The 57,671-nt window shown below is 46.0% G+C and carries 44 protein-coding genes, 1 pseudogene and 1 other annotated feature (1 of these 46 running past the window's edge); of the genes and pseudogenes, 27 read left to right on the top strand and 18 right to left on the bottom strand.

What is annotated here, in order from left to right; translation table 11 throughout:
* The first annotated feature begins 82 nt into the window (after positions 1 to 82).
* From rpsP to H9J30_RS01890, 10 genes are all read left to right on the top strand, one after another.
* Positions 83 to 331 (top strand): 30S ribosomal protein S16, encoded by a 249-nt coding sequence (gene rpsP / locus H9J30_RS01935; protein WP_240129448.1) that lies wholly within the window; start codon positions 83 to 85, stop codon positions 329 to 331.
* 20 nt (positions 332 to 351) lie between these two features.
* Entirely contained in the window at positions 352 to 882 is a 531-nt protein-coding gene (gene rimM / locus H9J30_RS01930) for a ribosome maturation factor RimM (protein WP_240129447.1), read from the top strand.
* A 15-nt stretch (positions 883 to 897) separates the two neighbouring features.
* Positions 898 to 1,644, top strand: a complete 747-nt coding sequence (trmD, locus tag H9J30_RS01925; protein ID WP_240129446.1) for a tRNA (guanosine(37)-N1)-methyltransferase TrmD — start codon at positions 898 to 900, stop codon at positions 1,642 to 1,644.
* Positions 1,645 to 1,678: 34 nt separating this feature from the next.
* The gene (gene rplS, locus H9J30_RS01920; protein ID WP_006080791.1) at positions 1,679 to 2,032 is read left to right on the top strand and encodes a 50S ribosomal protein L19; all 354 of its coding nucleotides are present in this window, start codon (positions 1,679 to 1,681) and stop codon (positions 2,030 to 2,032) included.
* Positions 2,033 to 2,329: 297 nt separating this feature from the next.
* Positions 2,330 to 3,421: a 3-deoxy-7-phosphoheptulonate synthase gene (locus H9J30_RS01915; protein ID WP_240129445.1), complete on the top strand. Its 1,092-nt coding sequence runs from the start codon at positions 2,330 to 2,332 to the stop codon at positions 3,419 to 3,421.
* Positions 3,422 to 3,481: 60 nt separating this feature from the next.
* A complete protein-coding gene (gene tyrA, locus H9J30_RS01910) occupies positions 3,482 to 4,621 on the top strand; it encodes a bifunctional chorismate mutase/prephenate dehydrogenase (protein WP_037431256.1) in 1,140 nt (379 codons plus the stop codon).
* A 216-nt stretch (positions 4,622 to 4,837) separates the two neighbouring features.
* A complete protein-coding gene (hcp, locus tag H9J30_RS01905) occupies positions 4,838 to 6,502 on the top strand; it encodes a hydroxylamine reductase (RefSeq protein WP_240129444.1) in 1,665 nt (554 codons plus the stop codon).
* Between the two features lie 66 nt (positions 6,503 to 6,568).
* Positions 6,569 to 7,684: an FAD-binding oxidoreductase gene (locus H9J30_RS01900; RefSeq protein ID WP_427915896.1), complete on the top strand. Its 1,116-nt coding sequence runs from the start codon at positions 6,569 to 6,571 to the stop codon at positions 7,682 to 7,684.
* Positions 7,685 to 7,806: 122 nt separating this feature from the next.
* Positions 7,807 to 8,142: a hypothetical protein gene (locus H9J30_RS01895; RefSeq protein ID WP_240129442.1), complete on the top strand. Its 336-nt coding sequence runs from the start codon at positions 7,807 to 7,809 to the stop codon at positions 8,140 to 8,142.
* Positions 8,143 to 8,187: 45 nt separating this feature from the next.
* On the top strand, positions 8,188 to 9,492 hold the full coding sequence (locus H9J30_RS01890; protein WP_240129441.1) for a cation:proton antiporter: 1,305 nt from the start codon (positions 8,188 to 8,190) through the stop codon (positions 9,490 to 9,492).
* A gap of 94 nt (positions 9,493 to 9,586) precedes the next feature.
* Here H9J30_RS01890 and H9J30_RS01885 read toward each other — a convergent pair whose 3' ends face one another.
* Positions 9,587 to 11,578 (bottom strand): chorismate mutase, encoded by a 1,992-nt coding sequence (locus H9J30_RS01885; protein ID WP_240129440.1) that lies wholly within the window; start codon positions 11,576 to 11,578, stop codon positions 9,587 to 9,589.
* 37 nt (positions 11,579 to 11,615) lie between these two features.
* Positions 11,616 to 11,734 (bottom strand) — a sequence feature (Phe leader region).
* A 176-nt stretch (positions 11,735 to 11,910) separates the two neighbouring features.
* Positions 11,911 to 13,419, bottom strand: coding sequence for a leucyl aminopeptidase (gene pepA, locus H9J30_RS01880; RefSeq protein WP_240129439.1), 1,509 nt, complete (start codon positions 13,417 to 13,419; stop codon positions 11,911 to 11,913).
* A gap of 255 nt (positions 13,420 to 13,674) precedes the next feature.
* Between pepA and lptF the strand changes: the two genes are divergently transcribed.
* The 3 genes and pseudogenes from lptF to H9J30_RS01865 all read left to right on the top strand — a co-directional run bounded on the left by lptF (position 13,675) and on the right by H9J30_RS01865 (position 17,281).
* Complete coding sequence (lptF, locus tag H9J30_RS01875; protein WP_240129438.1) at positions 13,675 to 14,787, top strand: LPS export ABC transporter permease LptF; 1,113 nt, start codon at positions 13,675 to 13,677, stop codon at positions 14,785 to 14,787.
* Positions 14,784 to 15,842: an LPS export ABC transporter permease LptG gene (gene lptG / locus H9J30_RS01870; protein ID WP_240129437.1), complete on the top strand. Its 1,059-nt coding sequence runs from the start codon at positions 14,784 to 14,786 to the stop codon at positions 15,840 to 15,842. Before lptF ends, lptG begins: the two co-directional genes overlap by 4 nt.
* A gap of 118 nt (positions 15,843 to 15,960) precedes the next feature.
* Positions 15,961 to 17,281, top strand: a pseudogene (locus H9J30_RS01865) (IS4 family transposase).
* Positions 17,282 to 17,347: 66 nt separating this feature from the next.
* Here H9J30_RS01865 and H9J30_RS01860 read toward each other — a convergent pair.
* The 5 genes from H9J30_RS01860 to H9J30_RS01840 all read right to left on the bottom strand — a co-directional run bounded on the left by H9J30_RS01860 (position 17,348) and on the right by H9J30_RS01840 (position 20,651).
* Entirely contained in the window at positions 17,348 to 17,857 is a 510-nt protein-coding gene (locus H9J30_RS01860; protein ID WP_240129436.1) for an RDD family protein, read from the bottom strand.
* A 39-nt stretch (positions 17,858 to 17,896) separates the two neighbouring features.
* Positions 17,897 to 18,154 carry a DUF2960 domain-containing protein gene (locus tag H9J30_RS01855; protein ID WP_240129435.1) on the bottom strand — a complete coding sequence of 86 codons (258 nt, stop codon included), beginning with the start codon at positions 18,152 to 18,154 and terminating at the stop codon, positions 17,897 to 17,899.
* A 37-nt stretch (positions 18,155 to 18,191) separates the two neighbouring features.
* On the bottom strand, positions 18,192 to 18,542 hold the full coding sequence (locus H9J30_RS01850) for a DMT family protein (protein WP_037415674.1): 351 nt from the start codon (positions 18,540 to 18,542) through the stop codon (positions 18,192 to 18,194).
* Positions 18,542 to 19,036 carry a GNAT family N-acetyltransferase gene (locus H9J30_RS01845; protein ID WP_240129434.1) on the bottom strand — a complete coding sequence of 165 codons (495 nt, stop codon included), beginning with the start codon at positions 19,034 to 19,036 and terminating at the stop codon, positions 18,542 to 18,544. Before H9J30_RS01845 ends, H9J30_RS01850 begins: the two co-directional genes overlap by 1 nt.
* A 109-nt stretch (positions 19,037 to 19,145) precedes the next feature.
* Positions 19,146 to 20,651, bottom strand: a complete 1,506-nt coding sequence (locus H9J30_RS01840) for a carboxypeptidase M32 (protein ID WP_240129433.1) — start codon at positions 20,649 to 20,651, stop codon at positions 19,146 to 19,148.
* A 554-nt stretch (positions 20,652 to 21,205) separates the two neighbouring features.
* Between H9J30_RS01840 and H9J30_RS01835 the strand changes: the two genes are divergently transcribed.
* Complete coding sequence (locus tag H9J30_RS01835) at positions 21,206 to 21,841, top strand: YqiJ family protein (protein WP_240129432.1); 636 nt, start codon at positions 21,206 to 21,208, stop codon at positions 21,839 to 21,841.
* A 33-nt stretch (positions 21,842 to 21,874) separates the two neighbouring features.
* Positions 21,875 to 23,653 (top strand): flotillin family protein, encoded by a 1,779-nt coding sequence (locus H9J30_RS01830; RefSeq protein WP_240129431.1) that lies wholly within the window; start codon positions 21,875 to 21,877, stop codon positions 23,651 to 23,653.
* 161 nt (positions 23,654 to 23,814) lie between these two features.
* Here the strand turns inward: H9J30_RS01830 and xseA are convergent, their stop codons facing one another.
* Positions 23,815 to 25,161, bottom strand: coding sequence for an exodeoxyribonuclease VII large subunit (gene xseA / locus H9J30_RS01825; protein ID WP_240129430.1), 1,347 nt, complete (start codon positions 25,159 to 25,161; stop codon positions 23,815 to 23,817).
* A gap of 122 nt (positions 25,162 to 25,283) precedes the next feature.
* On the opposite strand from xseA, the gene guaB reads away from it, so the two are divergent.
* Together guaB and guaA are read left to right on the top strand one after the other, a co-directional pair.
* Positions 25,284 to 26,750 (top strand): IMP dehydrogenase, encoded by a 1,467-nt coding sequence (gene guaB, locus H9J30_RS01820; RefSeq protein WP_240129429.1) that lies wholly within the window; start codon positions 25,284 to 25,286, stop codon positions 26,748 to 26,750.
* A gap of 116 nt (positions 26,751 to 26,866) precedes the next feature.
* Positions 26,867 to 28,444: a glutamine-hydrolyzing GMP synthase gene (guaA, locus tag H9J30_RS01815; protein WP_037420668.1), complete on the top strand. Its 1,578-nt coding sequence runs from the start codon at positions 26,867 to 26,869 to the stop codon at positions 28,442 to 28,444.
* 53 nt (positions 28,445 to 28,497) lie between these two features.
* On the opposite strand, the gene H9J30_RS01810 is transcribed toward guaA, so the two are convergent.
* Complete coding sequence (locus H9J30_RS01810) at positions 28,498 to 29,139, bottom strand: GGDEF domain-containing protein (RefSeq protein ID WP_240129428.1); 642 nt, start codon at positions 29,137 to 29,139, stop codon at positions 28,498 to 28,500.
* Positions 29,140 to 29,515: 376 nt separating this feature from the next.
* Between H9J30_RS01810 and tadA the strand changes: the two genes are divergently transcribed.
* Positions 29,516 to 30,028 carry a tRNA adenosine(34) deaminase TadA gene (tadA, locus tag H9J30_RS01805; protein ID WP_345795675.1) on the top strand — a complete coding sequence of 171 codons (513 nt, stop codon included), beginning with the start codon at positions 29,516 to 29,518 and terminating at the stop codon, positions 30,026 to 30,028.
* 452 nt (positions 30,029 to 30,480) lie between these two features.
* On the opposite strand, the gene mltF is transcribed toward tadA, so the two are convergent.
* Complete coding sequence (mltF, locus tag H9J30_RS01800; RefSeq protein WP_240129427.1) at positions 30,481 to 31,917, bottom strand: membrane-bound lytic murein transglycosylase MltF; 1,437 nt, start codon at positions 31,915 to 31,917, stop codon at positions 30,481 to 30,483.
* A 279-nt stretch (positions 31,918 to 32,196) separates the two neighbouring features.
* Here mltF and purL point away from each other — a divergent pair, with 279 nt between their 5' ends.
* The 4 genes from purL (at position 32,197) to cydX (ending at position 40,164) form a co-directional block, all read left to right on the top strand.
* Positions 32,197 to 36,078 carry a phosphoribosylformylglycinamidine synthase gene (gene purL / locus H9J30_RS01795; protein WP_240130045.1) on the top strand — a complete coding sequence of 1,294 codons (3,882 nt, stop codon included), beginning with the start codon at positions 32,197 to 32,199 and terminating at the stop codon, positions 36,076 to 36,078.
* Positions 36,079 to 37,317: 1,239 nt separating this feature from the next.
* Positions 37,318 to 38,874, top strand: coding sequence for a cytochrome ubiquinol oxidase subunit I (locus H9J30_RS01790; RefSeq protein WP_240129426.1), 1,557 nt, complete (start codon positions 37,318 to 37,320; stop codon positions 38,872 to 38,874).
* 15 nt (positions 38,875 to 38,889) lie between these two features.
* Positions 38,890 to 40,029 carry a cytochrome d ubiquinol oxidase subunit II gene (gene cydB, locus H9J30_RS01785; protein ID WP_240129425.1) on the top strand — a complete coding sequence of 380 codons (1,140 nt, stop codon included), beginning with the start codon at positions 38,890 to 38,892 and terminating at the stop codon, positions 40,027 to 40,029.
* Between the two features lie 18 nt (positions 40,030 to 40,047).
* On the top strand, positions 40,048 to 40,164 hold the full coding sequence (cydX, locus tag H9J30_RS01780; protein WP_240129424.1) for a cytochrome bd-I oxidase subunit CydX: 117 nt from the start codon (positions 40,048 to 40,050) through the stop codon (positions 40,162 to 40,164).
* 680 nt (positions 40,165 to 40,844) lie between these two features.
* Here cydX and H9J30_RS01775 read toward each other — a convergent pair.
* Positions 40,845 to 42,848 (bottom strand): methyl-accepting chemotaxis protein, encoded by a 2,004-nt coding sequence (locus tag H9J30_RS01775; RefSeq protein ID WP_240129423.1) that lies wholly within the window; start codon positions 42,846 to 42,848, stop codon positions 40,845 to 40,847.
* Between the two features lie 273 nt (positions 42,849 to 43,121).
* On the opposite strand from H9J30_RS01775, the gene H9J30_RS01770 reads away from it, so the two are divergent.
* The gene (locus H9J30_RS01770; protein WP_240129422.1) at positions 43,122 to 43,367 is read left to right on the top strand and encodes an HP1242/YdcH family protein; all 246 of its coding nucleotides are present in this window, start codon (positions 43,122 to 43,124) and stop codon (positions 43,365 to 43,367) included.
* Here H9J30_RS01770 and H9J30_RS01765 read toward each other — a convergent pair.
* Together H9J30_RS01765 and H9J30_RS01760 are read right to left on the bottom strand one after the other, a co-directional pair.
* Positions 43,352 to 46,432, bottom strand: coding sequence for an efflux RND transporter permease subunit (locus tag H9J30_RS01765; RefSeq protein WP_240129421.1), 3,081 nt, complete (start codon positions 46,430 to 46,432; stop codon positions 43,352 to 43,354). The two genes, H9J30_RS01770 and H9J30_RS01765, sit on opposite strands and share 16 nt — an antisense overlap.
* A gap of 2 nt (positions 46,433 to 46,434) precedes the next feature.
* On the bottom strand, positions 46,435 to 47,559 hold the full coding sequence (locus H9J30_RS01760; protein WP_240129420.1) for an efflux RND transporter periplasmic adaptor subunit: 1,125 nt from the start codon (positions 47,557 to 47,559) through the stop codon (positions 46,435 to 46,437).
* A 136-nt stretch (positions 47,560 to 47,695) separates the two neighbouring features.
* Between H9J30_RS01760 and H9J30_RS01755 the strand changes: the two genes are divergently transcribed.
* Entirely contained in the window at positions 47,696 to 48,316 is a 621-nt protein-coding gene (locus H9J30_RS01755) for a TetR/AcrR family transcriptional regulator (RefSeq protein ID WP_240129419.1), read from the top strand.
* A 178-nt stretch (positions 48,317 to 48,494) separates the two neighbouring features.
* Positions 48,495 to 49,373 (top strand): DUF6268 family outer membrane beta-barrel protein, encoded by an 879-nt coding sequence (locus tag H9J30_RS01750; RefSeq protein ID WP_240130044.1) that lies wholly within the window; start codon positions 48,495 to 48,497, stop codon positions 49,371 to 49,373.
* Here H9J30_RS01750 and H9J30_RS01745 read toward each other — a convergent pair whose 3' ends face one another.
* The 3 genes from H9J30_RS01745 to H9J30_RS01735 form a co-directional block, all read right to left on the bottom strand.
* Complete coding sequence (locus tag H9J30_RS01745; RefSeq protein ID WP_240130043.1) at positions 49,374 to 49,934, bottom strand: chalcone isomerase family protein; 561 nt, start codon at positions 49,932 to 49,934, stop codon at positions 49,374 to 49,376.
* Between the two features lie 244 nt (positions 49,935 to 50,178).
* Positions 50,179 to 50,658 (bottom strand): DUF2947 domain-containing protein, encoded by a 480-nt coding sequence (locus H9J30_RS01740; protein WP_240129418.1) that lies wholly within the window; start codon positions 50,656 to 50,658, stop codon positions 50,179 to 50,181.
* Between the two features lie 105 nt (positions 50,659 to 50,763).
* Entirely contained in the window at positions 50,764 to 53,232 is a 2,469-nt protein-coding gene (locus H9J30_RS01735) for a motility associated factor glycosyltransferase family protein (RefSeq protein WP_240129417.1), read from the bottom strand.
* Between the two features lie 378 nt (positions 53,233 to 53,610).
* Between H9J30_RS01735 and pseB the strand changes: the two genes are divergently transcribed.
* Positions 53,611 to 54,606: a UDP-N-acetylglucosamine 4,6-dehydratase (inverting) gene (gene pseB, locus H9J30_RS01730; protein WP_047534019.1), complete on the top strand. Its 996-nt coding sequence runs from the start codon at positions 53,611 to 53,613 to the stop codon at positions 54,604 to 54,606.
* Positions 54,603 to 55,748: a UDP-4-amino-4,6-dideoxy-N-acetyl-beta-L-altrosamine transaminase gene (pseC, locus tag H9J30_RS01725; protein WP_240129416.1), complete on the top strand. Its 1,146-nt coding sequence runs from the start codon at positions 54,603 to 54,605 to the stop codon at positions 55,746 to 55,748. The genes pseB and pseC overlap by 4 nt, the downstream gene beginning before the upstream one ends.
* A 15-nt stretch (positions 55,749 to 55,763) precedes the next feature.
* Here the strand turns inward: pseC and H9J30_RS01720 are convergent, their stop codons facing one another.
* Together H9J30_RS01720 and H9J30_RS01715 are read right to left on the bottom strand one after the other, a co-directional pair.
* Positions 55,764 to 57,488 carry a glycosyltransferase family protein gene (locus H9J30_RS01720; RefSeq protein WP_240129415.1) on the bottom strand — a complete coding sequence of 575 codons (1,725 nt, stop codon included), beginning with the start codon at positions 57,486 to 57,488 and terminating at the stop codon, positions 55,764 to 55,766.
* Positions 57,485 to 57,671, bottom strand: partial view of a glycoside hydrolase gene (locus H9J30_RS01715; protein ID WP_240129414.1) — the final stretch only. It continues 1,730 nt past the right edge of the window; only the last 187 of its 1,917 coding nucleotides appear in the window; its start codon lies beyond the right edge, outside the window — the gene reads right to left on this strand; it ends in the stop codon at positions 57,485 to 57,487. Before H9J30_RS01715 ends, H9J30_RS01720 begins: the two co-directional genes overlap by 4 nt.

Raw genomic sequence — 57,671 nt, 5'->3', positions numbered from 1 at the left:
CTTTCTATCTGGGACTCTTCGCGAACACGGGGTTCCAGTTTTTATTTTTGCTTCAAGCAAATCATTAGAGGATTGAAAACGCATGGTTACCATTCGTTTAGCTCGTGGTGGCGCTAAAAAGCGTCCATTTTACAACATCGTTGTTTCTGACAGCCGTAACGCTCGTGACGGTCGTTTCATTGAGCGTGTTGGTTTCTTCAACCCATTGGCCCGTGGCCAAGAAGAAACTTTACGTTTAGACCTAGCTCGCGTTGAGCACTGGGTTGCAAACGGCGCTGCGACAACTGATCGCGTAGCAAAATTGATCAAAGACGCTAAAGCAGCTGCTTAATAGCGTTAAGGTATAGATTGATGAGCAGTAACCAACAGCCAGTCGTACTGGGGAAATTAGGCTCCTGTCATGGCATTAAAGGTTGGCTGAAAATCACCGCCTATACCGATTCTGTTGAAGGTATCTTTGACTATTCGCCTTGGCTTATTAAAGAAAATGGCGAATGGCGTGAAGTAAAAGTCACTCAGTGGCGTTACCAAGGCAAGGCAGTTGTTGCTGAGCTTGAAGGTGTCACCACGCGGGAGAGAGCGCAAATGCTCACCAATTGCGAAATTGGTATCCTGCCACAGCAGATGAATGCATTGCCAGAAGACGAGTTCTATTGGCGTGATCTTATCGGTTGTGAGGTGATTAATACTACTGGCTATAACATGGGGATTGTCGATCAAATCGTGGAAACCGGTTCGAACGATGTACTGCTTGTTAAAGCCAACGCTAAAGATAGTTTCGGCAAAGTGGAACGTATGGTTCCCTTTGTCCCAGGGCAGTTCATCTTAAAGGTGGATGTCCAAGGTAAACAGATTTTAGTGGATTGGGATCCTGACTTTTAAGTCGAGGTACAACATATGTGGTTAGGGGTTATTACCCTGTTCCCAGAAATGTTTCGTGCCGTAACAGACTTTGGGGTTACGGGTCGTGCCGTGAAAAACGGCCTGCTTGAGTTGCACACGTGGAATCCTCGCGATTTCACCCATGATAGACACAGTACGGTGGATGACAGGCCTTACGGCGGTGGTCCCGGTATGTTGATGATGGTGCAGCCCTTACGCGATGCCATTCATGCTGCGAAAGCAGCAGCAGGCGAAGAGGTAAAGGTGATTTACTTGTCACCTCAAGGACGCAAGCTGGATCAGCAAGGCGTTACTGAGTTGGCTAAATCATCCCGGTTGATTTTGGTGTGTGGTCGGTACGAAGGTATTGATGAGCGCATCATTCAAACGGAAGTGGATGAAGAATGGTCGGTTGGAGATTACGTGCTTTCGGGCGGCGAATTACCTGCGATGACCATGATTGATGCAGTATCGAGATTGGTTCCTGGCGTGCTAGGAAAACAAGCTTCGGCGGAGCAAGATTCTTTCTCCGACGGTTTACTGGATTGTCCTCATTACACGCGCCCTGAAAGCCTAGATGGACTCGATGTACCTGCAGTGCTGTTAAGTGGTAACCACGAACAAATTAGACTCTGGCGTTTGCAGCAAAGCCTTGGTAGGACTTTACTGAGACGACCAGAATTATTGCAAAATCTAGCTCTGACTGACGAACAATCGACTCTTTTAGCGCAGTTCGTTGAAGCAATGGACAAGAATGCTTAGTCGTAGCTCAGTTAATTCTAGAACGGAGTAAGTTATGAACAACATCATTAAAATGCTCAACGATGAGCAAATGAAACAAGACGTACCTGCGTTTGGTGCTGGTGATACAGTAGTCGTTCAGGTTCGTGTTAAAGAAGGTGATAAAGAGCGTTTACAGGCTTTTGAAGGCGTTGTAATTGCTAAACGTAACCGTGGCCTGCACTCTGCATTCACTGTACGTAAAATCTCTAATGGCGAAGGTGTTGAGCGTGCATTCCAAACGCACAGCCCTCTGATCGCTAGCATTGAAGTTAAGCGTCGTGGCCGCGTTCGTCGCGCCAAACTGTACTACTTACGTGATCGTTCAGGTAAATCTGCACGTATCCGTGAAAAGCTGGCTACTAAGTAATAGTACCCGCTACAGAAAACAAGACGTAGTGTTCGCACAGAAAACCGCCCTCGTGGCGGTTTTTTGTTGCCTAAAGTTTATCTTTTGAGTCATTTAGCTCTTGTCTCACGCTAGTTGCCGATTTTGTTAAATTCCTCCTTGATCTTCTGGCTATTAATAGGCATATTAGTCGCTCACTGTAATGGTGTATCGTTACGGTGTTACATGGTGGCCTCGGCTATTTAATTCTTCCCCGCAGCACTTTGAGTTTCTGACTCCTGATATGTGGGGATATGACTTCAGTTTTAGGTGGTAAGCATGCAGCAGGATACAATCAATAACGTCCATATCAGTTCAGAGAATGTTCTTATTACCCCGCAGGAGCTCAAAGCTGCACTGCCACTCTCTGAGCATGCATATCGTTATATCCTCAATGCACGCAAAACTGTGGCGGATATCGTCCATAAGCGTGATAACCGCGTGCTCATCATTACTGGACCTTGTTCGATTCACGATATTGATGCCGCTAAAGAATACGCTTTAAAACTCAAAAAATTACACGATGAACTTAGTGATGAGTTTTACATCCTGATGCGGGTGTACTTTGAGAAGCCACGTACCACAGTGGGTTGGAAGGGGATGATTAACGACCCTGATATGGATGGCTCTTTTGATGTGGAAAAGGGCTTAAAGCTGGCCCGTGAGTTGATGATTTGGCTGGCCGAACTTGAGCTGCCTGTCGCAACCGAAGCACTCGACCCTATCAGCCCTCAGTATATTTCGGAGCTAGTGACTTGGTCGGCCATAGGTGCTCGCACCACAGAATCGCAAACCCATCGGGAAATGGCATCAGGCTTATCTATGCCCGTTGGCTTTAAAAATGGTACAGATGGTAAGCTTGATGTGGCCATTAATGCCCTCAAATCGGCAGCCAGTAGCCACAGATTTATGGGGATCAACCAACAGGGGCAAGTGGCGCTGTTGCAAACCGCTGGCAACCCTGATGGACATGTGATTTTACGTGGTGGCGTAACACCAAACTACGATGCGGCCAGTGTGGCCGAATGTGAGGCGCAGCTTCATAAGGCCAAGCTCAATGCCCGTCTTATTATCGATTGTAGCCATGGTAACTCCTCTAAGGACTACACCAGGCAAGTCCCTGTGTGTGAAGATGTATTTGCGCAGATCTACAACGGTAATAAGTCCATTATTGGCGTGATGTTAGAGAGCCATTTAAACGAAGGTAATCAAAGTTGTGATAAACCATTAAGCGAACTGGCCTACGGGGTTTCTGTGACAGACTCCTGTATTAATTGGGAAAAAACCGAAAGCGTTTTACGTGCAGGCGCATCGAAATTATCTTCAGTGTTACCGACTCGTTTCGATTTGCGTAAAGTGGCCAATGCTTAAGAGTTAATCTTAAGTGCCAACGTTTAAACACCTTCCCTTAGGTGAGTAGTGGACCGAAAAATGAATGAAAAAACCACAACTGAATTAGAACACCTTCGCGGCCTTATCGACGGCGTCGACCAGCAATTGCTGCATTTACTGCGTAAACGGCTAGATTTAGTCGCGCAGGTGGGCACAGTTAAGCATGCCGCAGGCCTGCCGATTTATGCGCCGCAACGTGAAGCTGCAATGCTGGCAAAACGCCGCGAAGAAGCCAAAACCATGGGTATTGCGCCGCAACTGATTGAAGATATTTTGCGCCGCTTGATGCGTGAGTCCTATCTCAATGAGAAGGATGTTGGCTTTAAGCAAGTGAAAAATGACCTAGGTTCAGTTGTGATTGTGGGCGGGAAAGGCCAGCTTGGTGGACTGTTTCAACAGATGCTGTCGCTCTCGGGTTACCAGGTCAAAGTGCTTGATAAAGACGACTGGCAGCAAGCGGAAACCTTATTTGCTGATGCCGGATTGGTACTGGTAACTGTACCTATCGCCATCACCTGCGACCTTATCCGTGCAAAACTAACCCAATTACCACAGGACTGTATTTTAGCCGACTTAACCTCTATCAAGACTGAACCGATGAATGCCATGTTAGCTGCCCACAAGGGACCCGTTGTTGGCTTTCATCCTATGTTTGGCCCAGATGTTGGCAGTTTAGCTAAGCAGGTTGTGGTGGTGTGTCATGGACGCGAAGCGGATAAATACCAATGGTTACTCGAGCAAATTACGATTTGGGGCGCACGAATTGTCGAAGCCGAGCCTGAACGCCACGATAATGCGATGCAGTTGGTACAGGCGATGCGCCACTTCTCAACCTTTGTGTATGGCTTAAACCTTTGCAAAGAAGAAGCAGATATCGAAACTCTGCTGCAATTTAGCTCGCCCATCTATCGCTTAGAGCTCGCCATGGTAGGGCGCTTGTTTGCCCAAAGCCCAGAGCTTTATGCCGATATTATTTTTGCCCAACAGGACAGCCAGCATGCGATTGGCGATTATTTGGATAACTATCGCGAGGCATTAGAGCTATTAAAGCGGGGCGATAGGGAAGCGTTTATCAACCAGTTCCAAACGGTTGCTAAGTGGTTTGGTGATTTTGCGCCGCAATTTCAGCGCGAAAGCCGCATGATGCTGCAATCGGTAAGTGATATGAAAACGAACTAATAATGAATGAGTTACCCATAAAAAATGCCCATCTTTGATGGGCATTTTTTATGGTTTTCGGGCAGGTTTGACAGTGTAGATTAGTGATTACTTAAAGTGATCTTTCTCTAAGATTTCGTATCCCATAATAGAAAAAACTGTCGCTTATTTTCGGTTTAGGTAGACTAATTTTAAACATGCATAAATAAAGCATGAATTTAAATTAGGAGTCTATCCATGTTCTGTATTCAGTGTGAGCAAACCATTCGTACACCCGCTGGCAATGGTTGTAGTTATTCCCAAGGTATGTGTGGCAAATTGGCCGCGACCTCCGATCTGCAAGACTTATTAATCTACATGCTGCAGGGTGTTTCAGTGTATGCGGTAAAAGCGCGCGAGTTGGACGTTGTGGATACGGAGGTGGATACCTTTGTTCCTAAAGCTTTTTTCTCGACCTTAACCAACGTTAACTTCGATGATGAACGCATTATCGCCTATGCTAAGCAGGCTGCTGAGTACCGTGAAAGTCTAAAAAATGCCTATGAAGCCGCCTGTGAAAAGATCGGTAAAACGCCTGAGCAAGTGCCGCCCGTCGCTCAGTTGGTGTTAGGTACCAGCAAGCTTGAAATGCTATCTCAAGCGCCTATCGCTTTGCTCAATAAAGATAAAAATAACATCCACGAAGATATTCTGGGGCTTCGCTTACTTTGTTTATACGGTCTGAAAGGTGCTGCTGCTTATATGGAGCACGCCCGCGTGTTAGGTAAAACCGATGAGGACATTGCTGCAGATTTCCATCAGATCATGGCGTTTCTTGGTGAGCCTAGTGTCGATGCGGATAAATTATTCTCTACTGCAATGGAGATTGGCCAATTAAACTATCGCATTATGGCCTTGCTCGATGCGGGCGAAACCGAAGCCTTTGGTCATCCAGAGCCTACGGTGGTTAATACTAAACCCGTTAAAGGCAAAGCCATTTTAGTTTCTGGTCACGATATGAAAGACTTAGAGCTTATCCTTGAGCAAACTGCGGGCAAAGGTATTAATGTTTATACCCATGGCGAAATGCTGCCTGCGCTGGCGTATCCTGCCTTTAAAAAATATGCCCATTTAGTGGGTAACTATGGTAGCGCTTGGCAGAACCAGCAAAAGGAATTCGCTAACTTCCCTGGCGCCGTGGTGATGACCTCAAATTGTATTATTGACCCGAATGTTGGCCAATATAGCGATCGTATCTTTACCCGCAGCATTGTAGGTTGGCCTGGTGTAGACCATCTGATTGGTGATGATTTCGCGGTGGTGATTGAAAAGGCGCTAGCGCTGGATGGATTTCAATATGATGAAATTCCACACAATATCACTATCGGTTTTGCCCGTAATGCCTTAATGGCAGCAGCGCCGACTGTAGTGGAAAACGTGAAAAACGGTTCTATCAAACATTTCTTCTTAGTCGGAGGTTGTGATGGTGATAAGTCGGAACGGAGTTATTTCACCGATTTAGCGAAATCGGCGCCAAAGGATTCCGTCATCCTGACCTTGGGTTGTGGTAAGTACAAATTCAACAAGCTGGAATTTGGCGACATCAACGGTATTCCGCGCTTACTCGACATTGGCCAATGTAACGATGCCTATTCGGCTATTCAGCTAGCTATCGCGCTATCACAAATCTTTGAATGCGATATCAATGAATTACCATTGAATCTTGTACTTTCATGGTTTGAGCAAAAAGCCATTGTCGTGCTGCTAACACTGTTATCACTTGGGGTGAAGAACATTCGTACAGGCCCAACACCACCGGCGTTTTTAACGGCTAACCTTGCCAAAATTTTGGAGGAAAAATTTGGCCTACGTAACACTACCACAGTTGAAGCCGATCTTAAGACCATGCTGAACGTGGCGTAGGTCGATTGCCAGCATAGAATCACTGCGGCTTGACGATAAGGTCGCAGTGTTATGGATACAAAAACTATGAATATCAATAATCTACCAGGTGTCACTTTATCCTCCACACCAGCGCGCCAAGAAAGCTTTAGCCAGTTAGAGTGTGTTGAACGTTGGAACGAAACCGCTGATGTGGTGAGTTTTCGCTTTCAAGCCGGTGAGCCGATGAAGTTTGATTATAAGCCGGGGCAATTTATGACCTTTGTGCTTGAGATCAACGGTGAACAGGCTTGCCGTAGTTATACCTTATCTTCCACACCGTCCCGACCTTACTCCTTAATGGTGACCATTAAGCGGGTTGAGGGAGGACTCGTATCGAATTATCTGATTGATCATTTACAGCCAGGGCAAACCGTTCGCGTTTTACCACCTACTGGCCAGTTTAATTTGTGTGATATTCCTGCCCAGAAATATCTCTTTTTGAGCGCGGGTTGCGGTATTACGCCCATGTATTCGATGTCGCGCTATTTAACCGATACCCAAATAAATGCTGATATTGCATTTGTGCACAGTGCTCGCACTGAGGCTGATATTATTTTTAAAAAAACTTTAGAAGTGATGGCGGCGCGCCATGCCAGTTTTAAGTTGCGTTATCTGGTGGAGGGCGTGACCACAGATACGGTTTGGCACACAGAGGAAGCATTACACGAAATTGGCCGTTTAAGTGCTCAACATTTGCGAAGTTTAGTGCCTGATTTTTCCGAGCGAACCGTATTTTTGTGCGGGCCCGAGCCTTATATGCAGGCGGTCAAAACGATTCTCGCTGAGCTGAACTTCGATATGACTCAGTTGTATCACGAGAGTTTTGCAACAGCGGTGAAAGAGGCGCAAAGTCGCGTTAAACAGGCCGAAATGCTGTCTGCAGAACAGGTTAATAGCAGCTTAAGCTTTATGCTATCCATTGGAGATAACAAGCGCGCCTTAACGGCAGAGCAAACGCTGCTTGATGGCATAGAGGCTGAAGGGCTACCCATTATTGCAGCCTGCCGCTCAGGCGTGTGTGGCGCGTGCAAATGTAAAGTCTTGCAAGGGGAAACTGAGTCAACGAGCAATATGACATTAACGCCAACGGATCTCGAAGCTGGGTATGTGTTAGCTTGCTCGACTAGGCTCAAGTCGGATGTGACGCTTTCGTTGACCTAATATTGCGTTATCTTGGGTGGAAATATTTTTGTAGCGTGGTTGCGATTATATCTCTGAGAACGTAAGGTTAAAGGCAAGGGCGGAGTTCGCGCCCAGTCCTATCGTCTGGCTGGAGTCTCTCAATGACAACGACAACTACTTATGCCGCAAAAATTGAAGATCGCAGTTTAGGCCATTTGCTTTACGCCTTAATGTCAGGTTTTCCGTTGTTACTGCTGCCAGTATTGTTGAGCCTATTTATCAACTTGTCTCAACGACATACGCAAGGCAATGCCTTGCTGGCATCACATCTGCGCTGGCAACGTCACTCCAATGTGATATTGCTCGGCCTGTTAGTTTTGGGTTATTGCTTACCCATTACTTGGCTGAGTCTTTCGATTTATCTCTTTGGTATTATTTGGTTTTGCCATCGGATAATCAAAGGTTGGTTAAGTCTGTTGGATGGTTTAGAAATCTAAAACTTGTGCTAGAGTCTCTTGATCTTAACGAGATATGAGGCTCTTATGACTAGTTATCAAATTCTGTGTATTCTCTGTGCGTTAGCCTTAGTCACATCCGTGGCATCTTCACGTTTACATAAACTCCAAGAAACCGTCGCTATCACCGCATTGGCGCTGGGTATCAGTCTATTGCTATTGCTGGGCGGGAAAGCACTTGGTGGTAATGTCTATGGTTATTTTGTGGCAGGACTAGAGAAGCTTGACTTTCAAGCCCTGCTGCTCAATGGCATGTTGGGTTTCCTGTTGTTTGCCGGAGCATTGCAGATCCGCTTAAAAATTCTGAGGCATCAAAAATGGGAAATCTTGATCCTCGCTTTTGTCGGTACTTTGTTATCGACCTTTATCGTCGGTGGTTTGCTGTACTACTTAGCCCCTATGTTGGGATTGCCCTTGGCCTTAAGTCATTGTTTGCTCTTTGGCGCCTTGATTTCACCCACTGACCCCATTGCTGTGTTAGCGATTCTTAAGAAGATGGGCGCGCCCGAAGATATTGCTATACAAGTCGAAGGGGAGTCGCTCTTTAACGATGGTATAGGATTGGTGATTTTTGTGGCCATTTCCCATCTGGCTTTTTCAACCGAGCCGCTGACCTTCTCGCAAATCTCGCTATTGTTTGTTCAAGAGGCGCTCGGGGGTGTCGTTTATGGCGCCGTACTGGGCGTGTTGTTGCATCACTTTTTTCGTTATTGTGAGGAAGAAACCCAATTAATGCTGGTGACCTTACTTATTCCTACAGCGGGTTATGTGATGGCAGCAGAACTTGGTGTGTCAGGCCCGCTTGCGATGGTGAGTGCGGGGATCATCATCGGCAACTATAGCGTGCCTAAGTATTTTGTGCGCCATGAGCGGGTAAAACTCTATACTTTTTGGTCGTTGATTGAATCCTTCTTCAATGCGCTGCTGTTCCTCCTGCTCGGATTATTACTCCTGCTCATCACCTTTAAGGCGCCATTATGGTGGTTTATGTTAGTGGCTATTCCTCTGGTTTTAACGGCGCGGGCGGTGAGTGTATTTTTGCCCTATATCGGGTTTAGGTTAGTTAAATCCTACAATCCCTATGCCGAGTCGATACTTATCTGGGGTGGACTCAGGGGCGGATTGGCCTTGGCCATGGCGATGAGCTTGCCAAAAGGGATTGTTATCGATGCACAACGCGGTGTTGAGGTGCACGAGCTGTTATTGGTAATGACCTATGCGGTAGTAGTGTTTTCAATCATAATTCAAGGCTCAAGCATGACGGGGCTTATCCGCCGTAGTAATGCGGTTGTTACTCGCCCAGACAGCCATATCACACCGGAGAGCCGTTAGCACCGAGCTTTGATTGGCACCACCTGATATCACAGAGCCACGTTTTTCGTGGCTCTGTGATTACTAAGGCTGTTGCATTATTGGCTTTACGGGGTTAGCGATACAGCTCCCTGACAACTTCGCCCATAAGCGCAATGGTGTCCTCCTCGAGGGCGTAATTAAGCACTATGCCATCAGCTTTTAACTGCTTAATACCTTGGGTTTGCAGCACCAATGCATCTTCGTTAATGGCGTAACAAGGATTAATCACAATCGGTAAATGGCTATTTGCCTTGATTAGAATAAGGCTTGCTAAATCCAAGGTGGGTAAGTTGGCATTGTTATAGGTACGAATGCCCGAGTCACATAGGATAAGCTGTTGGTTACCTTGGCTTAAAATGGTTTCCGTTGCTGCCATAAACTCCTCGTAACTGGCCATATCGTTACGTTCGAGGAATAGTGGGATTGGCAAGGTGCCTGCCTGAGCCAGTAAGGTCTGATTAAACATTTGCTTACCCGTTAAGAACAACATATCGGCATGCTCAGTTGCCAATGGCATATCCGTCGCCTGTTCGATGGCGATGACACAAAGCAAATCATACTGATGCAGGGTTTGGCGCAGCTTAGGGATGATTGCTTCGGCCGACGCGAGTTGCTGGCATCCGTCTAAAATCACCGCTTGGAAACCCGTTTCTTTTAACTGTTTCACTCTACGCTCAAAGGCGGATAAGGCGGCCTGTGACGACTCTTGCTGCAGCAGGCTTTTGCTCAGAGTGACCTTGGCAATAGCACCAATATGGCCTGCACCTATGGTAAAGGGGCCGCAGTGAATTTCACTCGCCTGCGCCTTGTACGCCTTACTGAAGCGATAGGGAGACGGGTCAGGATTCACCGCGCTGATCACCTCAGCTTTTGAGGTGTTGGGCTCGATAAGTAATTGGCTATTGCTAAGTTGTGTCGGTTTAACGGTTTCGCAGGGGTAACAACCTAACACTTTGATAAACCGCGTGATCCTTTCAAGCTGTTTTAGCCCTTGCTGCATCTCTTCGCTAGAGATATTGGCATCGATATCCAGATAAAACATTTCTTCCCACGGCGTGCCAGGGATTGGGCGGGATTCGAGTTTACTCATATTCAGCTGATGGGCTTTGAGTACCAGTAGGGCCTCAACTAACGCGCCAGCCTTTTGGCCAGTGGCCATAATCAGGGTGGTTTTGGCTGGTAGTTGTTCGGGTACGGCAACGGCTTTACGAGCCACAACAATAAAGCGGCTCTGGTTAATCTTTTGGTTGGCAAGACCTGACTCAATCGACTCGAGTTGATACAGCGCGCCACCCTCTGCGCTGCCAATCGCGGCGGCGCTATTATCGGGAGACTGGTTGACCTTTTCCATCGCTTCAGCACTACTTGAGCAATATTCTAGCCTTAAGGCTTTGTGTTGACTGAGATAGCGGCTGCACTGACTGATGGGCTGCGGATGGGCGTAGACGGTTTTAATCTCACTGAGTTTGCTGCCGGGTTTACCTAATAGACAATGACTGACTTCAATGGTGGTTTCGCCCACGATGGACAGGCTGGTATGTTGGAGTACGTCATACACTTCGTTGATTGAGCCGGATGAAGTGTTTTCAATCGGTAAAAAGCCATAGTCGGCATGACCTGATTCAACGGCTTGGACAATTTCATCGAAACTTTGGCAGCCTAAATCGAGCATCTCAACCTGCCGACGTTGACAGTAGCGAGATGCGGCAAGGTAGGAATACGAGCCTCGGGCACCGAGGTAGGCGATACAATACTGCTGTTTTTGCGTTTCAGGGTTAGCACGGCCGTGAAGATAAGCCTGCTGATTTAGCACTGAGTCTTCGATAATGCTTTGATACAGCGAGATAACATAATGGGCATCTAAACCTTTTTCTCGGCCAGCGGTGACTAATCTTGCTAGCAGTTCTTTTTCCCTTTGGGTGTCGCGAATGGGTCTAACATCAACCTCTTTACTGCGCGCCACTTCAAGGCTTAGGCGGCGACGTTCGGCGAGTAATGAGAGAAGATCATTGTCGAGCTGGGTAATTTGCTCTCGAGTGTGATTTAAAGGCTGTGGTTTTTGCATTCTGACCTCATTTGCCGCCGGATTTTCAAGCGTTTAAGACGAAAAAGCCTCCCAGTGGGAGGCTTTGGATTTTTACTTTCGTTTTTACACAGTAAATCCGCCTCCTAGAGTGGGGGTGTAAAAAAGAAAGTAAAAAACGCTAAGGTATTTGTTTTCATAGGGACTAAAACTAAAGGGCGAGGGCGTGGCTGTCAATCAAAAATTATTCAATCGCGATTTTCTTTGATCTTCGAGTTGTCATGTTGCAATTATTCCTGAGCCAATCGTCATTTACCCTTTGAACCAAATAAAAAAGGCGAAGAAATTCTTCGCCTTTTTTATCTTATTAGCGATTACTCGCCTAATTCGACGCCTGCTCGGTTGATCAGGAACTGAGTCAAAATTGGCACAGGGCGGCCGGTTGAGCCTTTATTCGCACCGCTATTCCACGCCGTACCTGCGACATCTAAGTGAGCCCAGTTGTACTTTTTCGCGAAACGCGACAGGAAGCAAGCTGCAGTAATTGCTCCCGCTGGACGACCACCTAAGTTGGTCATATCCGCAAATGGGCTATCGAGCATATCTTGGTACTCATCCCACAGTGGCATGCGCCATGCGCGGTCACCACTTTGTTCACCTGCATTGAGTAGCTCATGGGCAAGTGGATTGTGCGATGAGAACAAACCTGAAGCATGTTTTCCTAAGGCAATCACACATGCACCAGTGAGTGTTGCGGTGTCGATCACCAGTTCAGGATCGAAACGCTCAACATAGGTTAACACGTCACACAGTACCAAACGGCCTTCGGCGTCAGTATTGAGTACTTCAACGGTTTGCCCTGACATGGTGGTTAAAATATCACCTGGGCGGTAAGCGTTGCCCGATGGCATGTTTTCACAACCTGCGAGAATACCAACGACGTTGATAGGCAGCTTCATTTCACAAATGGCTTTCATGGTGCCGATCACGCCAGCTGCACCACCCATGTCGTATTTCATTTCGTCCATGGCTTCGCCCGGCTTTAACGAAATACCGCCAGAGTCGAAGGTTAAGCCTTTACCAATCAATACGATAGGTTTTTCAGTGCTGTCAACTGCACCCTTGTATTCCATTACTGTCATAATGGACTCATTGGCGCTGGCGCGTCCAACGGCAAGGTAGGAGTTCATGCCGAGTTTTGCCATTTGCTCTTCACCTACAGTTGATACATGCAGGTTTTCGTGAATTTCAGCTAATTGGCGAGCTTGTGAAGCTAAATAGGCCGGATTACAGATATTAGGCGGCATGTTAGCCACATCGCGACATAAATGCATACCGGAAGAAACGGCCATACCATGCTCAATCGCACGCTCACCTAAGGTCAGTTCACGGCGCGTTGGTACATTAAACACCAACTTACGTAGCGGACGACGGGTTTCACCTTTGCGGGTTTTGAGGGCGTCGAAGCAGTACAAACTGCTATTGGTGGTTTCAACTGCTTGGCGTACTTTCCAATAAGTATCGCGACCTTTAACGTGAAGTTCGGTTAAGAAGCACACGGCTTCCATTGAACCCGTTTCATTGAGGGTGTTGATAGTTTTAGTGATGATCTGCTTGTACTGGCGTTCGTCTAGTTCTCGTTCTTTACCGCAACCGACTAATAACACCCGCTCGCTCAATACGTTAGGAACATGGTGCAGTAATAACATCTGCCCAGGCTTTCCTTCTAAATCACCGCGGCGCAGTAGATTACTGATATAACCTTCGCTAATCTTGTCTAATTGCTCGGCGATGCCGGATAGACGGCGGGGTTCATAAACACCGACAACGATGCAGGCTGAGCGTTGTTTTTCGGGGCTACCGCTCTTTACGCTAAACTCCATGAGCACTCCTAGATTCTTAAAGACAAATTTTTATATTTATTGGATAATGTCTGCTTGTCCCGAAAAGGGCCTAAGTTATTACTCCAAAGGTGATTTATTCTCGGCACTTGAGTCACGTTTTTGTGAAAAAGCCGTGACATTTAATGTAAGCCAGGAACCCCTGAAGTTGGTCAGAAAACTACCAAAAGTAAACAGTTTACATGAAAGTTAGTCTGTTACCAGCAAAAAGATAAGTTTAGAGACCGGATCCTACCTGTGATTGTATTTAGATACCTTATTCGAGAAGTTTTAAAAGCGCAAATTGCAGTACTTTTTGTACTGTTAACTATTTTTATTAGCCAGCATTTCGTGCGTATATTAGCCGACGCTTCAGACGGTGAATTTCCCGCTTCTCTTATCGCCACTTTGATAGGTCTGAATTTACCCTATCTGGTTGTTCTGGTTTTACCTTTAAGCTTATTCCTTGGGATTTTGATGGCCCATGGTCGCATGTATGCCGAGAATGAAATGGTCATTCTGCACGGTGTTGGCGTGAGTGAATGGTATGTTACCCGAGTGACCTTAATTCTTGCTGTTGTTAACATGCTGTTTACTGGGTATTTATCCCTCTATGTAGCGCCTTGGGCGGAGGAACAGCAAAACCAAGTGCTAGAGAAAGCCCAATCTGAAGCTGGGCTTGCCGCACTTGTGCAAGGGCGTTTTCAGGCCAGCCCTAACGGCCGTGCGGTACTGTTTGTCGAGCGCATTGGCAAGGATAATGAGCTTGATAAAGTATTTGTGGCCCAGTTACCCGATCCAAACGACGAAATTGGCTTAACCAATGTAGTTGTGGCTAAGGGGGGGCGCGTGATTGAAGATCAAAATGGCTCACAGCAGTTACAGCTCAATGATGGGGTGCGCTACCAGGGCAGTCCACAACAAAAAGACTACCAAATGATTGAATTTGGTGGTTATAAGATGCAAATCAAAGAACAACAGGTTGATGAACGTCGTCGTAAACTCTCGGCTCTACCCTTAGCACAATTATTGGAAATTGAGGGGCCAGAGGCCGTGGCCGAATTCCATTGGCGTCTTGCTATTCCGTTGGCAATTCCCATTATGACCTTAATTGCTGTACCTTTGGCGCGAGTGAATGTGCGCCAAGGTAAATTTGCCAAAATGCTCCCCGCGGTGCTGTTATATCTTGGCTACTTTGGCCTGATGGTCGCGGGACGTAAAGCGCTGCAAGATGGTGTTATTCCTCTGTATTTAGGCATGTGGTGGATCCATTTGTCGGCATTGATTATGGGGATTTTACTGCTCGGTAAAGACAGGCCTTTATTTACCCGTTTATCGGCGGCAATGGCGCGTAAAAAGGTGGCTGCATGAAGATTTTAGACCTTTATATCGCCCGAGTTTTATTAAGCACTTCGGCATTGTGTTTACTGGTGCTGACAGGCTTGTCAGGCATTATTAAGTGGGTGGACCAGCTGCGCTTAGTGGGGCGCGGTACCTACACTATGATGGACGCGGGGATTTATGTGTTATTCCTCGTGCCCCGCGATATTGAAATGTTTTTCCCGATGGCGGTGCTGTTAGGTGCCTTGATCGGTATGGGAATGTTAGCCTCAAACTCTGAGTTGGTGGTGATGCAGGCATCGGGTATGTCGCGTCTGCAGATCACCCTATCAGCGATGAAAACAGCAGTACCGCTGATGTTGATGGTGATGGCATTGGGGGAGTGGGGCGCCCCAATTGCTGAGCAAAGGGCCAACGAGCTACAAGCCATTAAACTCTCCGGTGGCAGTTTGATTAAGTCCCACCGCGGTATTTGGGCAAAAGATGGCGATTTGTTCGTTAATATTGGTGAAGTTGCGGATATCGATAAGCTCAACAATATCACTTTATATAAGTTTAACAGTGAGTTAAAACTCACTAATGTGGTACATGCTAAGAGTGCATTATTTAGTAAAGACAGTTGGCTGTTAACGGACGTTAAGCGTACTGACTTAAGCTATGACGAAGTGAAACTTAAACATTTAGACGAAGATATATGGCGTTCAAGCCTGACGCCCGACAAACTCAGCGTGGTGTCGGTAAAACCAGAGGCTTTATCGATCCGCGGTTTGATGGGATATTTAGAGTATCTTAATAGCAATAGCCAAGACCCAAGCCGTTACGAATTAGCACTTTGGCGCAAGGTGATGCAGCCTGTTACCGTTGGGGTGATGATGCTGGTGGCTTTATCCTTTGTGTTTGGTCCGCTGCGGACTGTGACTATGGGCGCCCGTGTGTTACTCGGTGTGGTTGCTGGATTTAGCTTCTATATCAGTAATGAGATATTTGGCCCCATGAGTATTGTTTATGAGCTACCCGCTTATGTGGGGGCGATGGCGCCAAGTCTGCTATTTACTGGCATTGCTTTCTACTTTATCCGGCGATGATAACGCTTTAGTAATACAAAAACGACGCAATAGCGTAATGCCGATCAGTTAAGACAGATCGCTTGACGATCTCGCTGAAAAGATCAAAATCCGATGACATGAGGTCATCGGATTTTTTATGCAACTCTCAGAAGCACTCGCCCGCACTCATATTACCCGCCTAACCGAATTCACCTGCTTAGCGGATGTGTTAGAACCTGAGTTAATTCAATCTTGTTTAGACTCCCAGGGCGTTGCTACATTAAGACGGCGTAAATTGCCGATGGACGCGATGATTTGGGCCGTCATCGGAATGGCGTTGTTCCGAGGGGAGTCTGTTCGGTCACTCATCAACAAACTCGACATTGTTTTGCCGCAAGAGATTGATTATGTTGCACGCAGTGCCGTGACTTAGGCGCGTAAACGATTGGGCAGTGAGGTTATTCGAGAAGTGTTTAGTCGCAGCGCCAATACCAGGCACGCGAGAGCTGAACACCCTTATTGGTGCGGTCTTATTGTATGGTGTTGACGGTGTCGTGTGGCGGACACCCGACAGTGTCCAAAATCAAGCCGCCTTTGCGCGAACCGCAAACGCTTCAGGCGAAGCGGCTTATCCGCAAATTCGCATGGTTTGCTTGATGGAGTTAAGCAGCCATTTGTTGGTCAACAGCGCCTTTGATTCGGTTGCCGAAAATGAAATGAACTTAGCCTCTCAGCTCATTCCTAGCATTCCCAATCACAGCCTAACCCTATTTGACCGAGGATTTTACTCACTCGGCCTGCTGCACGCTTGGCAGCAAGCGCAACCTGATAGCCACTGGCTGTTGCCATTGAAGAAAGGCACTCAATATGAGGTAGTGCGAATGCTGGGGAAACATGACCAGTGGGTGAAACTCACCACCACGCCTCAAGGGAGAAAGAAATGGCCGCAGCTCCAAGATACCCTTGAAGCGCGTTTACTCACTAAGACAGTGAAAGGTAAGTCAGTCGCCATTTTGACCTCGTTGACAGACCCGATGCGTTACCCCTGCGAAGACATCGTCGACTTATATGCCCATCGATGGGAAATCGAACTGGGCTACAGGGAGATGAAACAACATCTGTTGGAGAGTCGTTTTACGCTCCGCAGTCAACTACCGGAGCTGGTGACTCAAGCGTTATGGGGCGTGCTACTGGCCTATAATCTGATTAGATATAAGATGTTGCTGATGGCTAAAAGCTTGCCATCGGTCCATCCCAATCAACTGAGTTTTCGGGATGCGGCGAGTTATATGATCTTCAAGTTGACACAACTGTCATCACAAACACCGGAGAATATCCCGAGAGAGGTATTGGATATAGAACGAAATGCACGGCAATTTAAGCTGGATGGTAAGCGGGAACGGGCATATCCAAGAGTCCTTAAAATGAGTAAAAACAAGTTCCCGGTTAGGCCAAAGAAAAATGCCGTTCATTCTTAAGTGAACGGCATTACGCAATAGCGTCGTTTTTTATTAGGCGATTAACTGTGAGATTTGACTGCTAATTTAAGCGCCATGCCAGTTACGCATTTGATTGGCTTCTTTTGATAGCACGACGACTTCTGAGCGAGTCATCATATCCTGTAGTGCGAGTTTATCGTCGTTGATAAGTACCCACAGGTTACCAATGCCAAGTAATGACCAAACAATGCGAGCGTAAGCGGTGATAAGGCTTAAGTTTTGGCCGTTTGGATGCTGGACTTTAAGGCGCCAGGCGCGCATTCCTAGAGTTTGGCCACCTTTACTCCAAAACAGCGCGTAGAAAGTCCCCACGCAGAGTGCTAACCAAAGTTGATAAATCCCATGGTAAATCGGCGTGCCATTGAGAGCGTCGGACACATGTTCAAAGCCATTCATGCTAACGAGGCCTGTCGTGGTGAGTCCAAAGAAAATACCAAAGCCAATGGCCCCCGCAAACATATACACAGCGACCGCGAGCAGTAGGTCATAGATTATTGCCCCTAGGCGGCGAAAGAATCCGGCGCGGGGAAAGTTGGCATGTTCAGCATTTAACATCGGCGATCCTAATTCTAAATGGATAAATGACGGTAAGGCTTAGGCCTTGGGTTCTTCATCACGTACAAAGTGGATATTGCTAAATCCAAAGCGGGCAAATTCAACTTTGCGATAGTCTTTTTCGGCTTTGGCGCCTTTGCGCGAGGTCATCGCAATTTGTTGTTCCATCGCCAAAAACTTGGTTAAGTCAATGCCTTCAGCTTCCGCTACGGCTTCGTATAAATCGTGGTGTTTAGCGTAACTAAAGGCGATGGTTTTCGTCTCACCTTTGAAGGTGTAAGTCACTTGACGCGCCATGGTTTTCTCCTGAAAAAGTCCTGAAATAATTCTGAAATTAATTAAATTCGCTTCTAAAAATAAAATACACCGCACCGAGGATGCACAGACCTGCCCAGAGATAATCGAGTTTGAGTGGTTCCTTCATGTAGAAGTAGGCGAAGGGCACAAACAAGCTTAAGGTAATGACTTCCTGTAGGATTTTTAATTGTCCGACATTCATCACTGTGTAGCCGATACGGTTAGCCGGCACTTGAAGTAGGTATTCAAACAGGGCGATGCCCCAACTGACCAAGGCAGCGATAATCCAAGGCTTTGAGCCTAAGGACTTTAAATGTCCGTACCAAGCAAAGGTCATAAAAATATTACTAAGACAGAGTAAACCTATCGTCGTTAGGGTGGGGTTCATTATTCATCTCGATGATTAAGTTTATAAATCATGTACATGGCATCGTCAGTGTAACTGCCAAGGCATTTCTCAATGGCTTTAGGTTTAAAGCCCATTTTACGCCAATAGCTATCGGCGCCTTGCACAGCAACCAAAGAAAGTGAGCTTAAGTTAAAGCGATCAGCGAGTTGTTTTAAGCGCATTAAGGCCTTGGTGCCTGCGCCTAAACCTTGGGCTTTTGCCGATATGGCAATATCGTGCAGATACAGCGTATCGGCCTTAGGTAAATGGGTGATGGGCTCATAAAGTGCGGGGGGCATATTGGTGGTCCACGGGTGGGCGAGGCAATAGCCCACTACCGCTTCATTCACCTCAAACACAAAACAGGATTGAGGTGAGACGTGCCACTTGCTTTGCAATACATGCAGGGGTTCAGGATCCAATTGGGAGTAACATTCTTCCTGGATCTGTAAAATAGCATCCCAATCCTGTGGGGTGATTGCACGCAATAACATGGTCGACCTTTTTCCGTCCAAAACAGTTTGAATAAATAAGTCCGGGATTATATACCGAAATCGCAGCAAAAGCTTTGAAACTCGGCAGTGCTGCTATCATCTCGTCTGTTTATCCCAAATAACGTTGCTTCAAGTGTTTGGCCAAATATTGGCCATTTAATGGTTCACCCGTGGCTTGAATGATGAGTTCATCCGTTGTCAGTAATGAGCCTTTAGACCAAATATGCTTGCCAAGCCAGTTGAAGACTTGGGATAACTGGCAATTATCGATGAGGTTTTCAATCGGGCCTAAGCTTCGCTCCATTGCAAAACGGCATTGGGCGGCATACATGGCGCCTAGGGTATAGCTGGGGAAATAGCCAAGCTCACCGACTGCCCAATGGATATCCTGCATACACCCATCGCGATAGTTACCCTCGGTATTGATCCCGAGCAGTTGTTGCATCTGGCTTGACCAAAAGTCGGGTAGGTCATCCACGCTCAAACTGCCGTCAATAAAGGCTTTTTCGGCCTCAAAGCGCAATAAAATATGGCAAGGATAAGTGACTTCATCGGCATCAACTCGGATAAGCCCTGGATTGACGCGGGTGTAGTGTCTTGCCAAGTCTTGGGCGCTGAACTCGCAACCTAAGTGTTGATTAATCAGTGGCTGCAATTGCCGTAAAAACGCGGGATTGGCACCGAGCTGCATTTCACAAAATAAGCTTTGGCTCTCATGGACGCCCATGGAACGAGCCAGTCCTGCGGGCTGACCGCGCCATTGTTTCGGTAAACCCTGTTCATAACGGGCGTGGCCAGTTTCATGCACTATGCCCATGATAGCACTACTAAAATCGGCTTGGTTATAACGCGTCGTGATGCGCACATCACTCGGTACACCGCCGCAGAATGGGTGGCTACTGATATCGAGCCTGCCATGGTTAAAATCAAATCCTAAATACGCCATCACATCGAGGCCAAGGGCTTGCTGCGCCTTGATATCGAAGGGGCCGTTAAGCTTAAGTGTTGGCTCACCGGCTTGTTTTTCGAGTACCTTTTGGATGAGCGTGGGGAGCCAAGTTTTTAAATTACCGAAGGTTTGCTCAAGCTTTGCGGTAGTCATGCCAGGCTCAAATTTATCGAGCAGGGCATCATAGGGGGAAACATTTTGCGCTTGTGCGCGGATTAAAGCTTCTTCCCTCGCAAGGGCGATTATCGCCTTAAGATTAGGTTTAAAGCCTTGCCAATCATTGTTTTTGCGTTGCTCGCGCCAAGCGTTTTCACACTGATAGGCCATCTTGGTTTTGGCTTGAACCAGCTCGCCGGGCACTAAGGTTGCCTGCCGATATTGATATTGCATTTCCCTTAGGTTGGCGTGTTGTTCTGAGGTAAGCACTTCTTGCGCGGCAAGGGCGAGATTGTCACCAAGGTGAGGGGCCGTTTTAAGGGTATGGATATGCAATGCCAGTTCGGCCATGGCATCACCACGCTCACTGCCGCCACCCAAGGGCATCATTGCAGCCTGATCCCAATCGCCTAATGCACTAAAATGCTCAAAATGTGAAATTTTTTGAAAATGAGCCGTGAGTTTATCGTAACTTGGTGTAGGTTGTTTGGTGTTCATCGCGGTATCCATAGACTCAATCTCAACGTGCAGTCGTTATACCAATCGTATTAAATATCTGTTCATTCAGCGGGAGTTAAACGGGCTTTAGACAAGGCGAAGGCTTGAAGGCATAGTGGCGCTCTGTCGAAAGCCTTAAACGCAGTATAAAGCCCGTTTAACCCCGCCCTTCGGGAGCCTCGCAGGCATCTCACTCCCGTGTTACATTGACTTAAAAGGGAATAACCATTTCTTCGTCAATGCGCCTTGGATTGAGATGCCTGTGAGGCTCTGAACTGATTAGATATTTAATGTGATTGGTATTATGTATTAGCACAAAAAATAACAATAACAGCATGATAATATCATGCAGCCAAAAGCACAGCACACTAAAACCCTTAAAGGGAGGACGTGTACGTCATTAGCCAGTAATGGCTCGCGCCATTATGGCGCAGCAAGGATTTTGTCAAAGTCCGTTTTAGGATAAATTTTTGTTTGGAAACTAGGCCCACCTTGCTATTCTGTCACCCGTAAGTTGATAATTACAGTGAAGTAAATGGAATGCTGTATCGTTAAAGGAGATGACTATGTGGGCGTTTTTAGTTGAACAGCCTAACCTACCTTACACTATTGCCTTTGCCTGCGTGCTTGTCCTTGGTGTCTTTGAAGCCTTAGCCCTCCTCATTGGCTTAAGCATGATGAGTGCCTTAGATCAGTGGGTGCCCGCTGATGTGGAGTACGATGCTGACATCGGTGGCTCTGGACTCACAGGTATTGCTGGCTGGCTTTGTCTCAATCGTTTGCCGCTACTTATCTGGTTTGTGCTTGCATTAACCAGTTTCGCTATTGTTGGCTATCTCGTTAATTACATTAGCTTAATGGTATCGGCTACCTTGCTGCCGCAACTATTTACCTTACCTATCGCCGTAGTAGGCAGTGCATTGTCTTGTCGCTATCTTGGCCGAGTTCTGGCCGATTTGCTCCCCAAAAATGAATCTACCGCCATCTCCCTTGATGACTTAAGCGGTTATGTCGGCACTATCACCTTAGGTTGTGCCATTAAAGGCATGCCATCGGAAGCCGTTGTTCGCGATAAACATCAACAAAAACATTATGTATTAGTCGAGCCTGAAACCTCAGGTATCGAGTTTGCCAGTGGTACTCAAGTGGTGCTGCTTAAAAGAGAGGGAAGAGTCTGGTCAGCGACTCGCTTTGATAATTAAATATCGAAAGCCATTAACGAAAAAGGAAAGCAAATGGAAGTGTTAAACGAAGTCTCCAGTTCAAGCTATTTTGTGTTGTTGATTGCTGGAATGGTGTTGATTGGCCTGATAGTGATCGGCCTGATTTTTGCCAAATTATATAAACGTGCGACGAAGGAAATGGCTTTTGTGCGTACTGGTTTTGGCGGCGAAAAAATTATTAAAGACGGCGGCGCGATCGTCCTGCCTGTGCTGCATGAAACCATCGCAGTGAACATGAATACCCTGCGAATTGAGGTGGAGAAAACCCAAAAAGATGCGCTGATCACCAAAGATAGAATGCGTGTCGATGTTAAAGCTGACTTCTATCTGCGTGTCGCACCCAATGCCGATGGTATCTCAATGGCGGCACAAACCTTAGGTACCCGTACCACACGAGTCGAAGAGCTGAAAAAGCTGATGGAGTCTAAGTTTGTCGACGTATTGCGTGCGGTTGCGGCTGAAATGACCATGACAGAGATGCATGAGCAGCGCGCTGATTTTGTGCAGCGGGTACAGAATAACGTCGCCAACGATTTAGAGAAAAACGGGCTCGAACTTGAATCAGTTTCCTTGACGGGGTTTGATCAAACTGATCTGCAGTTTTTTAATGAAAACAACGCATTCGACGCCGAAGGTCGCGCGCGTCTAGCTAAAATTATTGAAGAAAAGCGTAAAGAAACGAACGATATTCAGCAGGAAAACCGCATTAAGATTGAGCAGCGCAACTTAGAGGCTGAAAAAGAATCGCTGGAGATTGAAAAGGCAGAGGAAGAAGCACGTCTTATCCAGCAGCAATCACTTGAATTTAAACGCGCCGATCAAAAAGCGGAAATCATTAAGCAGAAAGAAAACAAGGCCCGTGAAGAGCGCGAAGCTGAAATTGCCAAAGAACGTGCTATCGAAACCGCAGAAATTGAAAAGACCAAAGATATTGAAACCCGCGAGATTGAAAAGCATAAGTCAATTGAGCAATCACGCATTCAGCAGCAACGTGATATTGAAGTCGCTGAGCAGGAAAAACGCATCGCGGTAGCCGCCAAATCGGAAGAAGAGTCTGCCGCCCGCGCTCGCGCAGCAGAAGCGGAAAAGCTGAAAGTTGAAAAAGAAGAAGCCGTAATTACAGCGCGCCAAATAGCGGAAGCTAATCGTCGCAAAGAGATTGAAGTGATTGATGCCCGGAAGGAAGCAGAGCGTGATGCCGTCGGCGTAACAGTACAGGCCGAAGCTGAGAAACGTGCCGCTGAAGACAGATCGAGTGCGATTTTGATTGAAGCACGTGCCAGTGCCGATGCGAAAAAACTGCAGGCCGAAGCGGATGAAAAAGTGTATGCCGTTGAAGCTGCGGGTAAACAAGCACTTTACGAAGCTGAAAACGTCTTAAGTGATGAGCAGATCGCCCTACAAAAATCCCTTGCTATCTTAAAAGCCTTGCCAGAAATTGTTGCTCAAGCGGTTAAACCGCTAGAAAACATTGAAGGCATTAAGATTCTTCAAGGTTATGGTGCAGGTCATCAATTTGCCGCGGGTGCTGATGGCACAGCCATCAACCAAGGTGGAATCGCTGAACAAGTGACTAGCGCTGCGTTAAATTACCGTGCCAATGCGCCAGTTATCGATGCCATGCTACGTGAATTAGGCTTAGTCCAGGCGGATTATGGTACTTTGAACGATCTGCTCAATGGTCACAATACATTGACGACCGAAGCCTTAAATGTGGTGAAATCGGCCAACAAAGGGCTGAATGGTTATAGTCAGCAACAGGCCGTGATTGAGCCAAAGATAGGTAATTAAGTGTGGTCAATTACTAAAGACTAAAGACTAAAGACTAAAGACTAAAGACTAAAGACTAAAGACTAAAGACTAAAGACTAAAGCGCCTGCGGGCGCTTTTTTGTTTGTTCAATTGAGTGGAATAATTGGGGGCGCCTGACTGGGTATTAACCCAGTTCAGCATCATTCCCTTTGAATAACCTTGGTGACGGTCGAAACGACTTGTCCATGCAATAGGCGGGTATGCATGCTATCACCAACGTTTAGCTGGGCTGCATTCTCAATGATTTGGTGATTTGCATCTGTGGTGATGCTGTAACCGCGGCTCAATGTCGCCAATGGACTGACAGTCTCTAACTGATGGGCTACATATTTAATCCGCTGCCCGCTGTGGCTGAGTTTGTCCTGCATCGCATCCTGCAAGCGAGTGGCTAAATAGCTCAAACGATTGGCCTCAAGTGTGAGTTTATGTTTTGGCGATTGTTGCTCTAGGCGACTTGTCAGTTGCTGCTGACGGCGGCTCAAGCCATGCGACTTGTTGGCAAACGCCGCTTCGAGGCGTAATTGCATCTCATCGAAACGCTGCTCAAACTGCTGCAAGGTGCGCTTAGGATCTAAGCGTTGCAACCTGTGTTCAAGTAAGCTTAAGCGTCTCTCTTGCTTGAGTTGATAGTGGCTTACGCTCTGTTTAAGGCGGGCAAGTACTGTGGCTAAACGTTGGCTTTTATTGTCACTGTCCTGTGAGAGCAGCTCTGCGCCTGCAGACGGTGTGGGGGCACGCACATCGGCAACATAGTCGCTTATCGTGGTATCGACTTCATGGCCCACGGCACTCACTACCGGCAGGGCGCTGTTATAAATGGTATGGGCGAGGGCTTCGCTGTTAAAACACCATAAATCTTCTAACGAGCCACCGCCGCGGGTGAGCAGTAATACATCTACCTCAAGTCGTTGATTGGCGATATTGATTGCTTGGCAGATATTCACATCCGCATTTTCGCCCTGAACTTGTGTTGGATAAATAATCACTTCAATCGATGGGTCGCGACGTGCAAGCACATGTAAGACATCACGGATCGCTGCGCCTGTCGGGGAGGTGATAACCCCAATGCGTTGGATATTTTTGGGTAGTGCGCGTTTAGTGTCTGCTGCAAATAATCCCTGCGCGGCGAGTTTCATTTTCAACGCTTCAAATTGCTGCGCGAGTAAGCCGTCTCCAGCCGGAAGCATTGATTCTATCAATAATTGATAGTCGCCACGCGGCTCGTAAACGCTAATCGCACCTTTTACGATCACCTGCTGGCCATTCACGGGTTTAAAGCTAACGCTTTGGTTGCGCCCTTTAAACATGGCACAGCGAATTTGTGAATAATGATCTTTAAGGGTTAAATACCAATGGCCTGAACTGGGGGCAGAAAAGTTGGAAATTTCCCCATTTAGCCAGATCTTACCCAGTTGCCCCTCGAGAATTTGTCTGACTTCACCATTGAGGCGTGAGACGGTATAAATATTATTTTTAGGGACTTGCATGTGTTTTCTCGCGCAAATGGGATTTTTTCACTATTTTCCATTTACCGCCCCCCAGATGCAAGGTATAATCCCGCCGCAATATTTCACCTCTAAAATCCTACTCAACTGGGGAGATGTTGCCAATGCTACGTTTAATTAAAGAAGCGCTAACCTTTGACGATGTGTTACTTGTTCCTGCGCATTCTACTGTACTCCCAAACACTGCCATTCTTAAAACTCGCCTGACCAATACCATTGAACTGAATATTCCGCTTGTGTCTGCTGCGATGGACACAGTGACCGAAGCGCGCCTTGCGATCGCCATGGCACAGGAAGGTGGCTTAGGTTTTATCCATAAAAACATGAGCATTGAGAAGCAAGCCGAAGAAGTTCGTAAAGTTAAAATTTACGAAGCAGGCGTAGTTCAACAGCCAGTAACCGTGACACCTTCAACCACGCTGGCTGATTTAAAAGTACTAACTGCCAAGAATGGTTTTGCAGGTTACCCTGTGGTCAACGAAGCCAATGAATTGGTGGGTATTATCACTGGCCGTGACGTACGTTTCGTGACTGACTGGAGCAAAACCGTAGAAGAAGTGATGACGCCTAAAGCGCGTTTGGTCACGGTTGCGGAAGGCACTAAGTTAGATGAAGTGCAAAAATTAATGCACTCTCACCGTATCGAAAAAGTGTTAGTTGTTGATGATAACTTTAAGCTGAAAGGCTTAATCACAGTTAAAGACTTCGAGAAAGCCGAGCGTAAACCCAATGCCTGTAAAGACGAATTAGGTCGTTTACGTGTGGGCGCTGCCGTTGGTGCGGGTGCGGGTAACGAAGAGCGTGTCGATGCGCTGGTGAAAGCTGGTGTCGACGTGCTACTGATTGACTCTTCCCATGGCCATTCTGAAGGCGTACTCCAACGTATCCGTGAAACCCGTGCTAAACACCCAGATTTACAGATTATCGGTGGTAACGTGGCGACAGCTGAAGGCGCATTAGCCCTAGTTGAAGCTGGTGTTAACGCGGTTAAAGTGGGTATTGGCCCTGGTTCTATCTGTACCACACGTATCGTGACGGGTGTGGGCGTGCCACAAATTACTGCGGTTTCGGATGCCGCCGAAGCCGTAAAAGGATTAGGTATTCCTGTAATTGCCGACGGTGGCGTACGTTTCTCGGGTGACTTAGCCAAAGCGTTAGCGGCGGGTGCATCATGCATTATGGCCGGCTCAATGTTCGCAGGTACTGATGAAGCACCGGGCGAAACTGAACTGTACCAAGGCCGCGCTTATAAGTCATACCGCGGTATGGGCTCACTAGGAGCCATGTCGCAAGGTTCTTCCGATCGTTATTTCCAATCTGACAATGCTGCCGACAAGCTTGTGCCAGAAGGCATTGAAGGCCGTGTACCTTACAAAGGCAAGCTGAAGGAAATCATCCATCAACATATGGGCGGTTTACGTTCATGCATGGGCTTAACAGGCTGTGCCACTATCCAAGAGCTGAATGAAAAAGCCCAGTTTGTGAAAGTAACCTCTGCAGGCATGGGCGAGTCCCACGTGCACGATGTGACTATCACTAAAGAAGCGCCGAACTATCGTTCAGGTTCTTAAGCGTTTGTAATACCGGGGCGGCAGTTTGCCGCCCCGGTATTAAGATCCGTATGCCCTCAAGATTGAACCTCTCGTCTTGAGCTAAGTTAAAACAATAGATGAAATAAAGGTTATCCATGAGCGATATTCATGAGCATAAGATACTGATCCTCGATTTTGGATCTCAGTACACCCAACTGATTGCCCGTCGTATCCGTGAAATTGGTGTTTACTGTGAGTTATGGGCATGGGATGTGACTGAAGCCCAAATTCGTGAGTTTGCCCCGAACGGCATTATCCTCGCGGGCGGCCCTGAAAGCGTGACCGCTGATAACTCTCCCCGCGCACCTGAATATGTGTTTAATGCTGGCGTACCTGTTCTTGGTATTTGCTATGGCATGCAAACCATGTCTGAACAGCTTGGGGGTAAAGTGATCCAAGGCGTGGGTGAAGGCGAATTTGGTTATGCCCAAATTGAAATGCTTGCTGAATCTGCCCTGTTTAAAGGTATCGAAGATGCCGTTAGCAGCGATGGTAAGTCCCTGCTCGATGTGTGGATGAGCCATGGCGATAAAGTGTCGGCGATTCCAGAAGGCTTTGTGGCCGTAGCTAAAACCGATACTTGTCCATTTGCGGCCATGTCCTGTGAGGAAAAACGTTTTTACGGCGTGCAGTTCCACCCTGAAGTGACCCATACCCGTCAAGGCATGCGTATGCTGTCACATTTTGCCTTAGATATCTGTGGTTGTGCCGCAAACTGGAAACCTTCATCAATCATTGAAGACGCTATCGAGCGCTTGAAAAAGCAAGTGGGCGATGATGAAGTGATTTTAGGTCTTTCAGGTGGTGTCGACTCTTCCGTTGTTGCTATGCTGCTGCACCGTGCGATTGGTAAGAAGCTGACCTGCGTATTTGTTGATAACGGTTTGCTACGATTGAACGAAGCGAAGCAAGTGATGGAAATGTTTGGTGACCACTTCGGTCTCAATATTGTCCATGTGGATGCGGAAAACCGTTTCCTTGATGCACTTAAAGGCGAAGCTGATCCTGAAGCTAAACGTAAAATTATTGGCCGCGTATTCGTTGAAATTTTCGATGAAGAAGCCAAAAAATGCGTTAATGCGAAATGGTTAGCCCAAGGTACTATCTATCCTGACGTGATTGAATCTGCAGGTAGCGCCACTGGTAAAGCACACGTGATCAAATCGCACCATAACGTTGGCGGTTTGCCAGATGATATGGAGCTAGGTCTGGTTGAGCCACTGCGTGAACTCTTTAAAGATGAAGTGCGTAAGATTGGTCTCGAGTTAGGTCTGCCATACAACATGCTTTACCGCCACCCATTCCCTGGCCCAGGCTTAGGCGTACGAGTACTGGGCGAAGTGAAGAAAGAATACTGTGATTTGCTGCGCCGCGCTGATGCAATTTTCATCGAAGAGCTGCACAAAGCTGATCTTTATAACAAAGTCAGCCAAGCCTTTACCGTGTTCTTACCAGTTCGCTCTGTGGGTGTGATGGGTGATGGCCGTAAATACGATTGGGTGGTGTCACTGCGCGCCGTTGAAACCATCGACTTTATGACCGCGCACTGGGCACATTTGCCATATGATTTCCTTGGCCGCGTATCAAACCGTATCATCAACGAAATCGACGGTATCTCCCGCGTGGTTTACGATATTTCAGGTAAGCCACCTGCAACCATCGAGTGGGAATAATTGCTTGTCTTGATGACATGATTAATTAACGAAAGGCGCCAAGTGCGCCTTTTTTATTGTGCTAGCTCGTCAGCACTGACTACGCGGTTTCGGCCCAGATGTTTGGCTTGGTATAATGATTTATCCGCAAGATTAATGACTTCATCTGGGTTTTGATTTTTGGCGCTGACGTTGGCAATGCCAATACTGACGGTGATGTGTAAAATATGTTTTCCAACGTTGAAATGGCAATTTTCGATTAGAACTCTTATTTTTTCAGCGATTATTCTAGCTGTGTCGATATTGCAATTATTGATTTCAATTAGGAACTCTTCACCACCCCAACGGGCAACCCTGTCTTCTTTACGTAAACATTGCCTGATGCACTGTGCGACTTGAGTAAGTACTGAATCACCAGCAGAATGACCATAAGTATCATTAATTTGTTTAAAGTAATCTATATCAAGCATTAAGTACGAATTTTCTTCACTCTTTTCGTGTATATTTGCCATTTGATTAAAACTACGTCGATTTAGTAGTCCTGTTAATGGGTCTGTATTCGCCTCATAATCAAGTGTTTTAGTTCGGATTATCTGCTGCTGGATCAACTTATATACGCCAATCCAAGCGCATATTATTCCGGTATTAGAAAGCAAATCTTCAACTTCTTGATAGTAACTCTCTTCAAATATGGCGATCTCATCCAAGATGTTCATATTATTTCCAAAAAATAAGCAGCTACAGCCAGTTATTAACCAAAAGTAGATTCGGTTGCAACTGCGGATATGGGCAATATAGAACATCATAAATAAACAGATAATAGATCGTACCAGTTCGAGATTCAGCTCATAATAATTAATGTCAGTTTTAAATGGTTTGCCATACAGCATAGTGAAAGAAAAACTTGCACTAATCATCAAAATTAAAAACTGCCAAGAGTATCGAGTCATTAGTATGTTCAAATTAGTTCAGGTAGTCATTCAAGTATAGCGTAGTGATCTCGTTGCGTTTCAAATTAGCTATAACCATGAAGTATCAATAGTTTGCTGATATAATCTGGCCTTATTTGAGGTTGATGAATTGAGGGCGTGAGTGGAACAAAATCAACAAGATGAGCATTGGATGCGGGTCGCGATGGCCATGGCAGAAAAAGCCGAAGCTGAGGGCGAAGTGCCGGTTGGGGCAGTCTTAGTTAAAGATGGGCAGCAAATCGCGACTGGGTATAACTTGTCTATCAGTCAGCATGATCCCTGTGCCCATGCTGAGATCCTCTGTTTGCGTGCCGCAGGGCAAACCGTTGAAAATTATCGGCTCCTTGATGCAACCTTATATGTGACTCTTGAGCCTTGCGCTATGTGTGCTGGCGCTATGGTGCATAGTCGTATTGCCAGAGTGGTATTTGGGGCTCGGGATGAAAAGACGGGAGCCGCTGGAACTGTGCTTAATCTCTTGCAACATCCCGCTTTTAATCATCAAGTTGAGGTGACATCTGGCGTGTTAGCGCAGGATTGTGCTGACCAATTGAGCCGTTTTTTTAAACGTCGTCGGGAGGAAAAGAAGGTTTTGAAACAGGCTCAAAAGGCGCAGCAGGGGATAATAACTTAAGGACTAAACGGTGTTATCTCTCGATTTAGTCTTGGGCTTGCAGAAAGGTAAAAAACAGTTTGTGGCGATTTAGCACCCGGCGATGGCGGATTTTCAGTAAGGTGCGACGGCGAGATGCGTTGTTATTGATGGTTTTTCTTCTCATATAGACCCCGTTTTCAATCTTGTTATTGTTTAAGTTAAGGCTATTTTGCTTTGGTTACCATTTTGTTCAGAGGACAATGGTTAACGCTGCAATCATTATTGTCTTTATCTGTCATTACGACAGTATCAGCAGAGATATCAGGCGGCAATCCCCCATGATGCATCTGCGCGATAAAGCAGCGTTTTTACCCAAAATCGCCCCACTTTAGCGTGCATTCACTTAATCTAAGATTAAAATCTAAGGCTTAACGCTATTTAATATCAACGTTGCGGTGCAATTCAAATATTTATGCGCCAGTTTTGGGGGACTATTTGGGTTTATCAGGGCTTAAGGTGCCTGGCGCTGGTACGGGTGTTTCTTCCGCAGTGAGGTCGCTCGGTGCAACTTCTTCGCTATTTTGTTGTTTAGATTGATTATCTACCCAGACTAAGGTGTCGTAATAGCGGCGAATACTATCCACGTAATGGACGGCTTCGCTACCTCGGGCGTAACCATAGCGTGTCTTTTGGTAGTATTTACGTTTTTGTAGCAGTGGCAATACCTTTTTAAGGTCCTGCCAAGCGTTAGGGTTTAACTCCATGGATTCGGCAAGTTTTCGCGCATCTTCTACATGGGCATAACCGATATTGTAGGATGCCAGTGCAAACCACATACGTTGGCTTTCGGGGATCGATTCAGGTAGGCGGTTAATCATATCCCGTAAATAAGCCGCTCCGCCGCGAATACTTTCTTCGGCGTCGAGTCTATTGGTGATCCCAATCTCTTTTGCTGTCGGCTGTGTCAGCATCATCATACCGCGCACGCCAGTAGGTGAGCGGGCATTAGGATTCCAGTGGGATTCTTGGTAACTGGTTGCGGCCAATTTACGCCAATCTAAGTCACCTGCGTGGGTTTCAAAGTGCTGCCGATAACGTGGTAAAACGGTTTCGATTGCGCGCAGGAAGGCGCGTGTGTCGATATAGTCGAAACGTTTAACATGGCCAAAGTACTTCTCGTTAAGGTGATCGAGTGTACCAGCGAGTTTCTCTTGATGCCAAAATGCTAGCAATTGACTCATCAAGCCATCGCTATGGGTGGGGGGCAACAACCAGACAACATTGAGTTTTTCTTCCAGTACTAATCCAGAGCGTAAGACGGGTAAATATCGGCGGTTAATTTGCACGCTGCTCGAGTCTGCAATGGTGTAGTCAATTTCCTTATTGGCGATCATCGTCAGCAGTTCTTCGTTATCTTTATCAGTGACTTGATCCCACACCAGTGTTGGATGACGTTTCTGTAATTGAGTTAATGTTTCGACAAACGAAGAGTCGGCAATAACAGTGATCTTTCCTTTCAAATCAGAGATATTTTTAGGTACTGGCATGCCTTCACGGTAAACCAATACTTGATTAACGCGATACAAAGGTGGACCTAAACGAAAATGCTCTCGACGAGCAGGGGTTTCGGTCATGCCAGCAGCAATGAGATCGATCTCGTTTTTTTTCAGCGCATCATAAAGCTCTGCAAGATTTGTATAGGGCACCATTTTTAAGGGAACATCGAGATATTCGGCAAAGAGCACAGCCATATCATAATCGAAGCCACTGTTGCCTTGGCCTGAGGTCATGTAAATTTGTGGGCCATAGAGGGTGCCGACTCTTAATTCGGTGAGTTTATGTGGGACGAATTCTGTTTCTTCCACAGTCTCTTGCTGACAGGCAGTCAGTAGGAAACCCAAGATAATAGCGAACAAAAATCGAGTCATTAAATACACTTTATTAAATAAAATCAGTACGATGAATAGTGGGAAGTCAGCGGGGGAACTAAGATAACTTGGCTGACATTGCTGTGATTATATCCGTTTGTTGCCAATTACGTAAAAAAATCGTACTCAATGGCACACAAAGGAGGATAAAAAGCGCGCTTTTTATCTTATAGGAAACACTGTTTTGCGTAAGGTCACAGGTGATTTGTGACAGACATTTCCCTATAATAGCGCCATCTCTGACCCCTGCAATTATAAATAATAAGGTGAATTGACGTGATGGAGATCATCCGCGGAGCCCCAGCACTCTCGACGTTTAGAGTGCAAAAGCTAATGGAGGCCTGCGTAAGCGCGGCGCTTCCGGTACGCCAAATCTATGCTGAGTATGTTCATTTAGCGGATTTGAGCGAGTTGCTTAAGCCTACTGAGCGCGAGCAACTTGAAAAAATTCTCACCTATGGACCTGCTATCGAAGCCCATACCCCCCAAGGTTCACTGCTGTTTGTTACTCCTCGCCCCGGCACAATTTCCCCATGGTCCTCTAAAGCTACTGATATCGCCCACAATTGTGGTCTCGGTAAGGTGAAGCGTTTAGAGCGTGGTGTTGCCTATTATGTTGAGTCAGACACTTTAACCGCTGAGCAGCAACAAACCTTACAGGGTTTATTGCACGACCGTATGGTTGAAGTGGTTCTGAACGATTTTGCAAAGGCCGATGTGCTGTTTAAGCGCACTGAACCTGCGCCTTTCAAGAGTGTGAACGTGTTGGCTGAAGGTCGCCGTGCGCTCGAAGTGGCCAACGTCGAAATGGGCTTAGCCCTTGCGGAAGATGAAATCGATTATTTAGTCGAAAACTTTGTCCGTTTGAACCGCAATCCAAATGATATCGAACTGATGATGTTTGCTCAGGCCAACTCAGAGCACTGTCGTCACAAGATTTTTAACGCTGATTGGACTATTGATGGTAAGGCGCAGCCTAAGTCACTGTTCAAAATGATTAAAAATACCTTCGAAGCCACACCAGATCATGTGTTATCTGCCTATAAAGATAACGCCGCTGTGATGGAAGGCTCGGTGGCGGGACGTTTCTTCCCCGATCCAAACGGTGTTTACAGTTACCACACTGAGCCAATGCACGTATTGATGAAAGTGGAAACCCACAACCATCCTACAGCAATCAGCCCTTATCCTGGTGCGGCGACTGGCTCTGGCGGTGAAATTCGCGACGAAGGCGCAACGGGTCGCGGCTCAAAACCTAAAGCGGGTTTAACAGGCTTTAGCGTATCGAATTTAAAAATCCCTGGCTTTGTTCAACCTTGGGAAGGCAACTACGGTAAGCCAGATCGCATCGTTAGCGCTCTGGATATTATGACCGAAGGCCCGCTTGGTGGCGCCGCGTTTAACAACGAGTTTGGTCGTCCTGCGTTATTAGGTTATTTCCGCACCTATGAGCAAGAAGTCTCTAGCCATAATGGTGTAGAAGTGCGTGGTTACCATAAGCCGATTATGTTAGCGGGTGGCTTAGGTAATATTCGCGAAGAGCATGTACAAAAAGGTGAGATCACTGTCGGCGCTAAGCTGATTGTACTTGGCGGCCCTGCGATGAACATCGGTTTGGGTGGCGGCGCGGCATCTTCTATGGCATCTGGCCAATCAAGTGAAGACTTAGATTTTGCCTCAGTGCAACGTGAAAACCCCGAAATGGAGCGTCGCTGCCAGGAAGTGATTGACCGCTGCTGGCAACTAGGTGACAAGAACCCCATTCAATTTATCCACGACGTGGGCGCGGGCGGTTTATCTAACGCGTTCCCTGAGTTGGTAAATGATGGCGACCGTGGTGGCATCTTTAATCTGCGCAATGTGCCATCGGATGAGCCGGGCATGAGTCCGCTGGAAATCTGGTGTAACGAGTCGCAGGAGCGTTATGTGCTTTCGGTTGCTGCCGAAGATCTACCCCTATTTACGGCGATTTGTGAGCGTGAGCGTGCACCGTTTGCGGTTGTGGGTGAAGCGACACAAGAGCAGCATTTAACCTTAGCTGACAGTCATTTTGATAATAACCCCATCGATTTACCACTTGAAGTGTTATTAGGTAAAGCACCTAAGATGAGCCGTAATGTGGTATCTGCTAAGGCGGTTTCTCCTGCGCTTGAGCAAAGTCAAATCGATGTGAAAGATGCGGTTAAGCGTGTACTGAGCTTACCGACTGTCGCCGACAAAACCTTCCTTATCACCATTGGCGACCGCACGGTAACGGGTTTAGTTAACCGTGACCAAATGGTTGGTCCATGGCAGGTGCCAGTGGCCGACTGCGCGGTGACTGCGGCAAGTTTTGATACCTATGCTGGCGAAGCCATGTCACTGGGTGAACGTACGCCGCTGGCGCTACTCGATTTTGGTGCCTCAGCCCGTATGGCGGTGGCAGAGTCGATTATGAACATTGCCGGTGCTGATATTGGTTCATTTAAACGCATCAAATTGTCTGCCAACTGGATGTCAGCAGCGGGTCACCCTGGTGAAGACGCGGGTCTTTATGAAGCGGTGAAAGCCGTCGGTGAAGAATTGTGTCCAGAGCTGAGCTTGACCATTCCGGTCGGTAAAGACTCCATGTCGATGAAAACCGCTTGGCAGCAAGATGGTGTGAATAAAACCGTGACATCACCAATGTCATTGGTCATCACCGCCTTTGGTGTAGTGCAGGACATTCGTAACACGGTAACGCCAGAGCTGCGCAGCGATAAAGGCGAAACGTCTTTACTGTTAGTCGATTTGGGCGCGGGCCAAAACCGTTTAGGCGGTTCTTGTTTAGCGCAGGTTTACGGTGAGTTAGGCGATGTCGCACCAGACTTAGACGATGCCGCGCTATTACGTGGTTTCTTTGAAACCATGCAAAAGCTGGTGGCTAACAAGTTAGTGATTGCTTACCACGATCGCAGTGACGGTGGTTTATTCACGACCTTAGTGGAAATGGCTTTTGCGGGTAATACTGGCTTAGATATAGATGTAGAAGATCTACAGGGCACTGATTTAGAAAGACTCTTTAATGAAGAACTCGGCGCTGTGCTACAAGTGAGCCGCGATAATGCTGCAAAAATTGCTGCCCAGTTTGCCATCGCAGGCGTTCCTTGCCATGTGATCGGGACTTTGGCCGATGATCAACGCATCACCATTAAAGATGGCGCGCGTGAAATCTTCAGTGATACCCGTGTTGCATTGCGTACAGTGTGGTCAGAAACCACCTATCGTATGCAAGCCATGCGTGATAACCCAGCGTGTGCGCTTGAAGAGTTCAAACTCAAGCAGGATGAAACGGATTTAGGCTTAACGGTTAACTTAAGCTTTGATCCAAGCGAGGACGTTGCTGCGCCTTATATCCTCAAAGGTGTAGCACCTAAGATGGCGATTCTGCGTGAGCAGGGCGTTAACTCCCATGTCGAAATGGCGGCCGCGTTTGATCGCGCCGGGTTTGAGAGCCGCGACGTGCATATGTCTGACATTCTGTCAGGTCGCATTAGCCTTGAAGATTTCCAAGGTCTGGTGGCCTGTGGTGGCTTCTCCTACGGTGACGTATTAGGTGCCGGTGAAGGTTGGGCTAAGTCGATTTTGTTTAACGAGCGTGCTCGCGATGAGTTTTCACGTTTCTTCGAACGTGATTCAAGCTTTGCGCTCGGAGTGTGTAACGGCTGTCAAATGCTATCAAACCTGAAGGAAATTATCCCAGGTAGCGAGCATTGGCCACGTTTTGTGCGTAACCGTTCAGAGCGTTTTGAAGCGCGTTTTAGCTTGGTCGAAGTGCAACAAAGTCCTTCGTTGTTCTTCCAAGGTATGGCAGGCTCTCGTATGCCTATCGCCGTATCCCACGGTGAAGGTCATGCGGAATTTGCCAGCGCGCAGGCGTTAGCGTTAGCAGAAGCCTCAGGCACTATTGCGCTGCGTTTTGTGAATGGTAAAGGTGAGATTGCGACCCAATATCCACAAAACCCCAATGGTTCGCCAAACGGCTTAACAGGTATCTGTACCACTGATGGCCGTGTGACATTGATGATGCCACACCCTGAGCGGGTATTTAGAACTGTGGCTAACTCTTGGCACCCTGATAACTGGGGTGAAGACAGCCCATGGATGCGGATGTTCCGCAATGCGAGAGTGAACTTAGGCTAGGGTTTTTATTGATAAAACCACAACTTAGCACAACTAAAAAGGAGCGAAATTTTTCGCTCCTTTTTTATATATAAAACGCATCTTTAAAAAAGTAATTTATTTTAATATGTTAGCAATATGTGCAGCATTTCTAATGCATTCGATTTAAAATATACCGACTTAAACGACTAAATACCTCTTAATGAGTAGTTCACACAATTGAAACAAAGTCGGCTTGCCTTTAATGAGTCACCATATTCGTCATAATCGTTGGATAATAAAAACAAAAAGCCCCCAACTTAATGAGAAGGGGGCTCGTTTTGCGCTAACAAAACTTCAAAGCAAATCAGTATTAATTCAGATTAAGCGGTAAACGATTACAGCTCACGTGCTGTATAAAGTTCAACAAAAACACGCTTATAGCTGTTAACTAGACGTTCAAATAAGTTTGTCATATTTCTATCTCCACACCAAAGTTACACCTATGTGCGCAGAGTTGGGCTTGTCTGGGACGCTTCACCAGTCATATCAAACCGTCTCCTTAACACAGGAGATATATTAACCAATCTTATTGTGTTGCTCAAACGAGAAAAAATATATGTACGCATTAATAAAACTAATCATTTGTATGGTGTGATTTTAGTTGTAGATATTTTTACTTTGATTAACATGCTAAAAATAAAGGATTATTTTTTTGGGTATAACTTTGAGTTTGTTGTTTTTTATTAGTGATAATATTGTTTTAAATTTGTTTTCTTGTGTTTTTGATGGTTATGAAGTTATTTTGCGTTTAAATGCTTAAAAGTTTGATTCTTTATCGGCTGGCTGTGCTTCTCTACTCTATAATTATTGATATGTCAACTGGGTGGTAAAGTGAAGTGTGTGCCCCGTTGCAAAACCCATCTAAACCCCTGAGTTTGATTGATTTGAATCAAAGGCGGGTGGTATAAAATACTCACAAATGAAAGCGATTAAATATCTTAACTATCTGATATTTATATCGATGGGATCATTTGTAGGATTGAGTGGTGAGGTGGAGATCTCAAAGCCGAGCGATAGTGTGACCACGGTCTCAGTATGTGAGGAAAAAGGGAGATTTTTAGACCTTGCTGCTTCGATGTAATGAAAAAGACGATATTTAACGGTTTATACTGGCTTCAGTTATAAACACAAAATGAAAACTCACTATCCTACAAAGGCACTTGCTATGAATGGCTCAAGTTGTCGTAGCAATTGGACGCACCACGTAAGGAGTCACCGATGATTGTTGAAGAGGTTGTTGAGCTATCGCGGCTGCAGTTTGCGCTGACGGCCATGTATCACTTCCTGTTTGTTCCCTTAACCTTGGGGTTGGCATTTTTGCTGGCTATCATGGAATCACTGTATGTGATGACGGATAAACAAATTTATAAAGATATGACTAAGTTCTGGGGTAAGTTGTTTGGTATCAACTTTGCCTTGGGTGTTTCAACGGGTTTGGCGATGGAATTCCAGTTTGGTACTAACTGGTCTTATTATTCGCATTATGTTGGTGACATTTTTGGTGCACCACTGGCCATTGAAGGTTTGATGGCGTTCTTCTTAGAATCGACCTTCGTGGGTATGTTCTTCTTTGGTTGGGATCGTTTCAGCAAGCGTCAGCATTTGGCGGTAACTTGGCTTGTAGCATTCGGTACTAACTTCTCCGCACTGTGGATTCTGGTGGCAAACGGTTGGATGCAAAACCCTGTAGGGTCAGTATTCAATTACGAAACCATGCGCATGGAAATGACCAGTTTTGCAGATGTCATCTTTAACCCTGTTGCACAGGTTAAATTTGTTCACACTGTAGCCTCTGGTTATGTGACTGGCGCAATGTTTATCTTGGCAATCAGTTCTTACTACATTCTAAAGAAACGTGACTTACCTTTTGCGCGTCGTTCATTTGCGATTGCAGCTAGCTTTGGTATGGCTTCTATCCTGTCTGTTATCGTACTGGGTGACGAATCAGGCTATAAAGTGGGTGAAGCGCAACGCGTTAAGTTAGCGGCAATTGAAGCAGAATGGCACACAGAGCCAGCACCTGCGGCCTTTACTGCTGTTGGTTTCCCAAATCAAGAAACCATGCACACTGATTTTGCAGTGAAGATCCCTTATGCGATGGGTATCGTTGCGACTCGTTCTCTCGATGAGGAAGTAACAGGTATTCGCGATTTAATTACCGAACACGAAGTGCGTATTCGTAATGGTATGAAAGCCTATGAAATGCTAGTTAAACTACGTGCTGGTGATACCTCTCCAGAATTACGTACTGCATTCGAAGCGGCTAAAATTGACTTAGGTTATGGCTTACTGCTGAAGCGTTACACCGATAATGTGGTGGATGCAACTGAAGAACAAATTAAAGCGGCTGCAAAGGATTCTATCCCCAGCGTTGCGCCTATGTTCTGGAGTTTCCGTATCATGGTTGGCCTAGGTTTTGTCATGCTGTTTGTGTTCGCTGCAGCGTTTTGGCAAAGCACTCGTCATCAGATCGAAGAGAAGAAATGGGTGCTTAAAGCCGCGCTTTATAGCTTGCCATTACCTTGGATTGCGATTGAGTGTGGTTGGTTTGTGGCTGAATATGGCCGTCAACCTTGGACCATCTCTGAGGTGTTGCCGACCTTTATGTCTGCATCGAGTTTAACGACTGGTGATCTGTGGTTCAGTATTATCTCAATTACACTGTTCTATTCAGTACTGTTGATTATTGAGATGTTCCTGATGTTTAAGTTTGCACGTCTTGGACCAAGCAGCTTAAAAACAGGTCGTTACCACTTCGAGAAACTAGAAGCCTAAGCAGAGGATTTCATTATGTTTGATTATGAAATATTGAGAATGATCTGGTGGGCTCTGATCGGCGTACTGTTCATCGGATTTGCGGTTACTGATGGTTTTGACATGGGGGTAGGTGCATTGTTGCCTATTCTCGGTAAAGACGATACTGAACGCCGTATTATGGTTAACACTGTTGCCCCCCATTGGGACGGTAACCAAGTGTGGTTAATTACCGCAGGCGGTGCCTTATTTGCTGCTTGGCCTATGGTTTATGCAGTGTCTTTCTCTGGCTTCTATGTGGCCATGATGATAGTGCTGTTTGCCTTGTACATGCGTCCAGTGGGTTTCGATTACCGTTCTAAAATCGAAAATCCAAAATGGCGTAAGTCATGGGACTGGGCTCTGTTTGTTGGCGGTTTTGTTCCACCACTGATTATCGGTGTGGCCTTTGGTAACTTGTTGCAGGGTGTTCCATTCAATTTTGATGAATTCCTGCGTGCAACCTACCATGGTGGTTTGTTTGGTCTGTTGAACCCATTCGGTTTACTCGCAGGTTTAGTCAGCGTCACCATGTTTATGATGCAAGGTGCTGCGTGGCTGCAAATGAAGACCGAAGGTGAGCTGCGTGTGCGTGCGGCAAATGCAACTCAGCTATTTGCGTTGTTAGTTGCGGTGTTGTTTGCTGCTGCGGGAGTCTGGTTAGCAAATGGTATTGATGGTTACGTGGTGACTTCAGCCCTTGACCATAATGCGATGTCTAACCCAACGCTGAAAACGGTTGCCGTAGAGTCTGGCGCTTGGTTGGCAAACTATGACAAGTATCCTATTACAATGCTGTTCCCTGTATTAGGTGTGGCATTACCACTGCTTGTTATTGTTGTGAGCCGCTTAAATCGTTCAGGTTTTGCCTTCCTATTTAGCTCGCTGACACTGGCGATGGTGATCTTAACTTGTGGTGCAGCTATGTTCCCATTCGTTATGCCATCATCATTAGATCCTAATGTGAGCTTGACAATGTGGGATGCAACTGCGAGTGAAATGACATTAACAGTGATGACTTGGGCTGCGATTATCTTTGTTCCAATCGTGTTAAGTTACACAGTATGGACTTACTTCAAGATGTTTGGCCGCTTAAGCCGCAAACATATTGAAGATAACAGTGCCTCACTCTATTAGAACTAAGGAGCATCTACTATGTGGTATTTCACGTGGATATTAGGGGTTTTGTTGGCCTGTTCTTTTGGAGTGATCAACGCGCTTTGGCTTGAAAACACAGAGAACATGGACCGCTCGAGCGATGAAGCCGAGTAATCGCTAAGCTCCTATAGCGTAAACCATTTAAAACCCCGCCAAAGCGGGGTTTTTTATTGCCATGAAAACTGCAGCTTTGGGGGTAATACCAATCACATTAAATATCTAATCAGTTCAGAGCCTCACAGGCATTTCAATCCAAGGCGCATTGACGCAGAAACGGTTATTCCCTTTTAAGTCAATGCAACACCGGAGTGGGATGCCTGTGTGGTTCCCAAAGGGCGGCTGATGTTCACTGTATGGCAACGCGCTTTATACTGCGCTTAAGGCTTTCTGACAGAACACCACTATGCCTTCAAGCCTTCGCCTTGTCTAAAGCGCGTTCTGAATGAACAGATATTTAATACGATTGGTATAATTGGCTGCGTATTTGCGGGTAGGTTTCGCGGCCGACGATATATTATCTGCACTAACTTCAACCAGTTGGGGATTAGCCTATTGCTGATATTTTCTATAATGGAGGATAAACCCGCTTGATTTGAAGCTTGCTAAATCAGTAATCACAAATTGATAAGAAAATGGCCCAACCCTTTGGGATATTTGTGATTTTTTCTATGTGCTATGTGCTATGTGCTAGAAATGCGCTTACCGAGATCACTTTATCAGTGGAAATTAGAGCGCTAAATAACGTAAAAAAATACCGTCCAGATGGACGGTATTTGAATGGGGCTTAGTCTGACTTAGGCCTTAAATTGACTAATTTGCTGCTTAAGCGCAATGGCGAGGGAAGATAACTCATTCGCTGAATTGACTGTCTCGGCGGCTCTGTGCTCTCCTTCATTAGCCAGCTCGCTGATTTGATGCAGATTGTGGGTGATCTCTTGGGCGACGCTACTTTGTTGCTCGGTTGCGGAGGCTATATTACGTGAGCTGATGGCAAGCTCAGCGATTCTGCGGTTAATTTCCTCAAGTTGATGACCGGTTTCTTCCCCTTGATTTGCTGAGGCGATACCGAGTTGATGACTTTGCGCCATTTGACTCGTTGTCGTTTTGACTTGGGTTTGCAGTTTATCGATGGTTTGACCGATTTCTTGAATCGATGTTTGGGTCCGTTGAGCCAAAGTGCGAACTTCATCGGCAACCACGGCAAAACCTCGCCCTTGTTCACCCGCTCGGGCTGCTTCAATAGCCGCATTGAGGGCAAGTAGGTTAGTTTGCTCAGCAATACTGTTGATCACTTCCGTGACTTTACTGATTGCTTCACTTTCTTGACTAACTTTATCAACGGCTTGATGGCTATTGTTGAGTTGTTGGCTTAGTTTCAGTAAGTCTTGTACCAACCGTGTTTGTTGCTGTTGACCTTCTTTGGCGGCGATGTCCACCTGCTGGCTCTGATTGGCCCCCTCTTGGGCATGATTTGCGACATCGCGGATTGATGTTGACATTTCTTCGATTGCCGTCGCAATTTGATCTGTTTGTTGCATTAGCGCTTGAGCTTCCTCGCCATTTTGTTTGGCAATTCGCTGCGCTTTTGACGCTTGCTGCTCAATACTCTGCACTGATGTTTGCAGGGCACTGATTAATTGCCGTAATTCCGATGACATGTTGGAGACGCTAGTTGTGATTTTATCGACTTCGTTTTGACTATCAAATGCCGATGGTGGTAGATGATGACTAAAGTCCCCTGAACCAATGATTTCCATGTGCTGCTGTAGTGCATGTAAAGGCTTAAGTGCACGCAGTAGCACCAAGGACAGCAGCACTGTAATTAACACTATGCCCGATACGGCTACTATGGCATTGATGGTTAATAACAGCAGGCCTTCTTCATTTAATTCATTGGCGTTAACTTGCCCAATCAGCATCCAGTTCCAGCCGTTAACGCTTTGGCTGTAGGCAAACATTGGTTGGTTTTTACTGTTGGCATAGCGCCATTCGGCTTGGTTTTGTGTGGCTTGGCTGAGGGTTAGGCCATCAAGCATTGACTCTGTTACTGGTTCGCCAGTATTGAATTTGGGATGCGCGACGAGCACATTATCAGCTTTGCGCATTAACAGAAAATGGCCGCTTTCTTCTAGCGTGATTTTATTTACCGCTTCTTGTAATTGTTTTAAGGATTGGGTGATTTCAAAACCGATAAATAAGATCCCAATGACTTGTCCTTGTATATCCTTAATGGGGCGGTAGACCGTCATATAGTCCTTACCAAAAAGTTTGGCGTATCCTTCATAAATCTCCCCTTTTATCAAGGTTGGATAACCTGGATGGTTTTTTCCTAAAAAGGTGCCTAAGGCGCGGCTGCCATCGGCTTTTTTAAGGGAGGTTGCTATGCGAACAAAGTCATCCCCTGACAGAGCAAATACGGTAGCGGTACCGCCCGTGAGGTTAGCAAAACGGTCAACTTTGCTCTTTGAGGCGTTAAGCTGCTCCGCTTCATGCATTAGTGCAGGCGTGTTCACCCCGAGTACATCGACCTTTTTATCTAACAGACTAAATTGGCCGGGATACATTCCTTTAAACACATCGGCATTGCGTCTTGCTAATTGCAACAAGCTATCGTATTGCAACTCAAGCATATCAGATACTGCGTGCATCTCAGCTTTCATGGCACTGATGCCTTTATCTTCGAGTACATTTGAAGCGGATTTATAGGAGAGAGTCCCCAATATGCAGAAAACGAGTAGGGTAAGGACAAACGCGAGGGTGCCGATTTGTTTTGCAATAGGCCAATTTTTATAATTCATTGTTCGATCCTATAGGGTGAAGGTTAACGCTAATCTAACCTAAGTTTTACGTCATGGTCTTGATTTGGGTCTAATATTTCCTATTATGTATAGATAGTTCGCTGACATATTGTCGATTGATGTTGACAATAATTTTACATAATTCTAAAAGGTTGGAATGTCGTTCTTAAGGATGGAAAAGGTGTTTCAGGATGATATTTGTGGGAGATCAAATAGCAGATTTTCCATGCTCTATCGCAATTGAGTCGATACAAGACAACAAGGAGTGACATTATGCTTGGCGAAAATCATGCGTTAATTTATGAGTTTCCAGATTTTGCTGACCACATTCGTCACCTTAAAAAAAATAATATGATCTTTGCGACTATGGCGCAGCGCTACCACGAATTAGACCACAAAATCCGCGCTTTAGAGTTAACCAAAGTGCCCACTGATGATGAGCACTTTGTGGCCTTAAAATTAGAGCGGCTCCACCTTAAAGATAAGTTGTATCAATATTTGGTTCATGATGCCATTTGAGGAGATAAGGTCGCTGCTTGTGTCGAATGGCGCTTTGTCATCAGTAGTAGATACATAGTGGGCACCCAAACGAGTGATAACAGCGTTGTCAGCAAGGTGCCGCCCGCGATAGCGATCGCAAAGGGTGGCCAGAAGCCGCCACCTGCAATAATAAGCGGAATAAAACCTCCTACAGTGGTGATCGTGGTTGAGCTGATATGACGGCCGCAACTGCTCACTGTGCTAACAATGACCGCCTTATCGCCCATTCTTGCCGCTGGTAACTCTTCGAGCTCAGCTAAGATCACAATGGCAGCGTTGATTGCCAGCCCCATTAAGCCGAGTAGGGCGATGATGACCGGAAAGCCAAAGGGATAACCAAACACAAATACTGCAAGTAGCCCTAGTCCTGCCGACTGTAATGCGCTGAGTAAAATAATGGCCGTGAGCCTAAAGGAATTAAAGGATAACACCACGGTTGCTAGTAATAAGGTGACCACTAAAATGATATTTGACAGTAGGTTACCTATCGCTTCATTGCGTTTAGCGCTTTCTCCGCCAATTTCAATCCGATAGCCTGCCGGCAGTTTGATTGCAGCCACTTTATCTTTAACATCATTTAAGACTTGGGCGGGTAATACACCACTGACGATATAGGCTTCGATGGTATTGACCCGTTGGCCATTGCGTCTTGGTATTGCCCCACGGCTTACCTGTACTTCATTATGTGAAAGTGCAGATAACGGAACTGCTGTGCCAGAAGGTGTCATCAGTTGGATTTCCGATAAGCGGCTCGCCTGCTCACGGCTACTCTCGCCTAAACGCACGCGGATAGGTAACGACTCGGTTTGTTCTAATACGCTGCCACCAATCACTCCTGTTGTAGACATTTGGACTTGTCTGGCGATATCGGTCAGGCTTAGTCCGCTGATTAAACTGGCATCTTCATTCACCTGCAGTAATACCTTTGGTGACCCTGCACTCAAGGTTGCGCGGGTGTGGATGACATCGGGCGTAGCGGCCAAAATATGACGGATTTCATCACCGAGGGTGCGTAACGTTTCCAGATTTGGGCCGAATATCATCAACTCGACCGGTGCATTAAAGGGCGGGCCTTGCTCGAGTTTGCGTACCAGCACCTGAGCTTCAGGAAAGGCTTTATCGAAACGTTGTTGCAGTGCCGGTATAAGGGCGTTAGCACGCTCAAAATCGATGGTTTTTACCATTGCCTGTGCATAGTTGGTCGCGCCTTGTTGGCGCTGGGTTAAATTATAATAAAACGAAGGCGTATTTCCCCCGACAACCCAATCGACTTGGGTAATGCCTTCGATTTGATGCAATTGTTTATCCATCAAATGCACTTGGCTTAGCGTATTTTCTAGACTGACGTGGGGCGCGAGATATAACTCAATTTGGAACATATCCCGATCCGATGGTGGGAAGAATTGCTCGGTCATTTTCCCTGAGGCATAAAAACCCAACAGCGGAATGGTGCCGATTAATATGGCACTGAGCAGTGGGCGATTCAGCGCAAAATTAAGGCTTGCTTGAAAGTAATCACTCACTAAAGGCAGATTGAGCCCATGCTGATACCAAATCGGTTGTTTACCTTCAAGGCTAAAACGTCCCGCCAGTCCGGCAATCAAAGTGTGGGAAATTAAATAGGAACCAAACAGAGCAAACATTACCGACATCGCAATGCCGCCGACAAACTCGCCTGTAGCGCCCGGCATTAATACGATGGGAGCAAAGGCCAAAATAGTGGTAATCGTTGAGCCAGCTAAGGGTAACCATAAGTGATGTAAGGTCTCAGTCACGGCGTTTAGGCGACTCATACCCTGTTGGCGGCGCTGGGCGATGGCATCGACGATCACAATGGCATTGTCCACCATGATCCCTAGGGCTACCACTAAACCTGTGACTGACATTTGATGAATGGGTAAGCCAATGTATTTCATACAGGCCAAAGTAAAGAGTGCGGTCAGGGGGAGTGATAGGGCAACGATAATGGCATTTCTCAGCCCTAGGGTTAGCAGTAACACGCTGAGAATAATTACAAACCCTTGTATGAGGTTGATAACCAGTCCACCAAGCCGTTCACTGGTGTAACTGTTTTGCTCAAATAACCATTCCACTTTGATATTTGCGGGTAGATCGATATTGAATTCATCGACCAACTCTTTGACTTGTCCCTGCCATATATCGACGCGAGTATTGTTGAGCATACGTGCCGCGACAAAAACACCTTGCTCACCATCGACGAGGCCGATACTGTCTGCAGGGCTTTTAGGTTGACGGCTGATTGTCGCAATATCGCCCAAGCGAATGATTTGCCCAGCGCTATCCACTTTTAGTGGCACTTGGCGAATGCGACTTTGGGAATCGAGTTCACCAGATACTTCGACTAATGCACGAAAATGATTGTTATTAATCTCTCCTGCCGCAATTTTGCTGTCAGCGCTGCGCAGAATGTTGGCGATAGTCCCCGGAGTCAGCTGCAACTGACTCATCTTATAACCATCAAGTTGCACGAGAATTTCTTCTTCAGGCGCGCCGTAGAGTTTAACGAAGTCCGTCCCGGCTAAGAGTCTGAGTCTGCTTTGTAATTCTTTGGCGTAGCGATTAAGCATATCAACCCGAGGTTGACTGCTATCGTTCCACACTAGACTTAAAATGGCGGTGTAGGCGTAGCCCACTTGGTCATCTAAGGTGGGTGTTTGTATATCATCGGGTAGGTTGTTTCTGGCGTCAGCCAGCAGATCCCGCGCCCTAGACCACACAGGATCGGTATCTGTTACAGTGTCTTTGAGTTCTAATTGAATCACTGAAATACCGGGTCTTGAGGTCGATTGAATCAGTTTGATTTCCCCAAGGCGGCGTAACTGGTTTTCTAATACTTCAGTGACTAATGCCTCTACCCGTTCAGCGGATGCGCCTGGATACGGGGTTATCACAGAGGCAAAGCGGTTGGTGATATGCGGATCTTCTGTGCGTGGCAAGCTGGACATTGCCCCAAATCCGGCAACTAAAAGCAAGGCGATCACTAGGCTGACTAGGCGGCCATTTTCGACAAAGGCTTTAATCATGATTACCTCGTTGTCGCGAGTGTGGAAACGGCTTGGCCAACGACTAACTTATGCAAGCCTTGAGTCACATAGTGTTCGTCGCCTTTAATAGCACCTTGGATATAAGCCATATCCTGCGTGGTGTAGAGGATATCGACATCGCGTCGCTCGATGTGGCGTTGAGTGATATCTGACGCTTTGATTGTTGAATTTTGAGCCGCCACATAGATATTCCAGCGCCCTCGAATACCATCAATCAGTGCTGAAATCGGTACCCAATAACCAGCTTGTTCAACGGTTTGTTGTTGATGTAAATAGGCTATTTCCCCATTAATCACTCTGGCGTGTTCAGGTAGACTGATCCGCAATTGAACAGTGCGGCTAATGGGATTGACCTCGGCACTCATTCCCGCAATTTTTGCCGTAAATGGCTGATTATGTACAGTAACCTTGACATTTTGTCCGGTGGAGAATTGGTTTGCAATGGCGACGGGAACACCGATATAGGCCTCAGTATTTATATTGCCTATTAAGGTAAAGACGGGACTACCCGCGGCAACCACTTCCCCTAAATTATGTTGGCGCTGACTGATGATGCCATCAAAGGGGGCAAGTAAGTGCGATTTGTCGAGTTTGAGTTGATTAGCATGTTGCGAGGCGAGCAGGCGTTTTTTAGCCGCTTCTAGGCTGGCGAGTTGGGTTTGAGTTTCATCGAGCAATTGTTCTGAGACATAACCGGATTTTTTTAGTTCTAGATTACGCTTGAGTGTGCTGGTGGCAAGGTCAACATCAGCTTGAGTTTGCGCTAAGCTTGCTTGGATTTCTTGGCGCTCGGCTTCAAGCAAGCGAGTATCAAGTTTGGCTAGAACCTGCCCTTGGCGGACGTTGGCTCCACTATCGACATTCAGTTCACTTAATTTTCCTGATAGTTCAAAGCCAACCCCTGTCGTGTTACCTGCGCGAATGGTGCCAGTGAACACTTGCTCACTTTGATAACTTGGCGATAAGCGCAAAGGCGCGGTGATGACATTTTGTAACTGGGCTGTGTTAGCGTGCTCAGTGACTTCTTTTTGGCAGGCGGTTAAGGTAGTCGCGGCAATCACACAAAGGGCGATTGCACGCCAAGAACGTCGGGCAGCTATGTCCATCACAATCCTTACTCTGTAAGCATTAGGTTAATTTTATGTAACTAGACTTGCTAGTCTAGTTGCGTAAAACTGGACTGTCTAGTCTATTTTGTGCTTAACTAAGACGAATTAATGATATCGATTTTTGAGTAATGATATGACGCAGTCTTCTGATATCCCCTTGAGCCGAAGTGAACAAAAGAAACAGCAAGTGCTGGTTGCGGCTATGGACTTGTTTTGCCGCCAGGGGTTTCCCCATACCAGTATGGATGAAGTCGCTAAATTGGCGGGCGTTTCTAAGCAAACCGTTTATTCCCACTATGGCAGTAAGGATGAGCTATTTGTGGCGGCGATTGAATCGAAATGCGTGGGTCACAATTTGAATGATGACTTGCTGAGTGATCCAAGCCAACCCGAAGCCACCATTACCGAGTTTGCCTTGCAATTTGGCGAGATGATTGTCAGCCCTGAGGCGATAACGGTGTTTAAAGCCTGTGTGGCACAATCGGAAAGTCACCCTGAAGTGTCACGCTTGTTTTTTGAGGCTGGACCTAAGCATATTGTAGGATTAATGGCTGATTATTTAGTCGCGGTAGAAGCACTTGGACGCTATCGATTTGCTCAGCCGCACCACTGTGCAGTACGTTTGTGTTTGATGCTTTTTGGTGAGCTAAAGCTAAGGTTGGAGCTTGGGTTGGAGGCGGATAACTTAGTGGGAGAACGTGAACAGTATATTCGCGGTTGTGCAGAAATGTTCTTGAAAGCCTACCGAGTGTAACAGCATCAAACGCTTAGTATCAGTTTGTATCTTCTTCGAAAAGAGTGAACTTTTGTCTTAAATTGAGCGTATTATTCGCAACAAATTACTCACAGTAATGCAAGGAGCAAGCGTGACGACACCACTTTATTCTCGAGTTAGCATAAAAACCAGCCTAGTGTGCATAGGATTGGGATTAATGTCTTTGAGTTATTCCGCCGTTGCGGCTGAGTCGCGTCAGCAAGCGCAATATAAACCGTTTAAGTTAAGCGTATCGCAAATTAGTACCCAGAGTGCCAACGTTGCCAATGGTGAGACAGAGTTGCAGCGGGATAGCCTGTTACTTAACGCTGGCGTTACTATGCCCTTGAGCAAACAATGGTCCGTTGGGATGAGACTTGGCTACGACAGACTTGACTACGATTGGCGTAATATTCGTTTAACAGGCGCCAATAATACGGCTGCGTTGTTTAGTGATGCGGGTGACACTTGGGAAAATATTGACCGCTACCGTGCGAGCGTATCTGTTAATTATCGGATGGATAAGCATTGGTCATTTATGCTGTCACCACAAATCCAATATGCGTATGCCGATACCGCGTCCGCCAGTAATGCACAGAGTTATGGCGTGGTTGCGTCGGCGATGTATGCCTTTGAGTCGGGAAATATGCTGGGTTTTGGTGTGGCTTACTTGAACGACATAGATGAAGTGCGCACTTTGCCTTACCTTGCCGTGAGCTGGCAGATTAATGACAGCTGGCGTTTAGCAAACCCTTTCCAAGCTGGGTTTAGTGGGCCAGCCGGATTGGAACTCAGCTATCAGTTCAATCCTGCTTGGAACGTGGGCTTGGGTAATTCGCGCCGCACGGAGCGATTTTTAATTGCCGATGATGAAACGGTAGTCGAAACCAATGAATGGGTGAGCTATCTGCGAGCCGGTTGGCGCGTTACACCGGCAATCGCGTTAAATCTCTACGCGGGCTATTATTTTAACGGCGAATTAGAAGTGACCGATGAAGCTGCCCTTGATCTCGATAACCAAGGCGCTGCGGCCTTGGATCTCGAGTTCAGATTTTGATTATTGGCCCAGCATAGCCTCTTTGAGGCTTGCCTGGGCAGGTTTTTCACCTAACCAAATCTTGAGTAAGGCTTGGCGGAACATTTCCCCTTCAATCGTGGCTTGTTCTTGACCGTTTTTATAGGCGGTAACACCACGGCTTTTGTTGGCGACTAAGGTAAATTGGTCGCCTTGTTTTATTTCATCCTTAAATAGCGCCATAAACGCATCAATTTGTGGCTGAATATCCGTGGTATTATCGGCCGTGGCGTACTCAAAGCCTTCGATAATTGCATCACGCATTTTCTCTGAGGTGATCATTCCTGAGGTGATATTAAGACGAATCGCCGCAACTGGGGCATTGATCACTTCTGCGGTGGTGTTGCTGGGGGTAGGCACGTACAGGCTCCCCACATACAAATCCATAAAAAATTTGCTACGTACCCCTGCGCCATTTAATTGCAGTGTCTGAGCATCGAGCGTGATACTGTCAGCAACTTGGACTCCGGAAACCTCTTTAGCGTGAGTCAGTAGTGGGAAAAGTAAAGCAGTGGTAAGCGTCAGAGTTGAGAGTAACTTCATCATACACCTCATATTTTTTAGTTATGGCCGTTGAGCGTATCAATAATCTTGATTACTCAAACGGGGATTTATCTGTAGATTGCGAAGCGATACTAATCGAAACCAAAGAGGAGCGATAGCCTTATCTGTGCAAGCTATCGCTGGTTATTTAGGCCAAACAAGACTGTTTTCTCTTGTCTAGCACGGTAAAAAAGCGATATGAGTTAAGCAATATTCGACCAGTTTGGCTTTTGGGTGGACAGGGTCAGCCACGAACACCTAATTTATATTGGCCGTTCTGTTCAAACATGACGGCTTGTTTTTGTTTTGGAGAGATCAGAATTGGACCATCATCAAAGAACAAAAAGCACTTCCAATTGCGGACAAACACATCCCAACGAGTCTCTATCACTTGATATTTTTCGTAGCAAAAATAGACCTGAGTATCCTCTGGCCACTGAATAAACTCTGCCAACAACTCGGGTAGGCTGTTATCCTCGCTATCCCATGCGCTTTGCCAATGATCTGTTTGTGTCCATGCATCGGCTTTAGCCGCCCAATCCCCTTTAGTAAATTGCTCGGCGCGGTTGCTTTTATTGCTAATCCACTGATTCCACACCAGCATGGCACTTTTATCCGTTAATGGCAGGATACAAGTTTTGTCTTCATCGCTGACAGGTAAGTCTTTGTGGTTAAAAATCCACTTACGGCGATAGGTGTCTAAAGGTATATAGGTATGTGCCAAACAAAATCTCCTAGCAAATGACAAGACTAAAACGGGCTCATTATAAGGTCTGAGGAATAAATAATAAAACCACCGAGCGGAGATATTACCGCTCGGTATCTTTAATTATTGTGCTTCAGCCATGATTCGAGTGAGTTCTGCCGCGTAGTGTTGTGCTACCTGATTACTCGGATCGGCATTGAGGGCATTGGTAAACGCAGTGTGTGCGCCTTCAGCTTGGCCAAGTTCAATCATAAATAAGCCAAGTTTTATCCACGTTTGAGTATCTGAGGCATACTTTTCTAAGTAGTCTAGATAGATGTTGACTGACTCTTGAATTTTTCCGCATAGCTTAAGGATATGCGCATATTGCGGCATATACTCGTCACTGTAGGCCAAAATTTTGACAAGGGTTGACTCGGCGAGATCGAGTTTTTCAAGTTTGAGTGCAAGCAAAATAAGGTGCTTTAATTCCATCTCAGTACAGAGATCTTCGGGTAATGCTAATAGTGCATCTAAGGCTTGCTGATATTGCTGCTCTAGGCTGAGCTGTAACGCGAGAGCCAAGTGATGCAGTCTTTGCAATTCTGGATTGCCATCGACGAATGGCAGTAGGTTTTCTACTGTTATCGATAGACCTTGATTGTTTCTCATGGCGTAAAGCGTCATGATTTTTGTGTAGATATTTTCCGCAGTAGACGCCTTATTTAATGCCTCAACATAGACTGGGCTTACTAGAGTAATATCCTGAGAAAATTGTTCTGTTAATTCATTCCATATCACCTGCTCGGATTCAGATAATGTAGGATGTTTATGGTATTTATCCCAAATATAAACACGGCCTGATTGAGTTTTTTTCAACCAAATGGGTGCAAGCGGTGTTAATGAGGTGGAATTTAATTCGAGTTGTCGAAATTGAAGGTTGTCATAGGATTTTTTAGCGAGTTCTAAAATATCATGGCATATCGTATTGAAGGCTTCATAATAGTTTAGCGTCATTTCATTGATATGGGATTGTGTCCAACTATCCGTATTTCTCGATGTGAGAAAGTGCGAAAATTCAAAATAACCATAGGTTTTAATCAACCGAGACAGTGTGGCGTAGTGAAGATTAATCTCTTCTTCTATTTGGTTGATTTTATCCAGCGTTAAGCAGGAATCCTGCGGATCCTCATTCAGTGTATTGGCAAGCGTAAGTGCTTTTTTAGTTAACTGCCTTAATGTTTCTAATTGGCTAATGGCTTTACTGCACTCTTGTATTGCTGAGTTTAAGTCATCCCCAGTATCGGGAGTCGCCTCGTTGATCACCTCAATGACGGATTTATCCGTAAAGGATGAAAGCATTATTGCCGTTGTTGGCATGTGAACAATACCCTCAATTTTAGCTGCATTAATCGATAGATTAATAAAGCTAATATAGGGATAGGTCTTGGCTTCTTCAGCTAGGGATTCCATTGCATGAATGAGCTGAATAGGAGTTTCAGCGGGTTGTCCTGCGTAGGTTTCTACCCATTTATTATTACAGCCTAAACTTGGACCAATGCTGGCCTCAACCGTACCTTTTGCATGACTATAACCGGATTTTGAATAGCAATAATCAACACCACTTAGCAATAGGGTAGTAAAGCCCATCTCGATCGCTAAGCGGATTGAGCTGTTGGTGACCGTTGGGCCGACGGTGATGATATTGTCATGATCATGCTTGCCACTCCAAGGATAGCGTTGGCCTAAATAGGCTTTGGGGCCATTCCATTGGGAAAGGACTTTATGACTGACGTGATAGGAATTAACCAACAAGGTTTGGTGGCTTAATTTAAACATGTCACGGCTTACGTCGAAACTAAAATCCTGAGGGTCGACGCAGGTAATTATATCTACGGATATGCCATTATCGGCCAATTTTCCCGCGATGCGTGAGACGGCGATAATAAATAAATTGTCGTTATTATGTTTTATCCAATCGATATGTTCGTCAAGGGAAGGGCCACCTGCGATGATTAAGCAGGTTTTCCCGCTAAATGTATTCCGTAGTATTTGGGCTGGTATTTGATTATCGGCGATATTTTTAAGCTGGGTTTGAAAAAAGATTTTTTGGGTAAAACCGATCCTATGGGTGAAATAATCATCCTGAATCTTGGTCTCAATGCGATTGAATAAGGCAATATAGGCATCTAAGTGCTGGGATGCAACGCCTAAAGATTGATGGATTTCATATTGGCCTTTGATGAGATAGATTTTAAATTCATCATGTTCCATTAACTCAATAAAACTGGCTTCATTAACAATGCTGATTGCAGATTGTTTGTCTGCGGGGATATCGATGACCAATAAGGGCATGACTTCATCTAATTCAACAAAAATAAATTTGCTGCCGATGGGGAGATCCTGCTCCAACACGTAGTTGGCCAGTAGTCCAGAATCCATGCCTACCACAATATGCAGCTTATCTTGTTGAGAAAATGATTGCCTGAAACGACGATTGTAAAGGGTTTTAGAGTCAATACCCTCAAAGGTATGGCGATTAATACTAGGCAAGTAGTATTCGTTAAAGCGACTGATCGCAAAGTTATTCAAGATGTGGGCTTGTAGTTGCATGTTTTCCTCGAGTAGAGCGAACAACTGAGCGATTAAACGGATGAAACGCCTGCATGATGTCACTTCATACGTTATCTAAGCAAGTGTTGCTAGGGCTTAGCAAAATATGTTCCAGCAAAAAATTGACACTAATAGGCTGGTACCTTGCTTGAGCTATAAAGCTTTTGTTTGCTAGGTATCTAGCAATAAGTATATAAAAAATTTATATTTTATCGATATTTGCCTATAATGAAGTGGCTTGTATGCATAACATTTCAGATCATTTTATTCCGAAGAGGATTGTTGGCGTGGATCTTGTAGGAGTTGGAGAGTTGACGAAATGGCTCATCGTTGTCACAAGTAGCTAATCGAAGGTTTAAATCGTGAGTGGGGAACTCTATGTTTGATAATAAAACAATTTTGATTACGGGTGGCACGGGGTCATTTGGACAGAAATACACCAAAACCATTCTCGAACGGTATAAACCGAAGCGCTTGATCATCTTTTCCCGAGATGAATTAAAGCAGTATGAGATGCAGCAAGTGTTTAACGCGCCATGTATGCGTTATTTTATCGGTGATGTGCGCGATGGTGATCGCCTAAAGCAAGCCTTTAAAGATGTGGATTTTGTGATCCATGCCGCCGCACTTAAACAGGTTCCCGCTGCCGAATACAATCCGATGGAGTGCATAAAAACCAATATCCATGGGGCCGAAAATGTGATCCGTGCCGCCATCAGTAATAATGTTAAGAAGGTTATCGCCCTCTCAACAGACAAAGCCGCAAGTCCTATTAACCTATATGGTGCGACTAAGTTGGCCTCCGATAAGCTGTTTGTTGCCGCCAATAACGTGGTAGGAGATGGCAAAACCCGATTCGCTGCTGTTCGCTATGGTAATGTCGTGGGGTCACGTGGCTCAGTTGTGCCATTCTTTAAACAACTGATTGCCAATGGCGCGACTTCGCTACCCATTACCCATCCCGATATGACACGTTTTTGGATTACTCTTCAGGATGGTGTTGATTTTGTTTTAAAAAACTTCTCCCGTATGCAGGGCGGAGAGATCTTCGTACCCAAAATTCCTTCCATACGCATCACTGATCTTGCCGCAGCCTATGGGCCGAGTTTGGAGCAGCAGATTGTAGGTATTCGTCCCGGGGAAAAAATGCATGAGGTCATGTGTCCAGGGGATGACTCCCATCATACGATTGAATTTGATGACCACTTTGTCATCACGCCAAGTATTCGTTTTTTTGGGCGTGAAACAGACTTTTGTACCAATGCTTTAGGAGAGAAGGGGCAGGCTGTGCCGATGGGATTTGAATATAATTCTGGCACTAATCCACATTTTTTAACACAGGCTGAAATTCTTAAACTGGATACCGTTGCATGATCCCCTATGGCCGACAAGACATCAATCAGGCTGATGTTGATGCTGTGATTGAAGTGCTTAATTCTGATTATTTGACTCAAGGGCCTAAGGTTCCTGCATTTGAGTCAGCAGTTGCTTCCTATTGTTCAGCTCGCTATGGCGTAGCAGTAAATAGTGCGACTTCTGCCTTACATATTGCATGTCTCGCTCTTGGGGTTGGGCCAAACGATATAGTATGGACTTCTCCAATTACCTTTGTCGCCTCGGCAAACTGCGCGCTTTACTGTGGGGCTGAGATTGATTTTGTCGATGTGGATCCTCTAACGGGTAATCTTTGTCCACATGCATTGGCAATGAAATTAGAACAAGCGGCTCGGATAGGAAAGCTCCCTAAGGTTGTTATCCCTGTACATTTATGTGGCCATAGTTGTGATATGGCCGCGATCGCTGCTCTTGCTGAACAATATAGCTTTAACATCATTGAAGATGCCTCGCATGGAATTGGCGGGAGCTATCATGGATACCCTTTGGGTAGCTGCCAATACTCTGATATTACCGTTTTTAGCTTTCACCCCGTCAAAATTATCACCAGCGCCGAAGGCGGTATGGCCATGACAAACAGCTCAGAATTAGCTGAAAAAATGGCCCTTTACCGCAGCCACGGTATCACTAAAGCCCCCGATAAAATGTTAAGACCTGATGAAGGGGACTGGTATTACGAACAACACGCCTTGGGATTTAACTATAGGATGACGGAGTTGCAGGCAGCACTTGGTCTGTCGCAAATCAGTAGACTTAGTGCTTTTGTGTTGAAACGCAATGAACTAGCCGCTATATATCGTAAAGAACTCATTGGATTACCCTTTTGCTGGGTTGAGCCTTTATCAAATACTCAAAGTGCCAGACATTTACAAATTATCCGCCTAAATGACGCATCAAGAAGAAAGCAGCTATTCAACGATATGAGAGCTGCAAATGTACAAGTACATGTGCATTATTTCCCTGTACATCTTCAACCTTACTATTTAAAACAAGGATTTAAAGAAGGTGATTTCCCACAAGCAGAGGCATTTTATCAACAGATATTGACCTTGCCACTCTATCCTTTGATGACAGATAAGGAACAAGCCTGCGTTATTAACACCTTGTTAGCTGTACTGTAAGAAAATTCAATAGTGTTAGTTTACCGCTCCCAATAAGTGGCGGATATCATCTATAAGCGCTTGTATTCCTTGGTGTGATTCAAAGACTCTTGTTGCTTGGTTCTGAAGAGACCTTCTTTGTTCGGGCTCTGTAAGCAGTTGTTGTAACATCACCTTTGCTTCTTCCAATGAGTCGCTCACTAGACAACAGCGTTCTTGATTGAGGGCGATGAGTTCGGCTTCATCACAGAGATGTTGGGGGGGGAGAAGTAGGGTTGCTGCTTTCCCATAAATGGACTCAAATAGCGATAAGCCATAACAGCTTAAAATGATCTCTGATTGAGCGATTATTTCTTTAAGGTTGTCAGGATTTTGTTGAACCACTATGGCTGAATTTGGGGGCAGTTGGGGAGCTGGAGCCAGTGGGCCTTGAATCCATAAAATGGGCCAATCAGTACCAATGGAGTCCAGTATCGTTGGGAGTTCTCGGCCATAGCCCAACGCATCGCTACCCCCCGTGAGAACTAGAATTTGTGCTTGCTTAGCCGCTTGTGGAATTGTGCTAAAGAGATAATTTTGCCAGCCAGCGGATATTTTGGGATGATGGGCTGGACAATTGAAGCTTGGAATAAATAGCCAATCCAGTACATCCAGTAGCGGTACCATTTTATCGATGCCAATCCGCTTTGTACCACGCTTAGCTAGCCCTGCTAGCCTATTGGCAAATGATTCTAAATCGATAAAGTTAGGATGAAAATCAAGTAGCACTAATGGATTTTGATCTTCGGTTAATGCGCTGAGCAATGCTTGCTCATCCTCATGCCACACTACTTTTGAGCTTGAGTCTACTCGTTGTCCAGCTTCGCTATAAGTGTGAATATTCACTCCTATGCTTAAATGTTCCTGCAATGCATTGGCAATTAATTCTGAGCGCTTGAAATGTCCTAAACCTATTTGAGGCCCCAGATGACAATAGATACTCGCCTTAGCATAGTTTTTATTAGCAGCCTTTTGTTGTACATGGGCATTTATGGCGAACAGAGCAGAATCTTTTAGTAACTCTTCTTGTACCCACTCTAAACTGACAACTGTTTCAGTTGGATTGTTTACATACCATCGGCGATAGACTTCAACCATAAAGCGATAGTCAGCATGGGTATCTACTGAAATACGATGGGTAATTTTTCCATAATTACCGCTGTCATCGATATATCGTTTTGTTAATACAGGTCTTAATTTATCACCATATCCCACATGCTCCCGTGACATTACACAATCACTAACGGCCATCAACCTATTCCAGCCAGATCTAGTATAAAACCCCATCCCTTCATGGAGTGAAATGATCCCTTCTTTGAGTGTGATAGTGTCTTTATCTGAGGCTTTCAGGGCTCGCAGAGCGTGATCGATAAAATTGGGGTCTATAAGTGGGCAATCACCACAGATATACACGATATAATCAGGCTGTTGTCGCTGGATGATCCTATCAAGCCTGCCCATCAGATCATTAACATCACCTTCAAAGGGGACACAGGTTAGCTGGTTTTCTTGTGCCCAATTGATTAGGGGTTGGTTGAACTCATCTGCAGTTGTGGCAAGTTCTATTGCACTAATTGTGCTACACGTCTTTAGGCGTCTTAAAATATGGCCAATGATAGGAAGTGTATTACCTGCGGCATCACAAGCGAGTGGTAGCAAATGTTTACCAGCTAAGCGACTAGAGTTAAGGCGTGCGCCAATGATGGCGAGTATTTTGGTCATAGATTAATACTCTCTGGGGTAATACAGAGATTGAAATCGAGTAAATTGCCACCTTCCTTGAGTGTCTCATCGGCTTCGGCTAACGAAAACCATAATCGATTAAGGTATTTATCATCTATTTTTTTACTCGAAATCATGGGGAGTGCAGCACAATTGGCGGGATCCCAAGTTAATCGCACGCCA

The organism is Shewanella cutis, from assembly GCF_022410515.1.
Classification (GTDB): Bacteria; Pseudomonadota; Gammaproteobacteria; order Enterobacterales; family Shewanellaceae; genus Shewanella; species Shewanella cutis.
The sequence above is the reverse complement of the archived record's forward strand: the minus strand, read 5'-3'. Positions and strand labels throughout refer to the sequence as shown.

Coding starts and splice junctions, on each gene's coding strand:
- rpsP (WP_240129448.1), top strand. CDS start 83: ATGGTTACCATTCGTTTAGCTCGTGGTGGCGCTAAAAAGCGTCCATTT.
- rimM (WP_240129447.1), top strand. CDS start 352: ATGAGCAGTAACCAACAGCCAGTCGTACTGGGGAAATTAGGCTCCTGT.
- trmD (WP_240129446.1), top strand. CDS start 898: ATGTGGTTAGGGGTTATTACCCTGTTCCCAGAAATGTTTCGTGCCGTA.
- rplS (WP_006080791.1), top strand. CDS start 1,679: ATGAACAACATCATTAAAATGCTCAACGATGAGCAAATGAAACAAGAC.
- H9J30_RS01915 (WP_240129445.1), top strand. CDS start 2,330: ATGCAGCAGGATACAATCAATAACGTCCATATCAGTTCAGAGAATGTT.
- tyrA (WP_037431256.1), top strand. CDS start 3,482: ATGAATGAAAAAACCACAACTGAATTAGAACACCTTCGCGGCCTTATC.
- hcp (WP_240129444.1), top strand. CDS start 4,838: ATGTTCTGTATTCAGTGTGAGCAAACCATTCGTACACCCGCTGGCAAT.
- H9J30_RS01900 (WP_427915896.1), top strand. CDS start 6,569: ATGAATATCAATAATCTACCAGGTGTCACTTTATCCTCCACACCAGCG.
- H9J30_RS01895 (WP_240129442.1), top strand. CDS start 7,807: ATGACAACGACAACTACTTATGCCGCAAAAATTGAAGATCGCAGTTTA.
- H9J30_RS01890 (WP_240129441.1), top strand. CDS start 8,188: ATGACTAGTTATCAAATTCTGTGTATTCTCTGTGCGTTAGCCTTAGTC.
- H9J30_RS01885 (WP_240129440.1), bottom strand. CDS start 11,578: ATGCAAAAACCACAGCCTTTAAATCACACTCGAGAGCAAATTACCCAG.
- pepA (WP_240129439.1), bottom strand. CDS start 13,419: ATGGAGTTTAGCGTAAAGAGCGGTAGCCCCGAAAAACAACGCTCAGCC.
- lptG (WP_240129437.1), top strand. CDS start 14,784: ATGAAGATTTTAGACCTTTATATCGCCCGAGTTTTATTAAGCACTTCG.
- H9J30_RS01860 (WP_240129436.1), bottom strand. CDS start 17,857: ATGTTAAATGCTGAACATGCCAACTTTCCCCGCGCCGGATTCTTTCGC.
- H9J30_RS01855 (WP_240129435.1), bottom strand. CDS start 18,154: ATGGCGCGTCAAGTGACTTACACCTTCAAAGGTGAGACGAAAACCATC.
- H9J30_RS01850 (WP_037415674.1), bottom strand. CDS start 18,542: ATGAACCCCACCCTAACGACGATAGGTTTACTCTGTCTTAGTAATATT.
- H9J30_RS01845 (WP_240129434.1), bottom strand. CDS start 19,036: ATGTTATTGCGTGCAATCACCCCACAGGATTGGGATGCTATTTTACAG.
- H9J30_RS01840 (WP_240129433.1), bottom strand. CDS start 20,651: ATGGATACCGCGATGAACACCAAACAACCTACACCAAGTTACGATAAA.
- H9J30_RS01835 (WP_240129432.1), top strand. CDS start 21,206: ATGTGGGCGTTTTTAGTTGAACAGCCTAACCTACCTTACACTATTGCC.
- H9J30_RS01830 (WP_240129431.1), top strand. CDS start 21,875: ATGGAAGTGTTAAACGAAGTCTCCAGTTCAAGCTATTTTGTGTTGTTG.
- xseA (WP_240129430.1), bottom strand. CDS start 25,161: ATGCAAGTCCCTAAAAATAATATTTATACCGTCTCACGCCTCAATGGT.
- guaB (WP_240129429.1), top strand. CDS start 25,284: ATGCTACGTTTAATTAAAGAAGCGCTAACCTTTGACGATGTGTTACTT.
- guaA (WP_037420668.1), top strand. CDS start 26,867: ATGAGCGATATTCATGAGCATAAGATACTGATCCTCGATTTTGGATCT.
- H9J30_RS01810 (WP_240129428.1), bottom strand. CDS start 29,139: ATGAACATCTTGGATGAGATCGCCATATTTGAAGAGAGTTACTATCAA.
- mltF (WP_240129427.1), bottom strand. CDS start 31,917: ATGACTCGATTTTTGTTCGCTATTATCTTGGGTTTCCTACTGACTGCC.
- purL (WP_240130045.1), top strand. CDS start 32,197: ATGGAGATCATCCGCGGAGCCCCAGCACTCTCGACGTTTAGAGTGCAA.
- H9J30_RS01790 (WP_240129426.1), top strand. CDS start 37,318: ATGATTGTTGAAGAGGTTGTTGAGCTATCGCGGCTGCAGTTTGCGCTG.
- cydB (WP_240129425.1), top strand. CDS start 38,890: ATGTTTGATTATGAAATATTGAGAATGATCTGGTGGGCTCTGATCGGC.
- cydX (WP_240129424.1), top strand. CDS start 40,048: ATGTGGTATTTCACGTGGATATTAGGGGTTTTGTTGGCCTGTTCTTTT.
- H9J30_RS01775 (WP_240129423.1), bottom strand. CDS start 42,848: ATGAATTATAAAAATTGGCCTATTGCAAAACAAATCGGCACCCTCGCG.
- H9J30_RS01770 (WP_240129422.1), top strand. CDS start 43,122: ATGCTTGGCGAAAATCATGCGTTAATTTATGAGTTTCCAGATTTTGCT.
- H9J30_RS01765 (WP_240129421.1), bottom strand. CDS start 46,432: ATGATTAAAGCCTTTGTCGAAAATGGCCGCCTAGTCAGCCTAGTGATC.
- H9J30_RS01760 (WP_240129420.1), bottom strand. CDS start 47,559: ATGGACATAGCTGCCCGACGTTCTTGGCGTGCAATCGCCCTTTGTGTG.
- H9J30_RS01755 (WP_240129419.1), top strand. CDS start 47,696: ATGACGCAGTCTTCTGATATCCCCTTGAGCCGAAGTGAACAAAAGAAA.
- H9J30_RS01750 (WP_240130044.1), top strand. CDS start 48,495: ATGTCTTTGAGTTATTCCGCCGTTGCGGCTGAGTCGCGTCAGCAAGCG.
- H9J30_RS01745 (WP_240130043.1), bottom strand. CDS start 49,934: ATGAAGTTACTCTCAACTCTGACGCTTACCACTGCTTTACTTTTCCCA.
- H9J30_RS01735 (WP_240129417.1), bottom strand. CDS start 53,232: ATGCAACTACAAGCCCACATCTTGAATAACTTTGCGATCAGTCGCTTT.
- pseB (WP_047534019.1), top strand. CDS start 53,611: ATGTTTGATAATAAAACAATTTTGATTACGGGTGGCACGGGGTCATTT.
- pseC (WP_240129416.1), top strand. CDS start 54,603: ATGATCCCCTATGGCCGACAAGACATCAATCAGGCTGATGTTGATGCT.
- H9J30_RS01720 (WP_240129415.1), bottom strand. CDS start 57,488: ATGACCAAAATACTCGCCATCATTGGCGCACGCCTTAACTCTAGTCGC.